This is a genomic window from Ventrimonas sp., from assembly GCF_048380235.1.
GTDB lineage: Bacteria > Bacillota > Clostridia > Lachnospirales > Lachnospiraceae > Brotaphodocola.
Genome location: NZ_DBFCCJ010000040.1, coordinates 57,672 through 105,342 on the forward strand (window position 1 = coordinate 57,672; position 47,671 = coordinate 105,342).

50 protein-coding genes and 1 tRNA gene (1 of these 51 running past the window's edge) are annotated in these 47,671 nt (G+C 49.9%); 8 read left to right on the top strand and 43 right to left on the bottom strand.

Annotation, left to right across the window (positions count from 1 at the left end; genetic code table 11):
- Window positions 1-1,027, bottom strand: the 5' portion of a protein-coding gene (locus ACMP1L_RS06925; RefSeq protein ID WP_177303926.1) for a DUF512 domain-containing protein. 350 nt of this gene lie to the left of the window's left edge; only the first 1,027 of its 1,377 coding nucleotides appear in the window; its start codon is at window positions 1,025-1,027; its stop codon lies beyond the left edge, outside the window.
- Window positions 1,028-1,276: 249 nt separating this feature from the next.
- Here ACMP1L_RS06925 and ACMP1L_RS06930 point away from each other — a divergent pair, with 249 nt between their 5' ends.
- Window positions 1,277-2,485 carry a ribose-phosphate pyrophosphokinase gene (locus tag ACMP1L_RS06930; protein WP_118732233.1) on the top strand — a complete coding sequence of 403 codons (1,209 nt, stop codon included), beginning with the start codon at window positions 1,277-1,279 and terminating at the stop codon, window positions 2,483-2,485.
- A 78-nt stretch (window positions 2,486-2,563) separates the two neighbouring features.
- On the opposite strand, the gene pgeF is transcribed toward ACMP1L_RS06930, so the two are convergent.
- From pgeF to ACMP1L_RS07095, 33 genes are all read right to left on the bottom strand, one after another.
- Entirely contained in the window at window positions 2,564-3,412 is an 849-nt protein-coding gene (pgeF, locus tag ACMP1L_RS06935) for a peptidoglycan editing factor PgeF (protein WP_475544525.1), read from the bottom strand.
- A 144-nt stretch (window positions 3,413-3,556) separates the two neighbouring features.
- A complete protein-coding gene (locus tag ACMP1L_RS06940; protein WP_118732234.1) occupies window positions 3,557-3,913 on the bottom strand; it encodes a YraN family protein in 357 nt (118 codons plus the stop codon).
- A 72-nt stretch (window positions 3,914-3,985) separates the two neighbouring features.
- On the bottom strand, window positions 3,986-4,630 hold the full coding sequence (locus ACMP1L_RS06945; protein WP_177303927.1) for a ribonuclease HII: 645 nt from the start codon (window positions 4,628-4,630) through the stop codon (window positions 3,986-3,988).
- A 2-nt stretch (window positions 4,631-4,632) separates the two neighbouring features.
- On the bottom strand, window positions 4,633-5,553 hold the full coding sequence (ylqF, locus tag ACMP1L_RS06950) for a ribosome biogenesis GTPase YlqF (RefSeq protein ID WP_177303928.1): 921 nt from the start codon (window positions 5,551-5,553) through the stop codon (window positions 4,633-4,635).
- 39 nt (window positions 5,554-5,592) lie between these two features.
- Complete coding sequence (lepB, locus tag ACMP1L_RS06955; protein ID WP_177303929.1) at window positions 5,593-6,138, bottom strand: signal peptidase I; 546 nt, start codon at window positions 6,136-6,138, stop codon at window positions 5,593-5,595.
- Window positions 6,139-6,316: 178 nt separating this feature from the next.
- The gene (rplS, locus tag ACMP1L_RS06960; RefSeq protein WP_118532592.1) at window positions 6,317-6,664 is read right to left on the bottom strand and encodes a 50S ribosomal protein L19; all 348 of its coding nucleotides are present in this window, start codon (window positions 6,662-6,664) and stop codon (window positions 6,317-6,319) included.
- Window positions 6,665-6,811: 147 nt separating this feature from the next.
- Window positions 6,812-7,561: a tRNA (guanosine(37)-N1)-methyltransferase TrmD gene (gene trmD / locus ACMP1L_RS06965; protein ID WP_118532602.1), complete on the bottom strand. Its 750-nt coding sequence runs from the start codon at window positions 7,559-7,561 to the stop codon at window positions 6,812-6,814.
- Window positions 7,562-7,589: 28 nt separating this feature from the next.
- Window positions 7,590-8,102, bottom strand: a complete 513-nt coding sequence (gene rimM, locus ACMP1L_RS06970) for a ribosome maturation factor RimM (protein WP_418452453.1) — start codon at window positions 8,100-8,102, stop codon at window positions 7,590-7,592.
- Between the two features lie 68 nt (window positions 8,103-8,170).
- Entirely contained in the window at window positions 8,171-8,398 is a 228-nt protein-coding gene (locus ACMP1L_RS06975; RefSeq protein ID WP_118532606.1) for a KH domain-containing protein, read from the bottom strand.
- A gap of 17 nt (window positions 8,399-8,415) precedes the next feature.
- Window positions 8,416-8,658, bottom strand: coding sequence for a 30S ribosomal protein S16 (gene rpsP / locus ACMP1L_RS06980; protein ID WP_118532608.1), 243 nt, complete (start codon window positions 8,656-8,658; stop codon window positions 8,416-8,418).
- An 80-nt stretch (window positions 8,659-8,738) separates the two neighbouring features.
- Entirely contained in the window at window positions 8,739-10,100 is a 1,362-nt protein-coding gene (gene ffh / locus ACMP1L_RS06985) for a signal recognition particle protein (RefSeq protein WP_118705664.1), read from the bottom strand.
- A gap of 42 nt (window positions 10,101-10,142) precedes the next feature.
- Window positions 10,143-10,484 carry a YlxM family DNA-binding protein gene (gene ylxM, locus ACMP1L_RS06990; protein ID WP_118532612.1) on the bottom strand — a complete coding sequence of 114 codons (342 nt, stop codon included), beginning with the start codon at window positions 10,482-10,484 and terminating at the stop codon, window positions 10,143-10,145.
- Between the two features lie 85 nt (window positions 10,485-10,569).
- A complete protein-coding gene (locus tag ACMP1L_RS06995; RefSeq protein WP_118705843.1) occupies window positions 10,570-11,205 on the bottom strand; it encodes an endonuclease III domain-containing protein in 636 nt (211 codons plus the stop codon).
- A gap of 68 nt (window positions 11,206-11,273) precedes the next feature.
- Window positions 11,274-12,539, bottom strand: a complete 1,266-nt coding sequence (locus tag ACMP1L_RS07000) for a chloride channel protein (RefSeq protein WP_118540772.1) — start codon at window positions 12,537-12,539, stop codon at window positions 11,274-11,276.
- Between the two features lie 13 nt (window positions 12,540-12,552).
- Window positions 12,553-13,815: a threonine ammonia-lyase gene (gene ilvA / locus ACMP1L_RS07005; RefSeq protein ID WP_177303931.1), complete on the bottom strand. Its 1,263-nt coding sequence runs from the start codon at window positions 13,813-13,815 to the stop codon at window positions 12,553-12,555.
- 163 nt (window positions 13,816-13,978) lie between these two features.
- On the bottom strand, window positions 13,979-14,917 hold the full coding sequence (gene ftsY, locus ACMP1L_RS07010) for a signal recognition particle-docking protein FtsY (protein ID WP_177303932.1): 939 nt from the start codon (window positions 14,915-14,917) through the stop codon (window positions 13,979-13,981).
- A gap of 26 nt (window positions 14,918-14,943) precedes the next feature.
- The gene (smc, locus tag ACMP1L_RS07015; RefSeq protein ID WP_418452454.1) at window positions 14,944-18,504 is read right to left on the bottom strand and encodes a chromosome segregation protein SMC; all 3,561 of its coding nucleotides are present in this window, start codon (window positions 18,502-18,504) and stop codon (window positions 14,944-14,946) included.
- The gene (gene rnc / locus ACMP1L_RS07020; RefSeq protein ID WP_118732241.1) at window positions 18,495-19,190 is read right to left on the bottom strand and encodes a ribonuclease III; all 696 of its coding nucleotides are present in this window, start codon (window positions 19,188-19,190) and stop codon (window positions 18,495-18,497) included. The genes smc and rnc overlap by 10 nt, the downstream gene beginning before the upstream one ends.
- Window positions 19,191-19,364: 174 nt before the next feature.
- On the bottom strand, window positions 19,365-19,595 hold the full coding sequence (acpP, locus tag ACMP1L_RS07025; protein WP_118532624.1) for an acyl carrier protein: 231 nt from the start codon (window positions 19,593-19,595) through the stop codon (window positions 19,365-19,367).
- A 60-nt stretch (window positions 19,596-19,655) separates the two neighbouring features.
- The gene (plsX, locus tag ACMP1L_RS07030; protein WP_118732242.1) at window positions 19,656-20,669 is read right to left on the bottom strand and encodes a phosphate acyltransferase PlsX; all 1,014 of its coding nucleotides are present in this window, start codon (window positions 20,667-20,669) and stop codon (window positions 19,656-19,658) included.
- Window positions 20,670-20,856: 187 nt separating this feature from the next.
- The gene (gene rpmF, locus ACMP1L_RS07035; RefSeq protein WP_118532628.1) at window positions 20,857-21,039 is read right to left on the bottom strand and encodes a 50S ribosomal protein L32; all 183 of its coding nucleotides are present in this window, start codon (window positions 21,037-21,039) and stop codon (window positions 20,857-20,859) included.
- 3 nt (window positions 21,040-21,042) lie between these two features.
- A complete protein-coding gene (locus ACMP1L_RS07040; RefSeq protein ID WP_418452455.1) occupies window positions 21,043-21,570 on the bottom strand; it encodes a YceD family protein in 528 nt (175 codons plus the stop codon).
- A gap of 93 nt (window positions 21,571-21,663) precedes the next feature.
- Complete coding sequence (locus ACMP1L_RS07045) at window positions 21,664-22,863, bottom strand: acetate/propionate family kinase (RefSeq protein WP_118732244.1); 1,200 nt, start codon at window positions 22,861-22,863, stop codon at window positions 21,664-21,666.
- A gap of 33 nt (window positions 22,864-22,896) precedes the next feature.
- Complete coding sequence (gene pta, locus ACMP1L_RS07050) at window positions 22,897-23,892, bottom strand: phosphate acetyltransferase (RefSeq protein ID WP_118532634.1); 996 nt, start codon at window positions 23,890-23,892, stop codon at window positions 22,897-22,899.
- A 191-nt stretch (window positions 23,893-24,083) separates the two neighbouring features.
- The gene (locus ACMP1L_RS07055; protein WP_177303936.1) at window positions 24,084-24,689 is read right to left on the bottom strand and encodes a dihydroxyacetone kinase subunit L; all 606 of its coding nucleotides are present in this window, start codon (window positions 24,687-24,689) and stop codon (window positions 24,084-24,086) included.
- A 13-nt stretch (window positions 24,690-24,702) separates the two neighbouring features.
- On the bottom strand, window positions 24,703-25,710 hold the full coding sequence (locus ACMP1L_RS07060) for a dihydroxyacetone kinase subunit DhaK (RefSeq protein ID WP_418452457.1): 1,008 nt from the start codon (window positions 25,708-25,710) through the stop codon (window positions 24,703-24,705).
- 22 nt (window positions 25,711-25,732) lie between these two features.
- Window positions 25,733-26,443 (bottom strand): ABC transporter ATP-binding protein, encoded by a 711-nt coding sequence (locus ACMP1L_RS07065; RefSeq protein WP_118732247.1) that lies wholly within the window; start codon window positions 26,441-26,443, stop codon window positions 25,733-25,735.
- Window positions 26,436-27,260 carry an ABC transporter ATP-binding protein gene (locus tag ACMP1L_RS07070; RefSeq protein WP_207665293.1) on the bottom strand — a complete coding sequence of 275 codons (825 nt, stop codon included), beginning with the start codon at window positions 27,258-27,260 and terminating at the stop codon, window positions 26,436-26,438. Before ACMP1L_RS07070 ends, ACMP1L_RS07065 begins: the two co-directional genes overlap by 8 nt.
- Window positions 27,257-28,267 (bottom strand): branched-chain amino acid ABC transporter permease, encoded by a 1,011-nt coding sequence (locus ACMP1L_RS07075; protein ID WP_118732248.1) that lies wholly within the window; start codon window positions 28,265-28,267, stop codon window positions 27,257-27,259. Before ACMP1L_RS07075 ends, ACMP1L_RS07070 begins: the two co-directional genes overlap by 4 nt.
- Complete coding sequence (locus ACMP1L_RS07080) at window positions 28,267-29,154, bottom strand: branched-chain amino acid ABC transporter permease (RefSeq protein WP_118732249.1); 888 nt, start codon at window positions 29,152-29,154, stop codon at window positions 28,267-28,269. The genes ACMP1L_RS07075 and ACMP1L_RS07080 overlap by 1 nt, the downstream gene beginning before the upstream one ends.
- A 30-nt stretch (window positions 29,155-29,184) precedes the next feature.
- Complete coding sequence (locus ACMP1L_RS07085) at window positions 29,185-30,414, bottom strand: ABC transporter substrate-binding protein (protein ID WP_418452459.1); 1,230 nt, start codon at window positions 30,412-30,414, stop codon at window positions 29,185-29,187.
- Window positions 30,415-30,456: 42 nt separating this feature from the next.
- Window positions 30,457-30,948 (bottom strand): L-2-amino-thiazoline-4-carboxylic acid hydrolase, encoded by a 492-nt coding sequence (locus ACMP1L_RS07090; RefSeq protein ID WP_177303941.1) that lies wholly within the window; start codon window positions 30,946-30,948, stop codon window positions 30,457-30,459.
- A 41-nt stretch (window positions 30,949-30,989) separates the two neighbouring features.
- Complete coding sequence (locus ACMP1L_RS07095) at window positions 30,990-31,481, bottom strand: L-2-amino-thiazoline-4-carboxylic acid hydrolase (protein WP_177303941.1); 492 nt, start codon at window positions 31,479-31,481, stop codon at window positions 30,990-30,992.
- 323 nt (window positions 31,482-31,804) lie between these two features.
- Between ACMP1L_RS07095 and ACMP1L_RS07100 the strand changes: the two genes are divergently transcribed.
- Window positions 31,805-32,458 (top strand): GntR family transcriptional regulator, encoded by a 654-nt coding sequence (locus tag ACMP1L_RS07100; protein ID WP_418452461.1) that lies wholly within the window; start codon window positions 31,805-31,807, stop codon window positions 32,456-32,458.
- A 64-nt stretch (window positions 32,459-32,522) separates the two neighbouring features.
- On the opposite strand, the gene ACMP1L_RS07105 is transcribed toward ACMP1L_RS07100, so the two are convergent.
- Window positions 32,523-33,896 (bottom strand): MATE family efflux transporter, encoded by a 1,374-nt coding sequence (locus ACMP1L_RS07105; protein WP_418452463.1) that lies wholly within the window; start codon window positions 33,894-33,896, stop codon window positions 32,523-32,525.
- Window positions 33,897-34,047: 151 nt separating this feature from the next.
- Between ACMP1L_RS07105 and ACMP1L_RS07110 the strand changes: the two genes are divergently transcribed.
- A complete protein-coding gene (locus ACMP1L_RS07110) occupies window positions 34,048-34,848 on the top strand; it encodes an SDR family NAD(P)-dependent oxidoreductase (protein WP_118732253.1) in 801 nt (266 codons plus the stop codon).
- A gap of 37 nt (window positions 34,849-34,885) precedes the next feature.
- A complete protein-coding gene (locus tag ACMP1L_RS07115; protein WP_418452465.1) occupies window positions 34,886-36,136 on the top strand; it encodes a nucleotidyltransferase in 1,251 nt (416 codons plus the stop codon).
- Between the two features lie 15 nt (window positions 36,137-36,151).
- Here ACMP1L_RS07115 and ACMP1L_RS07120 read toward each other — a convergent pair whose 3' ends face one another.
- The 8 genes from ACMP1L_RS07120 to ACMP1L_RS07155 all read right to left on the bottom strand — a co-directional run bounded on the left by ACMP1L_RS07120 (window position 36,152) and on the right by ACMP1L_RS07155 (window position 44,205).
- Complete coding sequence (locus ACMP1L_RS07120; protein WP_418452466.1) at window positions 36,152-37,345, bottom strand: class I SAM-dependent methyltransferase; 1,194 nt, start codon at window positions 37,343-37,345, stop codon at window positions 36,152-36,154.
- A gap of 25 nt (window positions 37,346-37,370) precedes the next feature.
- Window positions 37,371-38,735, bottom strand: coding sequence for a PFL family protein (locus tag ACMP1L_RS07125; protein WP_177303945.1), 1,365 nt, complete (start codon window positions 38,733-38,735; stop codon window positions 37,371-37,373).
- Between the two features lie 30 nt (window positions 38,736-38,765).
- The gene (locus tag ACMP1L_RS07130) at window positions 38,766-39,038 is read right to left on the bottom strand and encodes an ACT domain-containing protein (RefSeq protein WP_118732257.1); all 273 of its coding nucleotides are present in this window, start codon (window positions 39,036-39,038) and stop codon (window positions 38,766-38,768) included.
- A gap of 97 nt (window positions 39,039-39,135) precedes the next feature.
- A complete protein-coding gene (locus ACMP1L_RS07135; protein ID WP_373243260.1) occupies window positions 39,136-39,933 on the bottom strand; it encodes an MBL fold metallo-hydrolase in 798 nt (265 codons plus the stop codon).
- Window positions 39,930-40,535 (bottom strand): dephospho-CoA kinase, encoded by a 606-nt coding sequence (gene coaE, locus ACMP1L_RS07140; RefSeq protein WP_418452468.1) that lies wholly within the window; start codon window positions 40,533-40,535, stop codon window positions 39,930-39,932. Before coaE ends, ACMP1L_RS07135 begins: the two co-directional genes overlap by 4 nt.
- A 1-nt stretch (window position 40,536) precedes the next feature.
- Window positions 40,537-41,001 carry an SseB family protein gene (locus tag ACMP1L_RS07145; protein ID WP_177303947.1) on the bottom strand — a complete coding sequence of 155 codons (465 nt, stop codon included), beginning with the start codon at window positions 40,999-41,001 and terminating at the stop codon, window positions 40,537-40,539.
- Between the two features lie 170 nt (window positions 41,002-41,171).
- Window positions 41,172-43,820: a DNA polymerase I gene (polA, locus tag ACMP1L_RS07150; protein WP_418452469.1), complete on the bottom strand. Its 2,649-nt coding sequence runs from the start codon at window positions 43,818-43,820 to the stop codon at window positions 41,172-41,174.
- 43 nt (window positions 43,821-43,863) lie between these two features.
- On the bottom strand, window positions 43,864-44,205 hold the full coding sequence (locus tag ACMP1L_RS07155; RefSeq protein WP_418452470.1) for a zf-HC2 domain-containing protein: 342 nt from the start codon (window positions 44,203-44,205) through the stop codon (window positions 43,864-43,866).
- A 252-nt stretch (window positions 44,206-44,457) separates the two neighbouring features.
- On the opposite strand from ACMP1L_RS07155, the gene ACMP1L_RS07160 reads away from it, so the two are divergent.
- The 4 genes from ACMP1L_RS07160 (at window position 44,458) to upp (ending at window position 47,535) form a co-directional block, all read left to right on the top strand.
- A complete protein-coding gene (locus tag ACMP1L_RS07160) occupies window positions 44,458-45,654 on the top strand; it encodes an LL-diaminopimelate aminotransferase (protein WP_418452471.1) in 1,197 nt (398 codons plus the stop codon).
- 104 nt (window positions 45,655-45,758) lie between these two features.
- Window positions 45,759-45,841 (top strand) — tRNA-Leu (locus tag ACMP1L_RS07165).
- A gap of 192 nt (window positions 45,842-46,033) precedes the next feature.
- Window positions 46,034-46,882 carry a hypothetical protein gene (locus ACMP1L_RS07170; protein ID WP_177303950.1) on the top strand — a complete coding sequence of 283 codons (849 nt, stop codon included), beginning with the start codon at window positions 46,034-46,036 and terminating at the stop codon, window positions 46,880-46,882.
- Window positions 46,883-46,905: 23 nt separating this feature from the next.
- Window positions 46,906-47,535 (top strand): uracil phosphoribosyltransferase, encoded by a 630-nt coding sequence (gene upp / locus ACMP1L_RS07175; RefSeq protein ID WP_118732265.1) that lies wholly within the window; start codon window positions 46,906-46,908, stop codon window positions 47,533-47,535.
- Window positions 47,536-47,671: the final 136 nt, after the last annotated feature.

Consider the following 47,671-nt stretch of genomic DNA (forward strand, 5'->3'; position numbering starts at 1 on the left):
TATCCAGCTGCTTTCTCAGATAAGGGTAAGCCAGCCGGCCCGTAGCAATGGACAACTCCTCCGGCTTCACCGGAAGATCCTCCGGCAGTGCCTCAAGCGCTTCTGTTACCTCGGTGTCGAGAAGACGCAGCATGCCCACGCCATTCTCCAGCTGCGGGTATCCGTCGTAACGCTCCGTCTCCGGCAGCTCCCGTTCTGCCAGAATATAGAATTCATCACTGGCATGGATGAAGTGCATGCCATACTGCTCATATATGATTTTCTGCCATTTTTCAATGATATCAATGGCATTCTCTGCATCTTCCTTCTCAAAGGGCTTTAACGGATACAGACCATCCCGGTATTTGGAAAGTCCCACCGGTACGACGGAAGCGCTCTGCATATAAGGAAGATACTTGGTCATGTCCCGGATGGTATGATCCAGCTCTTCCCGGTCATTCACGCCCTTGCACAGCACGATCTGTCCGTTCATGGGTATGCCGGCCTCACAAAGACGGTCGATCTTTTTTAATGCTTCTCCCGCAAAGCGGTTGTGGAGCATCTCGCAGCGCAGCTTCGGATTGGTGGTGTGCACCGAAATGTTGATCGGCGCCAGCTTAAAATCAATGATACGCTGGATGTCATGCTCTTTCATGTTGGTCAGCGTCACATAGTTTCCCTGAAGGAAGGAAAGACGGGAATCATCGTCCTTAAAATAGAGGGTTTCGCGCATGCCCGGCGGCATCTGGTCAATGAAACAGAAAATGCATTTGTTGCTGCAGGACTTGTAATCGCTCATAAGTCCGTTCTCAAAGGTGATGCCAAGATCCTGGTACTCATTTTCTATTTCCAGCTCCCACTGCTCGCCGTCTGCCTTTTCCACCAGCATGACCATGCTTTCGCTGTCTACATAATATTCATAATCAAAGATATCTTCCACTTCATTTCCATTGATCGTAAGTAAACGGTCTCCCGGCTCCAGCTCCAGTTCCTCCGCAATGGAACCCGGGTCAACGGATTTTATCAGATGTCCTTTTTGTTTCTTCATAGATATTCCTTTCCAGCAGATGTTCAGGGCCTGCTTTGACCTGGGTCATCCGGCTGTCAATCTGCACTCTTTTCATCATAACAAGATTCCTGTTCTTTGTCAAAGCAATCGGCCTCCGGTTTTGGGTGGATTTACCTGTTTTTTTGTTTTTTTTTACAAAATTCCCCAAGGCTCTTGACGCTTGCTTTTTTTAAGGATATAAATATGTTGGATTATAATGAACTATTTTACTTGAAGGAGTATGTACCAATGGCTAACAACTACGTGTTTAATGACATTTTACCGGTAGCGCCGTTAAAGCTCGCTGCCCTGGAAAGCTGCAAGGATCTGGCAACCAAGGTAAACGATCACATTGTCACCTTCCGCCGCAATGATACTGTTGAGCTGCTTCGCCGCCAGCAGGATTTAAACTACCGCGGCTACGATGTAGATTCCTATCTTCTTGACTGCAAATGCCCGCGTTTCGGTTCCGGTGAGGCAAAGGCCGTTATTAACGAATCTGTCCGCGGCGCTGATCTGTTTGCAATGGTAGATGTAACCAACTACAGCATCCCATACAGCGTATGCGGCTACACCAATCACATGTCCCCGGATGACCATTTCCAGGACTTAAAGCGCATCATCGGTGCTTCCGTAGCCACCGCACACCGCGTTAATGTTGTTATGCCTTTCTTATATGAAGGACGCCAGCACAAGCGTACCAAGCGCGAGTCCTTAGACTGTGCAATGGCACTGGAGGAGCTGATCTCCATGGGTGTTTCCAACATCATTACCTTCGATGCCCATGACCCGCGCGTTCAGAACGCCATTCCGTTAAGCGGCTTCGATAACTTCATGCCGACTTACCAGTTTGTAAAGGCTCTGTTCACCCACGACACCTCCTTAAAGATCGACAAGGACCATCTCATGATCATCAGCCCGGATGAGGGTGCCATGAACCGTGCCGTATACCTGGCCAACAACCTCGGGGTTGATATGGGTATGTTCTATAAACGCCGTGACTACTCCAGAGTCATTGACGGCCGCAACCCGATCGTTGCCCATGAGTTTTTGGGTACTTCCGTAGAAGGAAAGACCGTTCTCATCATTGACGATATGATCGCATCCGGCGAGAGCATGTTAGACACCGCCAGAGAGTTAAAGGAGCGCAAGGCAGAGAAAGTTATCATCTGCTGCACCTTCGGCCTGTTCACCGCTGGTCTGGAAAAATTTGACCAGTACTATCAGAATGGCTACATCGACTATGTCATTACCACCAACTTAAACTACCGTCCGAAAGAACTGTTAGACCGCGAGTGGTATCTGGAAGCTGACATGAGTAAATATCTTGCAGCCATCATTAACTCCTTCAACCACGACGTTTCTATCGGAGCTGCCCTGTCTCCGACCGAAAAGATCCAGAAGCTGGTAAAACGCTACCAGGCAGGCGGATACGATTATTATCAGACCATCCAGTAAATTTTAATAGGGACGCAAAAAAGAGCTTCACGCAGCGTATATAAGTGCTGTGCGAAGCTCTTTTTGTCTAATATGATTTTATCCCTGCTCTCTGAGAGCCAGAAACGCTGCCAGATTTCCCCGCTCCGTTCCCATGATCCGGTGAGAAAACAGATGTGACGGGTTGCACCGGGTACAGATATCCGTTGTATGGATCTGATTTGCCGGGATTCCTGCTTCCCGGAGCACGATCTGGTTTGCCCGCCACAGATCCACCTGATACTTTCCGTCTGGCTTTTGGTAAAACAGATCGTTATGGTACTGCTCTGCAAAGCCATCGGCAAATTCCGCAGCCACCTCCGGTCCTACCTCAAAGCAGTCCTGGCAGATGCTCGGTCCAATGCAGGCAATGACATCCGCCGGTTCTGTGCCGTATTCCCGGTTCATGGCCTCCAGTGTGGCTTTTCCCATGCGATGCACCGTGCCCCTCCAGCCGGAATGGGACAGTCCGACAGCCCTGTGGACCGGATCCACAAAATACAGTGGCACACAGTCCGCGTAAAAAGTCACCAGCGTGATACTCGGAATATCCGTGATCAGGCCATCTACATCCTGATAATCCCGCTCTTTTACAATGCCCTTTCCCGCGTCTTCCTCCGTCACCTTGCGGACATTGGTGGTGTGGGTCTGGTAGGAAAGCACCATCTTCTCTGCATCGGTTCCGAGAACGGCTGCCATGCGGCGGTAATTTTCCATTACATGCTGCGGATCATCATTCCGGGTAAAGCTGAAGTTCATGCTAGAGAACACGCCCTCGCTGACACCTCCGTGGCGGGTGGAAAAGGCATGGCTTACCAGACCGGTGGCATCCAAAGCCGGAAAGGCCAGATAGGTAACGCCGTTTTTCTCACGGATTTCAATTTCCGATTTTTCCAAACTGCGCTCCATGCAGCAGCTTTCCGTCTGTCCTGCTGTTGTCATGCCGCTCTGCTTGCGGATCCATGCTTTCTGTTCCATCTGTACCCTCTCCTTTTCGTTCTGAATTTTCCATGTCTGCACTAAACTGCATATTCAGCACAATTTTCAATGTCCCTATGCGAACGCGTCCCGAATCCAGTTAATCTGATCTCCCAGTATACTCACCACATCAAAACGGCACGGCATGTCCTCGCGGTAATGTCGGCTGTACAGATAGAACTGCGCCGTATAGCGTATCCGCTGCTGTTTGATATGGCCAACCGCCTCTGCAGGCATACCATTGCGTGCTGTTTTCCTGTATTTTACCTCGACAAATACCAGATACTGTCCGTCCATTCCGATCAGGTCGATCTCACCCTGGCGGCAGCGAAAATTCCGCTCCAGAATTTTCACACCCCGGCGGGTCAGAAAGTCTGCCGCCAGTTCTTCTTTCCGGGTTCCGGTCTCCCGTTTATTTTCTTTGTATTCCATTCACACCTGTGCCTTCTGACCACACTGTTTTCCAGAAACCTGCTCTGTTCGTTTTCTGCATCCATCCTGCTTTTACACAAAATTCTTGATAAAGCTTCTTCTATGGATCGGGGTTGGCCCATACTCTTTCAGTGCCGCAATGTGCGCTGCGGTTCCATATCCCTTGTGCTTGGCAAAGCCATATTCCGGAAATAAGGTATCATACTCAACCATCATGTGATCCCTGGTCACTTTTGCTAAAATACTGGCTGCCGCAATGGAAACACTCTTGGCATCTCCCTTGATGATCGGCACCTGATTGATCTCCACCCCCGGAATGGTCACCGCGTCATTGAGCAGCAGATCCGGCTGCACGGAGAGCCCGGCAATGGCCTGGCGCATGGCTTCATAGGTGGCCTGTAAAATATTGATCTCATCAATCAGATCCGGCCCCACGATGCCAACACTCCAGGCAACCGCCTTTTCCTTGATTTCTGTAAACAGGGCTTCCCTGCGCTTCTCGGAAAGCTTCTTGGAATCGTTTAAAAACAGGATCTCACAATCCACCGGCAGGATCGCTGCCCCGGCCACCACCGGACCTGCTAACGGGCCACGGCCTGCCTCATCAATGCCGCAGATGGCAGTGCAGGCTGCGTAGGTATCCTCGTACTCCCGCATCAGAGCCAGACGGGCGCGCTCTGCTTCCAGCTTCTCTCCGGTTAAGGTTCTCAGTGCCATGCTTACGCCTCCCCGCTCTCGCTGCCCTGATCTGCAGCGCCTGATTCCTGTACGGAATCCACTTTGTCCCCATCATTTTTCTTCACCGGAGGAAATTCCAGTGTAATGCGCCCCAGCTTTCCGCTGCGGTAATCATCGATCACCAAAGCTGCAGCACGGCTGTAATCCGGCTCACCGCCCTTAGCCAGGCATCCCCGCACCTTTGCCACCTGGATCAGCAGGTTTTCCTCAGAAGACTCATCAATCTTATAGCGGTCCTTCAATACATCCGGATAATGCTCCTGAAGCAGTTTCAGAAGTTCCAGAGCCAGCTCGTCTTTATTTAGGATTTCGTCGTTGATGGAACCGATAAAGGCTAACAGCAGTCCCACTCTCTGATCTTCAAATTTTGGCCAGAGGATACCCGGGGTATCCAGAAGCTCCAGAGTCTTGTTTAACCGGATCCACTGGTTTCCCTTGGTCACGCCCGGCTTGTTTCCGGTTTTGGCGCAGGCCTTTCCCGCGAAAGAGTTGATAAAAGTAGATTTACCAACATTCGGGATTCCCACCACCATGGCGCGCACCGGTCGGTTCATGATGCCTCTGCGGCGGTCGCGCTCAATTTTTTCTTTGCAGGCTTCCTGAACCACTCCATTGATCTGCTTGATGCCGGCGCCGCTGCGGGAATTGATCTTCACAACAAAATATCCCTTTTCCTTAAACCAGCTGGTCCATGCCTCATTGTAGCGTTCGCTGGACAGATCTGACTTATTTAACAGGATCAGTCTTGCCTTTCCCTTTCCAAGCTCATCAATATCCGGGTTGCGGCTTGCTAACGGCACACGGGCGTCAACTACTTCGATGATCAGGTCGATCAGCTTGATGTCTTCTTTCATGGCACGCTTTGCTTTGGTCATGTGCCCTGGATACCACTGTATATTCACGACATTTCCTCCTATATCTTCGTATTATTATCTATCATCTCAGGACCGGATCAGACTGATATGGATCAGCGGAAACATGCGCAGCCACACTTTTCCAATGATCTGGTCTTCCCGGACATTGCCGATGTTGGCAAACCGGCTGTCTTCACTGCTGTCCGGATTATCCCCCAGCAGAAAATATTCTTTATCTTCTAATTGAACCGGATTCTCCGCCAGTCCGGAAAGAGAAATCTTCCGGTTGCCCGGCAGGGAAATCTGTTCCTGATTTACATACAATTTCCCGTCTATGATCTGGACCACATCACCGGGGACGGCCACAACACGCTTCACGTTGGTTTTCTGGTCCTCCCGCTCAAATACTACGACATCCATGCGGTCCGGCTTTCCGATCTCATAGGTCAGCCGATTCATCAAAACCACGTCACCAGAATTTAAAAGAGGATACATGGACTGCCCGTTCACCGTGATCTGTGTTCCAAAAAACACCAGACAGAACCAGGCAAAAGCCAGCGCCACTACCACATCCACAATCCAGCTGCAGATCTTCCGGATCATATTCTGTTCATCACTCAGATAAAAATCCACCTGTTTATGCTCCATTCTACCGTGTGTTCTCACGGACAAAAACACCTTCTGTAAATACCATTCCACATGGCAAAAAGGGGGAAGTTGCTTGCAACTCCCCCACTTTCCTGTTCTGCGCGTCCTGAGCGCATAATACGCAGAAAGGGACAATTTTCATTGTCCCCTGTTCCACGCAAAATTATTTTACTAACTCTTTAACCTTAGCAGCTTTACCTACTCTGTCTCTTAAGTAGTTCAGTTTTGCACGTCTTACTTTACCTCTTCTGACAACCTCAATGTTGTCTACGAACGGGGAATGAACCGGCCAGGTCTTCTCTACGCCGATGCCGTTGGAGTTCTTACGAACGGTGAAGGTCTCTCTTGCGCCGCCGTTCTGTCTCTTGATTACGGTACCCTCGAATACCTGGATTCTCTCGCGGTTACCCTCTTTGATCTTGTTGTAGACCTTAACGGTATCGCCTACGGAAAACTCCGGTACGGAAGCCTTTAACTGTGCTGCTTCAATGTTCTTAATAATTTCGTTCATTTGTGTGATCCTCCTTCATATGTTTGATGTTCTTTAATGCTTCTTCCGCAACAGAGGAACATCTCTTTTTCTAGTCACAACGGTATAATGATATCATAGGGACAAATAAATTGCAAGCACTATTTTGCTGAATTTACTCCCCTGAATTTACTTCTCCTGTGCCTCTTTCTCTGCCATCAGCTCTGCCAGATACTGGCGCTCTTTCTTCGACAGATTTGCCTCTTCCAGAAGATCCGGCCGTCTCTCCAGGGTCCGCCTGATAGACTGCTGACGTCTCCAGGTCTCAATGTTTTTGTGGTGTCCGGAAAGAAGCACCTCCGGCACGCGCATACCCTGGTAAACCTCCGGGCGGGTGTACTGCGGGTACTCAAGGAGATTGTCGTGGAAGGACTCGATCTCCGCGGAAACATCGTTATTTAAAACGCCCGGCACCAGGCGGGAAATACAGTCGATCATGACCATGGCCGGAAGCTCACCGCCGGTCAGGACATAATCGCCCACGGAAAGATAATCGGTCACGATGAGCTCTAACGCGCGCTCATCAATGCCCTCATAATGCCCGCAAAGGAAGACCAGATCTTCTTCCTGCGCCAGCTCCTCGGCAATCTTCTGGTTGAAGGTCTGTCCCTGCGGAGTCATGTAAAGGACGCGGGGACGCTTGCCGATACGCTCACAAAGCGCCTCGTAGGCATCACACACCGGAGCCGCCTGCATCACCATGCCTGCTCCGCCGCCATATGGGGTATCATCCACGTGGCCGTGCTTTTCTTTCGTGTAATCCCGGATATTGACCGCCTCAATGGAAAGCAGGCCTTTTCCGGCTGCCCGTCCGATGATGCTGGTATTCAAGCCGTCTAACACCATCTCCGGGAACAATGTTAAAATATGATAATTCATGCTTTTGCTTTCTCCTGATTTCAGCGTATTACAGGTCCAGAAGGCCATCCAGGATATGGACGGTCACCATCTGGTTCTCCAGGTTTACATCCAGAATGCACTGCGGGATAGCCGGGAACAGATACTCTTTGCCTTCCAGACTTTCGATAACGTAAACATCGTTGGCACCAGTCTGAAGGACATCAGTCAGGGTACCGAACTCTTTTCCCTCATCGGTCACGACTTTTAAACCGATCAGATCGGTGATAAAATTCTCGTTCGGAGCCAGCTTCACGGCCTGGTCGCGGCGGATCAGCAGATCCTTTCCCTTGTATTTTTCGATTTCGTTGATATTGTTAAACTCCTTGAATTTCAGGATGACCATGTTTTTGAAGAACTTGACGCTCTCAATGGACAGGGTCATCTGCTCTCTGCCAGTATCAAGGATGACGGTTTTCAGCTTTTTAAAACGATTTACATCATCGGTCGTAGGGTATACTTTGACCTCACCGCGTACACCGTGGGTGGATGAGATCACGCCGACTCTTAAGGTATCCTCCATCTTCCATTCCTCCAGATTTTTATAAAAGAAAAACTGCCGCAGGAAAATCCGACGACAGTTTCTGATGGCTACTGTATATCTACAACAACCTTTTTTTCTTCTTTGGAAGCGGCTGCCTTGACAACGGAGCGGATCGCCTTCGCGATGCGTCCCTGCTTGCCAATCACCTTTCCCATATCAGATGGGGCAACCTTTAGCTCAATAAAGGTGCCGCTTTCCTTTTCGGTCTCGGTAACAACCACCTCGTCCGGATTGTCAACTAATGCTTTTGCAATAACCTCAACCAGTTCTTTCATAGCGATCACCTCTCAGATTACTGAATGCCAGCGGTCTTCAGAAGCTTTGCTACACGGTCGGTCGGCTGTGCGCCGTTTGCTAACCACTCCTTGGTAGCCTCCTCGTCAAACTTGATAACGCTCGGCTCCTGGTTCGGATCGTAAGTACCAACCTCAGCGATGAATCTGCCATCTCTCGGGGATCTGGAATCTGCAACAATGACTCTATAGAAAGGTTTTTTCTTAGCACCCATTCTTCTTAATCTCATCTTTACTGCCATGTCAATTTCACCTCCTTAAAATATACTGATAATGTATCAACAAATACAGAAAACTCTGTACTGTCACCATATAAGCTGCCCTAGAAAGGCATTTTCAGCTTTCCGAGCATACCGCCCAGTCCGCCGCGTCCGCGCTTACCGCCCATCATGCCAGGAAGCTGCTTCATCATTTTCTTCATCTGATCAAACTGCTTGGCAATACGGTTTACCTCGCTGATATCCACCCCCGCGCCCTTTGCGATACGCTGTTTGCGGGAAGGATTTAAGAGGCCCGGATTGGCGCGCTCTTCTTTTGTCATGGACAGGATGATAGCCTCCACACGGTCCATGGATTTCTCATCCACCTCCGGGATTCCGCCCTTCATCTGCGACATTCCCGGCATCATGCTCATAATGCTGGTCAGTCCGCCCATTTTTTTGATCTGACGCATCTGGTCCAGGAAATCGTTGTAGTCAAACTCTGCCTTGCGCAGCTTCTGACTCATTTCCTTCGCCTTTTCCTCGTCAACCTCCATCTCGGCTTTCTCGATCAGGGTGAGAATGTCTCCCATGCCCAGGATTCGGGATGCCATACGGTCCGGGTAAAACTGTTCCAGATCGGAAAGCTTCTCTCCCATACCTATATATAAAATCGGCTTCCCGGTTACGGCCCGGATGGAAAGGGCTGCACCGCCTCGGGTATCGCCATCCAGTTTGGTAAGGATGACACCGTCGATACCGACTTTATCCTGGAAATTCGATGCTACATTGACTGCGTCCTGACCGGTCATGGCGTCTACCACCAAAATAGTCTGGTCTACGCTTACAGCCTCTTTGATGTTCTCGAGCTCTTCCATCATGCCTTCATCTACATGAAGACGTCCGGCGGTATCGAGGATCACCACATTGTAGCCATTCTTTGCCGCGTGCTCCATAGCGGCCTTTGCAATATTGACCGGGCTCTGATTTTCTCCCATGGAGAAGACCGGAACGCCCTGTTTGTCTCCGTTGATCTGGAGCTGCTGGATTGCTGCCGGACGATATACGTCACAGGCAACCAGAACCGGCTTGCGGCCCTTTGCCTTCAGCTTTCCTGCGATCTTCGCTGTCGTTGTCGTCTTACCTGCACCCTGAAGACCTGCCATCATGATGACGGTGATCTCATTGGTAGGCTTTAATGCGATTTCCGTAGTATCGGAACCCATCAGGCGGATCAGTTCTTCGTTAACGATTTTGATCACCATCTGGCCCGGCTGCAGGGAACCCAGCACTTCTTCGCCAACGGCGCGTTCCTGAACGGAGCTTATGAACTGTTTTACAACCTTGAAGCTTACGTCTGCTTCCAGGAGAGCCATCTTGACCTCCTTGAGCGCAGTCTTGACATCCGCTTCGCTTAAACGGCCCTTGCCGCGCAGGTTTTTAAACACGTTCTGCAGTTTATCGGATAAGCTTTCAAACGCCATAGGTAACCTCCTGTTCAGAACCGATCACGGCATACGCCGAAATCAAAGTTCCATGATGTCGTTGGAAATCTGCTCAATCTCATCGATCAGACTTTCATCTTTTGTTTCCTTGAAAACCCTGGTCTTTTTATGGATCTCCTCCACCATGCGGCGGGTAGTCTGGAACTTGCTGATCAGATGCAGCTTGTCCTCATACGCACTCAGGGTCTTGTCGCAGCGCTTGATGAGGTCGTGAACACCCTGACGGCTGATCCCGTTTTCCTCGGCAATCTCACTTAAGGACATGTCGTTATACACCACATCCTCGTAGATGCTGCGCTGATGCTCTGTGAGCAACTCTCCATAAAAATCATAAAGCAAACTCTGTTTTACAATGCTTTCCATAACATCACCTTGGCTATCATACACGAAAGGCGCATTGCTGTCAAGTATTTTTTCTTGACACTTATAAAAATTTTTGTTTTTCTTTTTATACACCTGTTTTCGGGCAGATATCAGCCAGACAGCACCGGTCGCAATACGGCTTTGTTCGGGCCGTGCAGACCTCTCTTCCATGCCATACCAGCCGATGACAGAAATCGCTGCCCTCCTCCGGCGGCACCAGCTTCCAGAGTTCCATTTCAACCTTTTTCGGTTCCTTAATGCCGTCTACCAGTCCCATGCGGTTTACCAGGCGGATACAGTGGGTGTCTGTAACAATGGCCGGTTTGCCAAACACATCACCCATGATCAGATTGGCGCTTTTTCTTCCCACTCCGGGAAGCTTCAACAGAGCATCAAAATCCTCCGGCACCTTACTGCCGTACTCATCCCGCAGCATCTTCATACAGGCGCTGATGTCTCTGGCCTTACTCTTTCCCAGACCGCAGGGCCTGACGATTTCCTCAATTTCTTCCACCGGTGCCTCCGCCAGGGCATTCACATCCGGAAACTTTTTATAGAGTGCCGGAACCACCTGATTGACCCGCTCATCGGTGCACTGGGCCGCCAGACGCACGCTCACTAAAAGCTTCCAGGCTTCCTCGTAATCCAGGGTGCAGTCTGCGTCCGGGTAAGCCTCCTTCAGTCTCCGGATGATTTCCAGAGTCTTTTGTTTTTTTGTCATAGGATGAACCTCACTATTGCAGGAACAGGTGCCGGTATCGTTCCGATGCATACTGGCACCTGCAATATTTACTCGTTTGATTTTCGGTTAATGAATTCTGTCCGGATCTTGGAATAAACGAATTTCTGGCTGTGGTAGAGCCCATAATATCCAGACAGGGTAAAGCACACTGCCACGGCAATGGCATAATATGGCATTGCGGCAAATCCAAAAAGTTCAAATGCCATGAACATCGTGGACACCGGACAGTTTGTCACGCTTACGAACAGGCATGCCATTCCAACCGATGCGCACAGTCCGACCGGCAGTCCGGTCACCAGGCTCATCAAGTAGCCAAACGCGGCGCCGACCGTCAGCGTCGGCACGATCTCTCCGCCCTTAAAGCCTGCGCCAAGCGCTACTCCGGTAAACAGGATCTTCATCAAAAATGCATAAACCGGAATTCTTTCACCTTCAAATACCATTTCGATGATCTGCGCACCGCTTCCGTTGTAAAGCCGCGCCGGAAACAGGAGGGTCAGGACAATAAAGATCGCGGATCCCGCCAGCACGCGGATATAGGGATTTGGAAAAACCTTCCGGTAAGCATGACCACACTGATGCAGGCTGACACAAAGGAAGATTCCGACACAGGCACACAAAATTCCGATGAGCACTGTCAGAAGCGCAGATGAGGCGCCAAACTCCGGCACCAGGCCGATCTCATAATGCTCCGGAGCCAGACCCAGGAATTTTGCCACTGACACACCGACAAACGCCGAAAAAACGCATGGAACCAGAGCCGCATAGTACATAACGCCAATGCTGATGACCTCCATGGCAAACACGGCTGCCGCAAGCGGAGTTCCGAAGATAGCGGAGAACCCGGCACTCATGCCGCACATAATGGCAATCTTTCTGTCCTTCTCATCCAGTCGAAAAGCCTTACCGATCAGGTTTCCCAGGCTTCCGCCAAGCTGCAGTGCTGCTCCCTCCCGGCCGACGGAAGCCGTGGCCAGATGACTCAGCAAGGTTGAGATAAAGATCAGCGGAGCAGTTGCCGGTGTAACCTCCTCTGTGGAGGAAATAGAATCCAGGACCATATCCGTACCGCGGTTTTTTTCTTCATGCGCAAACCGGTACAGCCACACGATCAGGAGTCCGACAAGCGGAAGCAGATACAACGTCCAGCTATGGCTCTTCCAGAAAGCAGTCGCTTTCTGGATGCCAAGGCCAAACAGTGTTCCGGCCAGACCGATCGTCACACCGGAAATCGCGGAAATGAAGGTCCATTTCAAAAAATAGCGGATATTCTGACGGAGCGCCTGGATTGTCTCATTTGTATGTTCTGTCATGATCATTCACCGCTCAGTCACTGTAGGTGCCCTTGGACTTCACCAGCTTCGGGCGGTATCCGGCATCGTTTAAGGCCTGCACAATACGGTTCTTGTGATCCGTTCCCTCAGCCTCCAGGGTGATTCTAAGCTCCACAGCCGCATTGCGGTTGATACTGATGAACTGATTGTGTTCAAGCTTAATGACATTGCCGCGCTGGTCAGCAAGGAGCGTTGAAACCTTTGCCAGCTCGCCTGGCTTGTCCGGAAGCAGAACGGATACGGTGAAGATACGGTCTCTCTGGATCAGTCCATGCTGTACCACGGAGGACATGGTAATGACATCCATGTTGCCGCCGCTTAAGATGGAAACAATCTTCTTTTTCTGTACATTTAAGTGCTTTAATGCCGCTACGGTTAACAGACCGGAGTTCTCCACGATCATCTTGTGATTCTCTACCATATCGAGGAAGGCAACAATCAGCTCGGAATCCTCCACGGTAATGATATCATCCACATTTTTCTGGATGTACGGGAACAGCTTCTCACCCGGACGCTTTACCGCGGTACCATCTGCAATGGTGTTTACGGTCGGAAGTGTCAGCACATGGCCTGCCTTTAAGGACTCCTGCATGCAGTTTGCTCCGGCCGGCTCAACGCCGATCACCTTAATCTTCGGATTTAAGAGCTTTGCCAGGGTGGAAACGCCGGTGCAGAGTCCGCCTCCTCCGATCGGGACCAGGATATAATCTACAGTCGGCAGCTCTTTAATGATCTCCATGGCAATGCTTCCCTGACCGGTTGCCACATCCAGGTCGTCGAACGGATGCACAAAGGTGTAGCCGTGCTCCGCAGCCAGCTCGTATGCGTGGTCACAGGCCTCGTCGAATACATCTCCGTACAGTACAACCTCCGCTCCATAGCTTCTGGTGCGGTTCACCTTCATGAGCGGAGTCGTGGTCGGCATCACGATGGTAGCCGGAATGCCAGCCAGCTTTGCCGCGTAGGCTACGCCCTGGGCATGGTTTCCTGCGGACGCAGTGATCAGTCCCCGCTGTTTTTCTTCCTCTGTCAGGGTACTGATCTTATAGTAAGCGCCGCGTACCTTGTAAGCGCCGGTGTACTGCATGTTCTCCGGCTTAAAGTATACCTTATTTCCGGTTGCAGCAGAAAAATACTCGCTGTAAACCAGTTTGGTTTCCTGGGTGACCTTCTTAACCTCCTCGGAAGCCTCCTCAAATTTTTCGAGGGTTAAGCCCTCTTCCTTTGCTTCTTCTACTACCTGCTCTTTTGCCATCGTCTGTATCTCCTTATGTTCTTTATTCGTAACTGTTCAGTACCCTCACAGTTATAAGCAAAAATCCATTGAAAATTGCCTTCGGCAATGGGATTTTTGCCTGTAAGCCCATATTTTCGTACGGTCAGCGCAGTAAATGCACAGACCTACTGAACAGTTACCTTTATTTATCTTTCTTTACATCAAACAGAGCCGTCACGAAATCCTCGGAATTGAACTTCTGAAGATCGTCAATCTTCTCGCCCACACCCACGTATTTGACCGGGATGCCAAGCTCTGACTGTATAGCCACTGCGATACCGCCCTTTGCAGTACCGTCAAGCTTTGTCAGGATGATGCCTGTGATGTCAGCAACCTCCATGAACTGCTTTGCCTGTGCCATGGCATTCTGTCCGGTGGTGCCATCCAGTACCACCAGGGTCTCGCGGTAGGCATCCGGATATTCCTTGTCAATGATGCGGTTGATCTTTCTCAGCTCCTCCATCAGGTTTTTCTTATTGTGCAGACGGCCTGCGGTATCACAGATCAGCACATCGGCCTGGCGGGATTTGGCTGCTGCCACCGCATCATAAATGACCGCTGCTGGGTCAGAGCCCTCCTGCTGTGCGATGATTTCCACCCCGGCGCGGTTTGCCCACTCCGTCAGCTGCTCAATTGCTGCCGCACGGAAGGTATCAGCCGCTGCCAGGATCACCTTCTTGCCCTCATCCTTCAACTGGCCTGCCAGCTTGCCGACGGAAGTGGTCTTGCCGACACCGTTTACACCGATCACCAGAACCACGGATTTGCGGTTTTCAAACTCGTAGGCATTTTCGCCTAAATCCATCTGTTCCCGGATGGAATCGATCAGAAGCTGTTTGCATTCAGCCGGTTCCTTGATATGCTGTTCTTTGACTTTTTTTCGTAAATCTTCCAGCACGGACATGGTGGTCTGGATGCCCAGATCGCCCATGATCAGGGTCTCTTCCAGTTCCTCATAAAAATCCTCATCAATAGCAGAGAAACCACTGAAGATGGAATCCATGCCGGAGACAATATTCTCTCTCGTTTTGTTTAAGCCTTCAACCAGACGGCTGAAAAAGCCTTTCTTCTTTTCTTCCACTCGCGAGCCTCCTTATTTGTAAAAATCTACGCGTCCAGCTGGTCCTCGATCAGATTGACCGATACCAGGGTCGATACGCCCTTCTCCTGCATGGTGATGCCATACAGACGGTCCGCCGCCACCATAGTGCCGCGTCGGTGGGTTATAACAATAAACTGCGTGTATTTGGTCAGTTTATGCAAATATCCTGCATAGCGGTCTACGTTGGAATCATCCAGGGCCGCCTCGATCTCATCCAGCAAACAGAAGGGAGACGGCTTTAAGTTCTGGATCGCAAACAGCAGCGAAATGGCTGTCAGCGCCTTCTCTCCTCCGGAAAGCTGCATCATGTTCTGCAGCTTCTTACCCGGCGGCTGGGCAATGATCTGAATGCCCGCCTCCAGAATGTCTTCCTCTTCCTGCAAAGACAGGGTACCGTGTCCGCCGCCGAAAAGCTCCTTAAATACCCGGTCAAATTCTTTCCGGATCTCCTGGAATTTTTCTTCAAACTGACGCCGCATGCCGGTATCCAGTTCTTCAATGATCCCCTGCAGGGTGGCTTCCGCCTCCACCAGGTCATCGTGCTGGGTCTTCATAAACTCATAACGCTCTGAAATCTCTTTGTAATCCTCAATCGCATTGACATTGACACTGCCCAGAGCACGGATGGAAGCCTTCAGCTCCTCGATCCGTTTTTTTACCTCAGCAAGCGAAGCTTCTTCTGTACTGCGAAGCTCCTTTGCCGCGCCAGGAGTCAGCTCGTATTCATTCCACAGATAAGTGATCTGACTTTCCCGCCGCTCCTCCAGCTTTTCCCGCTGGCCCTGCAGGCGGAACAGATCCTTGTCCAGACGGCCAATACGCCCGGACAAGTCTTCCCGTTTTCCAAAAAAGGACTTCTGCCAGCCGGATTTTTCTTCTTTCAGGGCCGCCTGAGTCTCAATCTCTGCGGCAATCTTCTGTTTTTCTTCCTCCGCATGCAGGATCAGTTCCTGAAGATCTGCGATCTCACGATTCTTTTCGTCTATGGCAGAACCGGAATCGGTACCGTGACTCTTAAGCCCGGCCTGTTCTTCTTTGAGTGTCAGGATCTCCTGCTCAACGCGACGGATATTTTCTTTCACAAAATCCACCCGCTGCTTTAAGTTTGCTGCTTCCAGGCGAATGGTCTCCAGCACCTTCGCTTTTTCCTCACGGATCTTCTTTTGCATTTCCAGCTCACCGGATATGTTCTCCATCAGCGTCTGTTCCTGGTCACTGTCCTTTTTCAGGATATCGCGCTCCAGGGCAAGCTTCTTTCTGCCTGCCTCGATCTCGCTGATCTGGCTCTCCAGCTGGCTGTTTTCCAGTGCGAGATCCTGGTAGGAATCCCGGATTTCTTCCCGCTTGTCCTCCAGCTGACTGACGCTCATCTGCCTGGTATTGACCAGCAGGGAAACCTGGTGATGCTCTGCTTTCAGGCTTTCCAGCTCTTCCTTTTTCTGCTGCGCCAGGCCCTCATTCATGGTCAGCTCCTCCTGCAGACGATCGGAAGCCTTCAATGCCTTCTGGCATGCTGCCTCCAGTTCTTCCAGCTCCCGTTTCCGTCCCAGAAGATTGCTGGAATTCTTGAAGGCACCACCTGTCATGGAACCGCCGGCGCTTAAGAGCTCACCCTCCAGCGTGACAATCCGCAGGGAATATCTGAATTTTCTTGCCAGGGCAATGGCATGATCGATGGTATCAGCCACTACCACACGCCCCAGCAGGTATTTCGCAAGGATCTGATACTCATTTTCCACATGGACCAGATCACTGGCCAGACCGATCACTCCCGGTTCGCTCAGCGCTTCCGGCTTTGAGAACCCGCCGCCCTGGCCGATGCTGGTAAGCGGCAGAAAGGTCACCCTGCCATACCGGTTCTTCTTTAAATACTCGATAAGCTGCTTGGCCGTCTGCTCCGAATCTGTTACCACATTCTGAATGCTTCCGCCCAGAGCTGTCTCAATGGCGGTCTCATACTTTTTCTCAGTAGTGATCAGATCTGCAACGACACCGCGGATGCCATGCACCCGGTCCCGTACTTCCATAACCCGGCGGATACTGCCGCCATAGCCCTCATAACGCTCTGCGAGGTTTTTTAAAGATTCCAGCCTTGTATATGCCGTACGGTATTCCTGCTGCTTTTCATTTAAGGAGCGGGTCATACGCCGCACCTCTTCTTCATATTGTGCCAGCTGTCCCTCGCACTCGGTCTGGGCCAGCTCCAGCGCTTCCAGGCGCCCGGCTGCTTCCGCAAGCTTCCGGCGCTCAGCATCCAGCTGTTCATCCTGCACAGATTCATCACTCTTAAATTTCAGAAGCTTCTGACAGACCTCAGAACGGCGCACCTGCACCTGCTCCAGCATCGCCTCATAGCGCTGGTCCTGCGCATGGATAGAAGCAGTCTCATTCATGCCATTCATCATTCTGGTTCTGGCATCCTCGATCTGCTGCTCCATGAGCATCAGCTTTTCATCCAGCGCCATCAGCTCAGCCTGTGCAGTCTCCTGACTGCTCTTGCTGATGCTTTCTGCCTCAGCAATGCCTGCGTTATCTGCCTGATACTGTCGGACCTGCCCCTGCTTTTCTTCCAGGGCATGCGCAATGGACTCAATGCGGGAGCGGATGTGCTCCGCGTTCATCTTCTCGGTATTGATCTGTTCTTTTAATACATTGATCTGGCCTTCCAGATTGCCTTTGAGCATCTCAGCCTGGTTCATCTGATCTCGCTTTTCTGTCAGCTGGCCGTCCAGCTCTGCGACCTCCTGCTCCAATTGCTCATACGCTTCTTTCAAATGCTCCGATTCCGCATTTGCGTCCTGCAGGTCTCCGGAAACAATGGACTCCCGCCTGCTGATTTCCTGCAGCTGTTTTCCGTTTTCTTCGGATTCCATTAAAAACAGATTCACATCACAGGCTTTTAGTTCTTCCCGCAAAGCCAGATATTTTTTTGCCGTTTCTGACTGTCTGGCCAGAGGTCCTACCTGTTTTTCCAGTTCAGAAAGAATGTCGCTTACGCGGACCAGATTCTGTTTCTCATCTTCCAGCTTTTTCTGGGCAATGGCCTTGCGGCGCTTGAACTTCACGATTCCGGCTGCCTCATCAAAAAGCTCCCGGCGTTCCTCCGGCTTGCCACTTAAGATCTTGTCAATCTGGCCCTGTCCGATGATGGAATAGCCCTCCTTACCGATACCGGTATCATAAAACAGCTCACTGATATCTTTTAGGCGGCAGGTACTCCCGTTAATCTTATACTCACTCTCACCGGAGCGGTACAGACGTCTGGACACGGTCACCTCATCATAATCTATAGAAAGCTGATGGTCGGAATTATCCAGGGTAATGGCCACATAGGCAAATCCCTGTGGCTTTCGGATCTCCGTTCCCGCAAAGATAACATCCTGCATGGATCCGCCTCGCAGCTGCTTTGCGCGCTGCTCACCGAGCACCCAGCGCACCGCGTCGGCAACATTGCTCTTGCCGCTTCCGTTCGGCCCTACAATACCGGTAATTCCGTTGTGGAACTCAAACAGGATCTTGTTGGCAAAGGATTTGAATCCCTGTATCTCAATGCTCTTTAAATACATTCTTTCCCTCTCAGTTTCAAAATGCCATGGTAAGCGGCCACAGCCTCCGCTGCCTTCTTGGTTCCGCCGGTTCCGCGTCCCAGCTCCTCACCGCCGGACAGTGCGCGTACTTCAAAAACCTTATGATGATCCGGCCCCTCTTCCCGCAGGATCTCATACTCCAGATGTGCGCCTGCAGTAGCCTGGATCATTTCCTGCAGAATAGTCTTGCTATCGTAAAAGAGCTGCTTGTGCTCAATATCATTCAGGATAAACCGGTGAATGAACTCTTTTGCATTAGCAAAACCACCATCCAGATAGATAGAACCGATCAGGGCCTCCATAGCATCGGAAACCACGGAATTACGCTCTCTTCCGCCGGTGGCCTCCTCGCCCTTTCCCAAAAGCAGATAGCTGCCCAGCTCCAGATCGGCTGCGCAGTAAGCCAGGGTCGGCTCGCACACCAGGCTGGCACGGATCTTGGAGAGCTCTCCCTCCGGCTTCTCCGGGTACTTGTGATACAGGAAATCACTGGAAACCACTTCCAGAACGGCATCACCCAAAAACTCCAGACGTTCGTTGCAGACTGCCTTGTCCTTCTTATGTTCATTGGCATAGGAACTGTGGGTCAGGGCGCGGTGGAACAGATTTTTGTCCCGAAAGGTATAGCCGCACCTGCGTTCCAGCTCGTTTAAATCACGATTCATATACGTTAAACTCCTTATCGTTCTTCATTGGCATGCATTCAGCCACACACATATTATGGAAAGGGGCGCGCAAGGAATGCACAGCCCCTTTCTTGATTTCTTTGTAACTGTTCAGCAACTTCACAGTCACATTCCTTTCATACTGTTTTCAACTAGCCGTTTTCCGGCTCCGGCTTAGTTCAATGCGTTTTTGATCTGCTCAATCGCGTCGGAAACGCTGACGATCTGCTCAGCAACCTCCGTCGGGATCTCGATATCAAACTCTTCTTCAATACCCATGATGATCTGGAAGATATCCAGGGAATCTGCGCCAAGATCTTCTACGAAGGTAGTCTCCATGGTGATCTCATCCGGCTCAATGTTTAATACCTCTGCGATGATGTTCTGTAATTTCTCAAATTCCATAATTTCCTCTCCTAACTTTTCTTTCTTATTTTGTAACTGCCCGAAGCCCGGACCGTTTACTTACTGAATTTCCTGTGCCTGGCTGTCCAGACATTCTTTAATCTTTTCGTTGATCTTCTGTTCTTTGAAGGTCACACACTGAATAATGGAATTGCAGACCTCAGTAGACTTGGAACTTCCGTGAGTCTTAACCACAAGACCTTTCAGTCCCAGCATCGGTGCGCCGCCGTACTGGCTGGCATCGAATGCCTTTAAGGTCTCCTTCAGAGCCGGTTTTACAAGCAGAGCTCCAATCTTACTGCGCAGGGAGCTCATCATACCCTTCTTTACCATGGAGATCAGTGCTGCGCCGGTTCCCTCGTAAAGCTTTAAGATGACATTGCCCGTAAAGGCCTCGCAGACGATGACATCGGCTCCGCCGTGTGGAATCTCTCTTGCCTCAATGCTTCCGGTAAAGTTAATGTCCGTACACTGTTTTAAGAGCGGGAAGGTTTCTTTGACCAGGGCATTGCCCTTTTCCTCCTCGGCACCGATGTTCACGATTCCAACTCTCGGATTCTTAATTCCTACTACATGCTCCATATAGATAGAACCCATGCGTGCGAACTGGACCAGATGAGATGGACGGGAGTCTACATTGGCACCACAGTCAAGAAGCAGGGACACGCCCTTTTCTGTCGGGATCAGCGCGCCAAACGGCGGCCGCTCCACACCCTTGATGCGTCCCACCAGCACCTGTCCGCCTACGAGAATTGCTCCGGAACTGCCCGCTGATACAAACGCATCTGCCTCACCATTCCTTACCAGGTTCATTCCCACCACGATGGAGGAATCCTTTTTTTTGCGGATCGCATTCACCGGCGGCTCTTCCGTCTCGATCACCTCGGAAGCCTGCACCAGTGTGATCTGCTCCTTCGGATACGTGTGGGAGGCAAGCTCTTTTTTCACTGCCTCTTCCTGACCAACTAACAGAACATGGATGTCACTCCGCTTATTTACAGCCTGAACGGCCCCCTTTACTATCTCGCCCGGAGCGTTGTCACCGCCCATTGCGTCAACAGCTACATTAATCATAGAGTCTCCTTTTCGGCTTGTGCCGTAAAATTGATTTCGTAATTAAATATACTAGATTCCATACTATAAATCAATATAATTTTTGCCTTCATAACCATATCAAAGCAGTTTAAGGATACAACTGCCTTGAAAACGAAAAAAGGACTGAACAGATACTGTTCAATCCTTGATTCTAAGCCATTTCTAATTAGTCCTCAACAGAAACGATCTCTTTCTTGTTGTAAGAACCACAAGCCTTGCAGACTCTGTGAGGCATCATCAGAGCGCCGCACTTGCTGCACTTTACTAAATTCATAGCGCTCATTTTCCAGTTAGCTCTACGTTTGTCACGTCTTGCTTTGGAAGATTTATTCTTTGGGCAGATAGACATGGTTTACACCTCCTTAAACTTTTGAAATAAATCCTGGATTACTGACATTCTTGGGTCAGGCGAACTCCGGTCACAGGAACATTCCATGTGATTAAGGTTCGCACCACATCTATTGCAAATTCCTTTGCAGTCTTCCCTGCATAACACCTTCATAGGCAGATTAAGCAATAGCTCGTTACTGAGCAACCGGTCTACATCCAGATTATAGCCGCTTACATAGGGCTGTTCATCGAGATCTTCTGTACGCTCGCTTTCGGTCTTTGACATGTCCAGCTCTTCGTCGAATTCCAGTTTAAAAGGAATATCAACAGGCTCTAAGCATCTGTCACATGGCATCTGCAGAGTTACCTCTGCACTGCCGGTGAGAAGAAGCTTTTTGTCCCCAAGATTACGGACATGTAGCTGTACCAGGCTGCGTGATACGATGTCATATGCATCCTTGCTGGTGCAAAGCTGGTTCATATCGATACCGCACGTATAGTCTTTCTCTTTTCCGTCTACGGAAAACAGCTCTGTCAAATTAATAAGCATATCAGTCTCCTAATACGCACCTGTGTAATTATACACAGGTGCGCCGGCTTTGTCAACAACTATTTTATTTTTTCCGAAATTGATTGAGAGGAATTAAGCCTCAACCAGTCTCTTGGTCTCTCTTGCGATTGCAAGCTCCTCGTTAGTCGGGATCAGCATTACTTTGACTTTGGAATCTGCTGCGGAAATAACAGCGTTCTTTCCTCTTACATCGTTAGCCTGGTCATCAATCTTCACTCCAAGGTAGCCTAAGTACTCACAGATAGCCTTTCTGCCTGCCTTATCGTTCTCGCCAACACCTGCGGTAAATGCGATCGCATCTACGCCGTTCATAGCTGCGGTGTAAGCGCCGATATATTTTGCCACACGGTAAACGAATGCATCAAGAGCTACCTCTGCCAAGTGGTTGCCCTCTGCCTTAGCTGCCTCGATATCACGGAAGTCGCTGGAAATGCCGCCGCTCATGCCGAGTACGCCGGATTTCTTGTTGAGGATGTTTAATACCTCGTTGACGTCCTTCCCCTCTTTGTTGCAGATGAACTGAACAACAGCCGGATCGATATCACCACTTCTGGTACCCATGATCAGACCCTCAAGAGGAGTCAGGCCCATGCTGGTATCTACGCACTTGCCGCCGATGGAAGCAGATACGCTTGCGCCGTTGCCTAAGTGGCAGACGATAACCTTTGCGTTCTTCGGATCGAGTCCGCCGAACTTGATAGCCTCGCCGGATACGAACATATGGCTGGTGCCGTGGAAGCCGTAACGACGGATGCTGTATTTCTCATAATACTCGTGCGGGATTGCGTACAGATAAGCCTTCTCCGGCATAGCCATACCGAAACCGGTATCCCATACTGCTACGTTTGGCTTGCCCGGCATAGCTGCCTCAGCTGCCTCGATACCCATTAAGTTAGCCGGGTTATGCAGCGGTCCAAGATCGAAGCACTCGCGGATTACTTTCTTAACGTCATCGTTTACAACGATGGACTCGCTGTACTTGGTACCAGCGTGCAGAACGCGGTGACCGATTGCTGCGATCTCATCGGTGCTCTTGATCACGCCGTGCTCAGCATCCTGAAGAGCATCCATAACCATCTCGATTGCTACGGTGTGGGTCGGCATGTCTTTCTCTACGACATATTTGTCCTTGCCAGCCGGCTGATGGGTCAGTTTGGAACCCTCGATACCAATTCTCTCGCACAGACCCTTTGCGATTACGCTCTCATCGGTCATGTCGATCAGCTGATATTTTAAGGAAGAGCTTCCGCAGTTGATAACTAAAATCTTCATAATGTGATATTCTCCTATAATAACTTAACTAAATTACTGATTCTGGCACTGTACAGCAGTGATCGCAACAACACCTACGATATCCTCAGCAGAGCAGCCTCTGGACAGATCGTTAACCGGCTTTGCGATACCCTGGCACATCGGACCATAAGCCTCTGCCTTGCCAAGTCTCTGAACCAGCTTGTAGCCGATGTTTCCTGCATCCAGATCCGGGAATACCAGAACGTTTGCATGACCTGCAACCTTGCTGTCCGGAGCCTTGGAAGCGCCAACTTCCGGAACGATCGCTGCGTCAAGCTGAAGCTCACCGTCCAGTGCAAGCTCCGGAGCCATCTCCTTAGCCAGCTTGGTAGCCTCAACGACTTTGTCAACATCTGCATGCTTTGCGGAGCCCTTGGAAGAATGGGACAGCATAGCAACCTTCGGCTCCTCGCCGGTCAGCATCTTGAAGCTCTCTGCAGAAGATACTGCGATTGCAGCCAGCTCTTCCGGATTCGGATTCTGGTTCAGGCCGCAGTCTGCGAATACGAAGGTACCGTTGCTGCCAAGATCGCAGTCCGGAACTTCCATTAAGAAGAATGCGGATACCAGCTTGGTGCCCGGTTTGGTCTTGATCACCTGCAGGCACGGACGAAGAGTGTTTGCGGTGGAATGGCAAGCGCCGGAAACCATACCGTCAGCATCGCCGTTCTTGATCATAAGGCAGCCATAGTAAGCGTAGTCGCTTAAGATGGTCTCTTTTGCTTTCTCAGGAGTCATGCCTTTGGACTTTCTCAGCTCAACGAACAGGTCGATATACTCCTGTGTTTTCTCGTAAGTCTGCGGATTGATGATCGTAGCACCGGATACATCCAGTCCCTCACTGTGAGCGCCGATATCTTCCGGAGTACCGATGATAACAAGATTTGCAAGGTCCTCTTTCAGAATTTTCTCTGCAGCGACCCAGGTTCTGCGGTCCATGGACTCAGGCAGTACGATTGTTTTTTTATCTGCCTTTGCTTTGGCTTTGATTACATCAATAAATCCCATAATAATACCCCTTTCATGATTTAATGCATATAGCCTTATTATATACAGACTAAAAAGCAAAAGACAAGCTGTATTTTGTATTTTTTTGCACTTTTTGTAAAACAAGCATTTCCCATAACGCAAAAGAGGTGTGGATCCGGAAATCGCAAACAGCGCATTTCCTGACCACACCTCAGTTATCCCTGCGTCTCTTATGCGAGAGCTTCAAAGATCAGCTTTCCTACCACAGAACCGCCATCCAGAATGCCGATGGACTGTTCTGCATAGTAAGCAGCCCGTCCGTGTACAGACTTCATCTTCTTCGTGTTCTCAGAGCCCTGAGCAGCTATTTCGGCTGCTGCCTTGAGCGCTTCCCCGAAGCTTTCGCTCTCATGCTCTTTTAAGCATACGGCTGCCGGATAGATCGCATCCAGAATTGTCTTTTCTCCCGGCTTCGATCCGGCCTTTTCCATGATCTTTTCTACACCGCTCATCACTGCCTCAGCAAACTCCGGAAGCGTTGCTTCGGTTTTCCCCTTCAGGGATTTTGCCATTCCCATGAATGCAAAGCTGATGATGGTACCCAGGCTGGACGGTGCTGCCTCATTGAATACCTTTCCGGTCTGCATCATGAGTTTTCCAAGGTCTGTCTCCTCTGCTTCTGCCGCAAAGGCTGCCGCTGCCGCAAAGCCCTCACTCATGGAAACTCCCAGATCTCCGTCTCCGTTCTGCTGATCCAGTTTGATCAGGTATTCCTTATTTTCGGTCATGACTGCGCTGATCTTGCTCAGTCCGTCAATTACAGACTGTTTGTTCATATCGCAATTCCTCCTATTTGTTGTAATTGGTATAAAACGGTGTCTTAGCCGGAGCTGCCAGCAGCGCTTTCAGTTCCTCATCCAGCTTGAAGATCGTCAGGGAAAGTCCTGCCATCTCCATGGAGGTAGCAAACTCGCCAACATGCGGCATAAATACCTTTACGCCCTTGTCTTCCAGCAGTTTGTGTACGCGTCCGTAAACGATCAGCTGCTCCTCCAGCGGAGTTGCGCCGAGACCGTTGACCATGACAGAAACCTCATCACCGGAGACAAGCGGCATATCTGCAGTGATACGCTCCACTAAAATGTCAGCCACTTCGTCTGCAGTCATCATCTTGCGCACTTCAATTCCTTTTTCTCCATGGATTCCCATGCCAATCTCAATCTCATCATCGGCGATGGAGAAGGTCGGCTCACCTACCTGCGGAACAATGCAGGGAGTCAGCGCAACACCCATGGTACGGATATGATCCAGCGCCTTCTGCGCAACGCCTGCAACCTCATCCAGATTCTTCATCTGAGCCGCAGCTGCTCCGGCAACCTTGAATGCATAAACCATACCTGCCACGCCGCGGCGCTTCTCTTTGGTTTCCTTCGGACTGCTGGCAACATCATCTTTGACACGGACGGTTCTGGTCTCCACATCGTCCATCTCCACCATCTCACAGGCCATGTCAAAGTTCATATTGTCACCGCCGTAGTTGCCATACAGGCACAGCACGCCGTTTCCACGGTCACAGGCCTTGATCATATCTGCCATCTTGCTTGCAGACGGGGAGGCAAACACATTGCCGATCGCGCAGCCATCCAGCATTCCGTCACCCACATAGCCCAGGAACACAGGAAGATGTCCGCTTCCGCCCGCTGTAACGATTCCAACTTTTCCATCCGCTACCGGATAATTGGTAACCAGGATCCTCTCATCACCATCTAACAGCTTTACCTTGTCACCGTAAGCTGCAATGATGCCTGTCATCGTATCCTTTACAAAATTTTCCGGATTGTTGATTAATTTTTTCATGGCATTTTCCTCCATTATTTATTTATGCACCAAGATAAGCCGCTTTTACTCTCGGATCGGTCAAAAGATCCTTACCCTTGCCTTCCATAATGATCTTTCCTGTTTCCAGCACATAACCGCGGTCTGCGATGGAAAGCGCCATGGACGCATTCTGCTCGATCAGCAGGATGGTTTTTCCCATGTCACGGATCTGTAAGATCAGGTCAAAGATTCCTTCTACAATGATCGGAGCAAGTCCCAGGGACGGCTCATCCAGCATCACAATATCCGGATCCATCATCAGTCCTCTGGAAATTGCAAGCATCTGCTGCTCGCCACCGGAAAGGCTTCCGCCGGCCTGGGTCAGACGCTCTTTTAATCTCGGGAAAAGCTTGTACTGCTCTTCCAGAAGCTCCTGGATCCGGTTCTTTGACAGTTTCGGATTTCCGAGAGATCCCGCGATCAGGTTCTCATAAACCGACAGCGCCGGAAAAATCTTTCTTCCCTCCGGCACGTGGCACATACCCATCTTAACGATTTTGTCCGGTGCCATCCTGCTGATGTCGGTGCCTTTAAACTGAACACTTCCGCCGGCTTTGTGGACCAGCCCGGAGATCGCATGCAGGGATGTTGTTTTTCCTGCGCCGTTAGAACCGATCAGGGTGATGATCTCGCCCTGGTCTACGTGGAAGCTGATTTCGGACAGTGCTGTGATATATCCGTAATTCACGGAAAGATTTTCCACCTTAAGCATGTACTTTCACCGCCTCTCCTGCAACAATTCCCTTACCAAAGTATGCTTCCTGTACTTCCTTGCTGGCCTTGATCTCGTCCGGAGTTCCCTCACAGATCTTCTGACCGAAATTAAGCACCAGGATCCGGTTACAGGAATTCATAACAAACTTCATATCATGCTCAATTACCGCAATGGTATAGCCGCCCTCATTCAGCATTATGATGAATTCCATCAGCTCCTGAGTCTCCATCGGGTTCATGCCCGCTGCAGGCTCATCCAGAAGCAGAATATACGGCTCCAGGGCCAGTGCTCTGGCGATCTCCACCTTACGCTGCATTCCATAAGCAAGGTTACCGGCCATGGTATCGCGGTACTGATACAGACCGATGGCCTTTAAGATTTCTTCACTCTTATAGATCGCGTATTCCTCATCCTGCCTGTAAGTCCTGGTATGCGCAATGGCATCAAAGATATTGCTTTTGGTGCGGATATGGCATCCGATCTTTACATTATCAAGAACACTCATGAACTTGAACAGCTGCAGGTTCTGAAACGTACGCGCCATTCGTTTTCTTGCTACCTTCTCTGCGGAAAATCCGGTTACATCCTCCCCAAGCAGATACACATTGCCCTTGGTCGGAGTATACATGCCGGTACACATGTTAAAGAACGTGGTCTTTCCTGCTCCGTTCGGACCGATGATCCCGAAGATATCTCCCGGCATGACCTTCATATCTACGTTGTCGACTGCTTTCAGACCGCCAAAGTATTTGCACAGCCCCTTTGATTCCAGAACCGGCACATTCTTATCCAGTTGATCAAATTTGGTTATCATGCTTTCTTCACCTCCGCAGCCTTGTCTTTCTTCTCTGCTTCTTTTTTCCGGATCTTACCGCCTGCCAGAATGGAATCAGTAGCGCCTAAGAGTCCCTGCGGACGAACCCACATCATCAAAATGATGATGATCGCATAGATCACGTAACGCCAGTTTTCCAGGAAACGAAGGGTCTCCGTCAGAATCGTAACAATGGCAGAGCCCACGATCGGTCCAAGAAGGGTTCCCTGACCGCCAATGACCACCATAGCCAGAACGTTGAAACCGGTATCCGTTGTAAACTGGGAAGCCTCAATGTAGTTTACGAAAGGTGCGTAAGCTGCACCGATGATGCCTGCCCAGAACGCGCCGTACATAAAGTTTAAGCACTTGCAGAAGCTGGTCTCAACTCCCAGGGATTTTGCTGCCACCTGGTCTTCCCGGATTGCCATCCATGCTCTTCCGACTCTGGATTTGAGTACGCGGGATGTCACAAAGAGGAATGCGATTCCAATGATCAGAAACAGGAAATAGTAATGCTTCGGACGGAAGATTTCCATACCGAAGACACTCGGATACGGAATCTGCTTGATGCCTAACGCACCGCCTGTAACCGGAGTCCAGGTCTGCGCGATGATACGGATGATTTCCGAAGCACCCAGTGTAACGATAGACAGATAAACACCTGAAAGCTTTAAAGTCGGAAGACTCACAAGAAGTCCAACCAGTGCCGCAAGCACGCCTGCAACCGGAAGGATCAGCCAGAAATTCAAGCCCAGTGTTTTGGTGCAGGCTGCGCAGGTGTAAGCCCCGATACAGAAGAAGCCGGCCTGGCCAAGGCAGGTCTGGCCGCTGTAGCCATTGATGACATTTAAGGAGCCTGCCAGCGTCGCGTACATCATGATGGTACAGATATAGCGCAGGATCAGCGCCTGCTTGATCACAAACGGAAGGATCAGGGAGATGATAAACAGCCCGATAAGTACCGGGAGTTTATGTTTGTTATAAAATTCCATGACACGTGCCATTATACTCTCACTCCCTTCTTGCTGACAAATCCCTGCGGACGGATCAGCAGGACAATGATCAGGAAACCGAACGCGAATACATCACGGAAGGTTGCCATGGTAAGCGCGATTCCCAGGTTCTCGATAATACCGATACACAGACCGCCCAGAGCAGAGAAGCGGATATCCACCAGTCCGCCAAGAACGCTGGCCGAGAATGCCTTCATACTGTATGCGCCGCCCATGGTAGCGGATACAGAATAATAATAGATGCAAAGCAGGATTCCTGCGATACCGCCAAAGCCGGAACCGATACAGTTACCGATCATTGCGGTACGTTTCACATTAATGCCCACCAGATACGCCGCATCCTTATTCTGGCTGACTGCACGGAGCGCGATGCCCCATTTTGTTTTATTGAAAAACAAAGTCAGGCCGCCTGCCAGTACAATGACCAGAAGAATGACAATGATCTGCAGCAGTTTTATATCCAGATTAATGCTTCCCAAAGAAATGGTAAACGTCTTATTTTCAATGATATTAAGTACAGGTTTTGTTTCCGGTCCAAACACGATCTGGGCCAGGTTTTTGATCAGCATACTGATACCGATCGTACATAACAGAGAAATGTGCCGGGGTGCATTGAAGAATTTCTCATAACAGAGTTTGTAGACCACAATGCCAATCACAAAGGATCCGGCAAAGGCCGCCATAATTGCCAGCGGCAGGTTGTTTCCAACCAATAGAAAAATGTAATAAGCAGAAAACGCTCCGATCATCATGATCTCGCCGTAGGTGAAGGTTACCATACCTACAACACCAACGATGACGGAATAACCGATTGCCATCAGTGCATAAATCGAGCCCTGGCAAAGGCCATTGATCAACTGATTTAAAAAGTATTCCATACAATCCCTCCTAAGAGGAGGGGTCTGTTATTACAGACCCTCCGCACCATAATCAAACCCTTCCAGTACGACCCACTTCGCGTCTTTTACGCCGCAGATCATGTACTGTCTCTGGATATCACCATCTTCCATGAAATTCAGTGCTCCGGTGATGCCTTCGTTCTGGCTGTTTGCAAGAGCCTCCTGGATCGCTTCACGGGTGATCTCGCCGTCACCGATCTTCTCGATGGCATTCTTGATCAGATATACACAGTCATATGCGCATGCCGGGTGAATAGTCGGTTTGAATCCGGACTTTTCCTCGAAGGTTGATGACCATTTACTTAAAGTCTCATTGTTCTCATCAAAGAAGAACGGAGAGGTTACGATCAGATTGTCCGGGGTGGTCAGCTGATTGATAAGCTGTTCAGAAGTACCAGGTCCCAGTGCTACGTGCTGGATATCCCAGCCTGCCGCGTCAGCCTGATTAAAAATTGCCGCAACAGAATCACCCTGGTCCATAACTACCAGACAATCCGGATCGATAGAACGCATCTTGGTGATCAGGGAGCTGAAATCCTTCTCGCCGGTTGCGTATTTCTCAACAGTTACATCCAGACCTTCTTTTTCAGCCTGTTTCATAAAGTTATCATAGCAGGAAAGTCCCCAGTCACTGTCCACACGGATGACTGCGATCTTCTTAGCGCTTAAATACTTGTTCAGAACATATTTCGCAAGGAATGGCGCTTCTGCGTCCTGACGTCCCATAATACTGAAACAGTACTTACTCATATTTGCGTAATCTGGAGCAGATGCAGTCGGACTCAGCTGTACGATGCCGTAGCGTTCTACGATCTCAGCGTTTGCCTTGCAGGCACCGGAAGTGAAATCGCCGAGAATTGCCAGAATGCTGTCATCCTCCGCGAAGTTGGTTGCCATGTTGGAAGAAACAACCGCATCACCCTGGGTATCCTTAACATCAATCTCAAGCAGATGACCATTTGCGCCGCCGTTTGCGTTGATCTCATCGATCGCCATCTGGAAACCGATCTGGAATCCTTTTCCATACTCTGCGTAGTTGCCGGTCAGAGGAGCAAGTCCACCAAGTTTGATCACGCTCTTATCGGCACCGCCGCCCTGCTCTGCCTTGTCTGTTTTTGCTTCTGACGCTGCCGCACTTCCCCCGTTTGTCTTGGCACCGCCGGAACATCCTGTCATAACACTTGCTGCCATCATCACTGCGCATGCAGCTGCTGCAATTCGCTTAAATCCCTTATGCATAATACATACCTCCTTCAAATTGTAGACTCCTTTTTGATGCTATTATTTATGGAAGCAAAGCTTACAGGTTGCACAACCCTTCGCGATGGTATCCGTCAGATCCAGGGTAAGACCCATTTCCTCTGCGATGCCGCGGTCTCCGTCCATTGCAATGTCACACAACAGTGCGCAGGTCTCATCATCAAAGCCCTGTTTCTTCCATGCGTTCAGCAGCGCGCAGTAGTGGAAATCTACCGGTACTTCAGAATCGGTCACTTCGTGTACGTCCATCTCGAAGGTCTTCTGACCAAGCTCTCCGAGGAATACGCCTGCGAATTTTTTACCATCATTAGAGCCACCGCATGCTTCCTTGAAGCCTTTACCGTGGAAGTTGCCGCAGCGACGGATTGCTCTGCGGAATGCCGGTTCCGGATCAATTCCGTCTTTTCTTAATTCATCAAAGATCAGGCCCATCCAGGTTGCACGATGCTCGATCGCTGCACGGTTGATATTTACCTCAACATCATTTGTAATTTTCGCTTCATTCTTAATCAATTCATTTTCTCCTCTTTGTATTTTTTGTGTATTTCTTCCTATTATTTATGGAAGCAGAGCTTACAGGTTGCACAGCCCTTTGCAATGGTATCCGTCAGATCCAGGGTGAGACCCATTTCCTCTGCGATGCCGCGGTCTCCGTCCATTGCAATGTCACATAACAGTGCGCAGGTCTCATCATCAAAGCCCTGTTTTTTCCATGCGTTTAACAGTGCGCAGTAATGGAAATCTACCGGTACTTCAGAATCGGTCACTTCGTGTACGTCCATCTCGAAGGTCTTCTGACCAAGCTCTCCGAGGAATACGCCTGCGAATTTTTTACCATCATTGGAGCCACCGCACGCTTCCTTGAAGCCTTTGCCGTGGAAGTTGCCGCAACGGCGAATTGCTCTGCGGAATGCCGGTTCCGGATCGATCCCATCTTTTCTTAATTCATCAAAGATCAGGCCCATCCAGGTTGCACGATGCTCGATCGCTGCGCGGTTGATGTTTACCTCAACATCATTTGTGATTTTTGCTTCATTCTTAATCATTTCTTAAACCCCTCCTTCTGCTTATCTAATCCGATAAGTTTTCGTTAATACCTATGTGTTAATCATATCAGTTTTTAAGCAAATGTCAATACCGTATTTTGTTTATTTTTTATATTTTTCTCATTAATTCAACTGTTTTTTTATTATTTTTACATGTTCACCGGTTTGCATTAGCTTTTTTCACGTATATTCTCGATATTTTTGCATCTAAATTGTGCTATTATTTCATCATTTTTACTTGCTTTTTTTGTTTCCCCACTATATACTTAATTTAAATTACACAATCAAAACAGCACAATTATAGAAAGCAGGCTCAAACTAATATGACATGTTCAATCCCCACAACCAACAATTCTAATTTAAAAGAATATATCCATGACCAGATCTTGAAAGATATCATTGAAGGCACTCTGCAGCCCAATATGATCCTCCATGAAAAAAAGCTTATGGAGCAGTACGGTGTCAGCCGGTCTCCCGTGCGTGAGGCCCTGATCCAGCTTTGCAGCGAAGGTACGCTATGCAATTATCCCAAGCGCGGATACGAAGTTTCTTCCATCACAGAAAAAGAAATCCAGGACATTGTACATTTCCGCATCGCAGTCGAATGTTCATTTCTTATGCAGTGTGGTCCAAACATCAGCGATGAAACCCTGAAAAAGCTGGACGAATGCATTGCCGACCACGCGGTTCTTCAGGCCAACGGCCTTACAGCACTGCAGCACTGGACCTCCAACATGAAATTCCATCTTCTGCTCTTTTCAAGCTATGATAATCCCTATACTTATCAGAAGCTCAAAGAGGCTATAACGATCCAGACCCGGTTTTACGTCCAGAAGCGTTCCAAAGAATGGCAGACTCCCGTCTTCACCGACCGGGATGTCCTGCACCAGGCCGTTCTGGATTACCTGAAACAAAAAAATTACACCATGGCATCCAGCATTCTCAAGGCAGATATCGAAGACCGTTCTGCCGTCTGACTGCGCAGCAAAAAAAATGCACAGGAATGATCTCCGGTGCATTTTTCCATCTCAGTACACTTTCTTATGACATTTTTTCTTTCAACGTTCCCATATAATGTTCAAACACTGCAAACGTAATGATCGTGGTCAGCGGATTGGACACTGCTTCAGCCGCATAAATTCCCCACACTCCGATAAAATGCGGCAGGATCAGGGCCAGCGGCACCAGGATCAGTACCTTTCTCATGATTCCAAACAGAAAAGAATACCGTGTGTTGCCCATGGCCACAAACGCATTCTGATTGATCATCTGAAATCCCAGGAACAAAACGGTGGAAAACATGATCCGCATGGTCTTTTTTGTCAGCAGGATAAGCTCCGGATTATCTGAAAACATCCCGCAGACAGTCTCCGGAAAGAATACCAGCGCCGCCCACATCAGGGCCGCACATCCAACGCTCAGAATCCGCGCATAATGAATGGTCTGCCGGATCCGGGCATAATTTTCTGCACCGTAATTGTAGCTGAGCAGCGGCTGAGCTCCGGTCACAATGCCAAGAAGCGGCATAAAAAACACCTGGCTGGCACTGCTCAGGATTGCCATGGAAGCAAGATGCAAGTTTGCCTGCTCTCCTCCGTAAGCCAGAAGCAGCCGGTTGAGCAGAATCACAACGATGGATTCGTTAATACGGAAGGTGCAGGGCGAAACCCCCAGTGCGCAGGTTGACAAAAGGATCTGACGGTCCGGCCTCATATCCTTTAGGCAGATCCGGATCCCGGATTTCTCCGATGACAGGAAATGAACGATCCACACGCAGGAAATAAACTGTGCCGTCACCGTTGCAATGGCCGCTCCGCGCACTCCCATATGAAGCACATAGATCAGGATCGGATCCAGAATGATATTAACTACCGCTCCGATCACCACTGACATCGTTCCGATCACCGTGTGTCCCTGGGTATTGATGAACGGATTCAGTCCCAGCGCAAACTCGACAAAAACGGTTCCGAACAGATAAATAGTCAGATATTGTGACGCATACGGCAGTGTTTCAGCATCCGCGCCAAACAGGACCAAAAGCGGCTCCAGAAAAAGCAGGCATACCGCCATCATGACAACCGAAATGGCCAGCAGCAGCGTGATCGCATTGCAGAGATATTTCTGTGCCTTTTTCTGATTGCCCTCCCCCAGAGCAATCGAAGCCAGCGGCGCTCCACCCATACCCGGCAGGCAGCTGAAGGCTGCGATCAGCATCGTGATCGGAAATGTCAGGCCGATCCCGCTCAGCGCAAGCGTACCATCTCCCGGCATATGGCCAATATACATACGGTCCACAATGCTGTAAAGCGCATTCACCAGCTGTGCCGCCGTTGCCGGAATTGCCAGCCGGACTAAAAGCGGCAAAATTTTCGCCTGCCCCAGCTGTTCGTTCATAGCATCTTTTGTGTTACTCATCTTCTCCTCCTCAATATGATACAAATATCTTCCAACTAATCATATCACATTTTTCACAAAGTTCACCTGTCTTTTTCAGTTTTATGGAATTTATCGGATAAATGTGATATGATTACCTTTATAAGAAAACAAAATACAGGAGGGAACTGTCATGGATCTTGGATTAACCGGAAAAACCGTCGTAGTCACCGGAGGCAGCAAGGGGATCGGATACGCTGCAGCAGAAGCATTTCTGAAGGAAGGTGCCAGCGTTGCCATCTGCTCGCGCCACGAAGAAGAGCTCAAAAAAGCCGCAGAAACACTTTCCCAGTACGGTCCTGTCTATTACGAGGCATATGATGTCGTGGATGCAGAATCCAATTACCGTTTTGCAGAGCATGTCAATCAGAAATTCGGCAGCCTGGATGTCTGGGTCAATAACGTTGGCGTCTCCGGTCCCAAAAAGGGAGACGAATACGATGACGAAGAAATTGATTTCATGACTGGTGTCTGTTTTAAATCGGTGGTCTATGGCTGTCAGGCTGCGTTCCGCTATATGAAGAAGCAGCATTCCGGAGCCATCGTCAATGTAAGCTCCCTTGCCGCGCGCTGTCCCTCTGCCGGCCGCAGCACCTTATACGGGCCTTTAAAATCTGCCATCAACAACCTGACCAACACCTTTGCCGGAGAATATTGTCCGTACAATGTACGTGTCACCTGCATTATGCCAGGTTTTACCCTGACACCGGCAGTGAAGCAGACTATCAGCCCGGAAGAGCTGAGCATGAACACCCAGGCCACCCTGCTGCGCAGGGCAGCCATGCCGGAAGAAATCGCACGGCCCATCGTCTTCCTGGCCAGCAGCGCAGCAAGCTACATGACCGCTACCACCATTGAAGTTTCCGGCGGCCGCAGCATGACGCTCAATCCTTCCTTTGCATACGACCGGCTTGCCGCAGCCGAAAACAGATAATACCAGATTCAACATTGAGCAGAAGGGACATTTCCACATGGATCAGATCAAAACCGCCGGCATCATTGCCGAATATAATCCGTTTCATAACGGCCATCAGTATCAGATTGAAGAAATCCGCCGTCAGACCGGCGCAGACTTTGTCATTGTCGCCATGAGCGGAGACTTTGTCCAGCGCGGAGAACCGGCCATCTTCGATAAATACACGCGTACCCGCATGGCACTGTGCGGCGGTGCAGATCTGGTCGTGGAGCTTCCCGCACTGTTTGCCACCTCCAGCGCAGAGGATTTTGCTGCCTGCGGCGTGTCATTGCTAAGCAGCCTCGGAACCGATTTTTTATGCTTTGGAAGTGAATCCGGAAATCTCTCTCATCTGCAGAAGGCTGCGGAGATTCTCAGCGAAGAATCCGCAATATGGCAGTCCCTACTGCAGACCTATCTGAAGCAGGGCGAAACCTACCCGTCTGCCAGAAGCCTCGCCGTGGCAGAGCTCACCGGAGACCCCGGGCTTTCCACACTGCTGGCAACACCAAACAACATCCTCGCCGTGGAGTATCTCAAAGCACTGAAACAGCAGGAAAGCTCCATGATCCCGGTTACCATCCGTCGCAGAGGCTGCGGATATCATGACACAGAATTCTCCGGTCCCTACGCCTCGGCATCTGCGATCCGGCTGCTCCTAAGCCAGTCTGCCGTTTTGGCATCTCTGGAGACACTGCGCATGCAGATCCCTCCGGCCGCCTTTGATGCACTGCTGAAGGAAGGCGCTCTTGCAAAGCCGGTATTTCCGGACGATCTCTCAGAGCTCCTGCAATTTCGGCTTCTTTCCGCCGTTCACAGGGAAGAAGACCTCAACCGCTTTTTGGACTTTTCCTTCGATCTTGCCGCAAGGCTCACCCGGCAGGTTCTCCATTTTGCTCCCTTCAGTGAACAGATCATGCAGCTGAAGACAAAAGGATATACTTACACCAGAATCAGCCGGGCTCTTCTGCACCTGCTCCTCGACATTACAAAAGAGCAGAGCAGCCAGGCCAAAAGCCTTGGCTATGCGCCTTATGCCCGGATCCTGGGTTTTAAAAAATCAGCAGGTCCGCTGCTCTCCCACCTGCGCAGGCAGAGCCGTATCCCACTGATCACAAAAACGGCAGATGCCAAAAAACTGCTTTCCCCGGAAGCCATGAAGGTTCTGGAAACCGATTTTTATGTATCCCATATTTATCAATCTCTTCTGGCATCCCACGGAAGACTGATGCGCAATGAATATACAAAATCCGTCATAGTCCTGTGACCATGACGGATTGTTTTATTTTTTCTGACCCAGTAATTCATATAACGTAGGATTAATCTGTAAAAAATCCAGGATCTCCCGGATCTCATTCTCATTATGCTTCGGCCTGCCCTCATACACAGCACGCAGAAGAATATTTTTCGGAGTATGCTCCATGTCGATAAACTCCAGGATCTGGGTACGGTAGCCCTGCTGTTCCAGAAGCTCTGCACGCAGCGCGTCGGTATACAGCGCAGCCATCCGTTCTTTGATCAGGCCATAATGCAGCACCGGCTCCAGCAGATCATTCTTCATCTGCTTATTCAGCTCATGCTGGCAGCATGGTACAGACAGAATGACTTTCGCGCCCCAGCACACAGCCTTCGCCAATGCGTAATCCGTTGCGGTATCGCAGGCATGGAGTGTTACAATCATATCCACATGATCCACGCCCTCATAGGACGCAATATCGCCATGGTAAAATTGAAGTTTGTCGTATCCATACTGCTCTGCAAGCTTTTGGCAGCGGCTGATGACATCCTTCTTTAGATCCAGTCCGATAATGCGGATCGGATACCCTTTCATCTCATGCAGATAATAATACATGGCGAACGTCAGATACGACTTGCCGCAGCCAAAATCAATGATCACATTTTTCCGGTTCTTATCCAGCTTCGGCAGGATATCCTCAATAAATTCCAGAAAACGGTTGATCTGTCGAAATTTGTCGTAACGGCTTTTTATTACCTTTCCATCCGGGGTCTGCACGCCAAGATCTACCAGGAACGGGACCGCATGCCCCTCCGGAATCACGTAACGTTTCTGGCGGTTATGCTGCAGCTTTTCCTGCAGTTCTTCCGAAAACTGACCGTCTGTTTTTGCTGCCTGGATCTTTGCAGGTCCATGTCTTCTGGTTTTCACCGTGGTCGTGCCCTTTTTACTGACTAAAACCGTGGCACTTCCAAGCTCTGACAACACCTCTGCCTGTTTGAAGCTGCCGGAAAGCTGATCCGTCAGGTAGACCTTCAGTTCTTCCGCACTCATGTTCTTATGAAATGCCTGAGTTCTTGTAAATTCTTCTGCCTGAAAAACCAGCGCGCCCTTCATGAGCATGGGGCGCACTTTCACTTTCAACAGATGATCTTTTTCAGCCGGATTACTTAATACAATCTGATCCAGCTGTTCATTGATAAAATCGTCCAGCATGGACGCTAACGTTTCTTTTGCCATAATCTCTCTTTTGATTTCTGCCTGCTTAGTTCTTAAAGCTGTGGATCGGAGCCGGGATGCGGCCGCCGCGGGTCACAAATTTCTCACAGGAATACTGATTGACCGGCATAACCGGCGCATAGCCAAGCAGACCGCCAAACTCAACGGTATCGCCTACTGTCTTTCCGATCACAGGGATCAAACGGACTGCCGTAGTCTTCTGGTTGATCATACCGATAGCCGCTTCATCTGCGATGATGCCGGAAATCGTGGTTGCCGGAGTATCTCCCGGAATTGCGATCATATCAAGACCTACAGAGCAGACACAGGTCATAGCTTCCAGCTTTTCGATGGTCAGCGCACCAAGCGTAACCGCATCGATCATGCCCTGATCCTCACTGACCGGAATGAATGCACCGCTCAGACCACCTACATAGGAAGATGCCATAACACCACCTTTTTTCACCTGATCGTTCAGCATAGCCAGGGCTGCAGTCGTTCCCGGCGCACCCACGCGCTCCAGGCCAATCTCCTCCAGAATCTCTGCCACGCTGTCACCAACAGCCGGGGTCGGAGCCAGAGACAGATCAATAATGCCAAACGGTACGCCAAGACGTCTGGATGCCTCCTGGGCAACCAGCTGGCCCACACGGGTAATCTTGAAGGCAGTTTTTTTGATGGTCTCGCAGAGCACTTCAAAGTTCTCACCCCGGGCCTTTTCCAGTGCTACCTTAACAACGCCAGGACCGCTGACGCCTACATTGATGATAGCGTCTGCTTCCGTCACGCCATGGAACGCGCCTGCCATGAACGGGTTATCGTCCGGTGCATTGCAGAATACTACAAGCTTTGCACAGCCCAGGGAATCATCTTGCTTTGTGGCCTCTGCCGTTTCTTTAACGATCTCACCCATAAGACGGACTGCATCCATATTGAGTCCGGTCTTGGTGGAGCCAACATTGATGGAGCTGCACACACGCTCAGTCTCAGCCAGCGCCTGCGGGATGGAGCGGATCAGATTTTCCTCTGCCGGAGTCATACCCTTGGAAACCAGCGCAGAATAACCGCCGATAAAGTTTACACCCACTTCCTTTGCTGCCTTATCCAGAGTTTTTGCAATCGTCACAAAATCCTCCGGCGCTTTGCAGGCACAGCCGCCTACCAGCGCGATCGGAGTAACCGAAATACGCTTGTTTACGATCGGCACACCAAAGTCTCTTGCGATCTCTTCTCCGGTGGATACCAGATTCTTTGCATAAGTGGTAATTTTTTTGTAGATTTTCTCATTCAAAGCCTGCAGATCATCGTCGCAGCAGTCCAGAAGACTGATGCCCATGGTAATGGTACGAACATCCAGCTTCTCATGTTCGATCATATTGTTGGTTTCAATTACTTCAAACATATTCAACATGGCTGTATCCTCTTTTCTCCTGTCTTTTGACTAAATACGATGCATCTTGGTGAAAATTTCCTCACGCTGGCACTTGATGGCCACGCCGATCTCTTCACCAACTTTCTCCAGCTCGGTTGCTATTTCGCCAAAAGATCCGGTTGCATGCTCCATGTCCGCAATCATCATCATGTTAAAATAATCCTGTACAATGGTCTGGGAAATATCCAAAATGTTCACCTGTTTTTCTGCCAGGTATGTACATACCTTAGCGATAATACCTACGGTGTCTTTTCCTACAACTGTGATAATTACCTTGCTCATGTGGCTATCCTCCGTTTATATGAAAGTATAATATGATAATTCCGGCCCGGGTGCTTTGACACCCTGCCGGAGTTATTGCTTAATGAAACAGGTTCTTTTACAGATGGATGATCTGTGACATCTCATCCCGTTTTGCAACTTCGATCGGAAAATCCTTCGCCTTATATGGAGTATCCCCCTGGTCAATCTCAAAGCGGACCGTCTCATAGGCAAGTGCCTCATAGTTGTTCTCTTTGCTCAGATGACCCAGTAACACATATTTTAACTTATCATTCAGAATATAATTTAAAAGCCGCCCCGCATTCTCATTGGACAAATGTCCATGATCCCCTAAAATACGGCGTTTCAGATAATATGGATACGGTCCTGTCTCCAGCATGTTGACATCATGATTCGCCTCCAGTAAAAGCGCATCCAGATCCTTTAGATGATCGATGACATACTGATCGTAATGTCCCATATCCGTTGCCACCGCTACACTTTTACGCTCATGGCTCACCCGGTAAGCTACCGGATTGGCCGCGTCGTGATGGATGGAAAAAGGTTCCAGGGTAAGATCTCCTATCTGAAAATCCACATCCGGAAGTATCGGATGCAGAAGTTCTTTCGGATACTCCCCAAGCCTCGTATTGGCAGCTATTTCCTTCAGAGTTTCCTCTGTTCCGTAGATCGGCACATGATGCTTTCTCGCAAGAACGCCAAGGCCCTTGATGTGGTCGGAATGCTCATGGGTAATGACCACTCCGTCCAGCTCCGCGCCCTTGAGTCCGATATCATTCAGGCCCTGTTCTATACGCTTATTGCTTATTCCGGCGTCCACCAGAATATGGGATTGATCGGAGCCTACATAAATGCAGTTTCCGCTGCTGCCGCTGGCAATGCTTACTAATCTCATTGGTTGTTTCCTTTATGTTTCCAGCCGATGTTTTCAAGAATCTGACGGATCTGAATTTCCGCAGATTCCACCGTGCCGCTGTTATCGATGACAAAATCCGCCAATTCGGAAAACTGTTTCCGGTCTGCCTGGTTCTGCATGATATGAATGCATTTTTCCCTGGTATACCCGCGGTTTGCCATCAGCCGCTGAATACGGATCTCATCCTTCGTATCTACATACAGCAGATACCGGCAGACTTCCCGGCTGCGCTCATCGAAAAGCGCCGCCTCCACGACAACCAGTTCCGCACTGCTTTCGCGGATCTGGCGTTTGATCTCATTCCATGTGAGTGGATGGATCAGGGCGTTGACCCGTCTGAGTGCCTCCGGGTTTTCAAAGATCTGCTCCGCAAACCGTTTGCGGTCCAGCGTACCATCTGCCTGCAGGATACCGTTTCCAAACAGGCTTACCAGTCCGGTAAGCCCCGGCTGCCCGGGCTCTTCCAGCTGCCGGGCCACAAGATCTGCCTGGATCACCTGCGCACCGTATTCCTCAGAAAACAGTTCAAGGATCCGGCTTTTACCGGCTCCTACTCCGCCGGTGAGGCCAAGTACCATCATATTAGTTGCCCATCTTCTCTCTCATTTTAGTTTCATGCTGCTGTAATAAGGACAGGAGAAGCTGCTTGGAGATGCTGATATTTTCCCCGTAAGGATTGATCACAAATCCCTTTAAGTCATTAACCTGACGGATCAGAATATTGCCAAAATCCTCCATGGTCATGATCAGCGCCTGGTCATGGCTTCCATCTTCATTCCATTTGGAATACTCATCCATATCGGTAAATGCAAGATAATATTTCTCGCCTTCCGTGTTGGTGATGCTCTCGAAACGGATCCAGGTAGAGGGACCCTTTTTCTCAGTCAGAACCGTCTGCTTCTGGATCGGAGAAAGAAGACGTGCCTCCATCAGTGCTGCTGCCATCTGGCTGCGTGTGATAAAGTCGTCATGCTTTAATACTTCCTGAAGTGCTGCTACCAGCTTCGGATTCTTAACACTCTCAGAACTCTGATTTGATTTATTCATAGAAAAACCTCTCTTTTCTTCTCGCCGTTCGCTGTAACCGTGCAAGCACGCTTCCAGCTCACTTGCGCTCGTCCGGCTCGTGACTTCGTCACTCTTTTTCCTCGCCGTTCGCTGTAACCGTGCAAGCACGCTTCCAGCTCACTTGCGCTCGTCACATTATAACACACATTTTATTTTGCGTCTAGCCAGTTGTCTCCGGTATGGGCTTCTACCTCAAGAGACACCTTCAGATCTGCGGCATGCTTCATCCTGTCGGTTAAGATCTGTACCACCTGCTCTGTTTCGTCCCTGTGGGTCTCCACCAGAAGTTCATCGTGGACCTGAAGGACTATGCGGGAGCGCAGATGCTTTTCCCGCAGTTCCCGGTCTACCGCGATCATGGCCAGCTTCATAATATCTGCCGCCGTTCCCTGAATTGGGGAATTCATGGCTACACGCTCACCAAAGGAACGCTGCATGAAATTTCCGGATTTCAGTTCCGGGATCGGACGTTTTCGTCCGTACATGGTGGTAACGCAGCCCTGTTCTTTACCAATCTGTACCTGTTCATCCAGAAAGCGCTTCACACCCGGATACGTCTCAAAATATTTATTGATATACTCCAGCGCTTCCTTCCGGCTGATGCTTAAGTCCTCACTCAGTCCAAATGCACTGATGCCGTACACGATACCGAAGTTAACTGCCTTGGCATTGCGCCGCTGCAGCGGTGTCACCTCATCAAGCGGCGTGTGGAACACCTCCGAAGCCGTGATCGCGTGAATATCCTGGGCATCCCGATAGGCACTGATCAGGCGTTCATCGCCGGACATATGCGCCAGAATACGAAGCTCGATCTGGGAATAGTCTGCATCCACGAACACATAGCCATCCTCCGGTACGAATACCTTGCGGATAGCACGCCCAAGCTCCATGCGCACCGGAATGTTCTGCAGGTTTGGCTCAGTGCTGCTGATACGCCCCGTAGCCGTGATGGTCTGATTGAATTTTCCGTGAATACGTCCGTCTTCCCGGATAAAGCCGGCCAGTCCCTGGGCATAGGTGGAATTCAGCTTGGTCAGCTGACGATAATCCAGGATCATCTGAACCACCGGATAATCCGGCGCCAGCTTCTCCAGCACATCCGCCGCAGTGGAATAACCGGTCTTTGTCTTCTTTCCGTGGGGCAGCTGCATCCGCTCAAACAGGATTTCTCCCAGCTGCTTCGGAGAATTAATGTTGAATGTTTCACCGGCCAGCTCATAGATTTTCTGTTCCAGTGTCACGATTTTTTCTTCCAGCTGCTCTCCGTAAAGCTTTAACTGCTCCTTGTCTACCCGGATACCGGCCTGCTCCATATGATACAGGCTATAGATCAGCGGCATTTCCATCTCCATGTAGAGCTTCAGCATGCCTTCTTTTTCCAGGCGTTCTTTTAAGATGCCTGCGGCCTTGTATGCCACATAAGCCATATAGCAGCCACAGGTCACCGCCTCCGGAGTCTCTGTTTCCAGAGCCTTTGCAAGGCTCTGCCTGCCCAGCAGGTCCGTTCCGGAGGGCACCGTCATGCCGAGATAATCCCGCGCAAGATCATCGTACTCATAGGTGTCCTTTAACGGATTTAACAGATAGCCTGCAACGCCCATATCGACAACCGGACTGTCGTAATCCAGATTCAGATACGGCAGCTGGGATTTTAAATCCAGGACAGCCACCGGTTCCTGCTCAGGAGTACGCTTCATGATCAGTTCTTCCAGATGGTCACACAGATAACTTCCTGTCAGAAAGCCTGCTGACGGGATGGTGTAAATTGCTTCCTCACCGATGCAGATGGCAAGACCTGCAACCCCGGTCTCCGAAAGAATGAGCTGGCAGCCCACCTGCTCTGCCGTTTTTGCCTTTTCAAAGATCTGTTCCGCGCCGGAAAGATCCTCCACGCTCCAGAAATGCTCTTCCACCGAGTTACCGCCCATGTCCTGTACATCAAAGCGGGCCAGGATGGACTTGAATTCCAGCCGTTTCATATACTGGTAAGCCTCAGGCGTGTAAAGATTCTCAAGCTTTGCTTCTTCATATTCAAAAGGGATCGGACAGGTAATGCAGATTTCAGCCAGTTCCTTGCTCATAACCGCCAGATCGTAATGCTCTTCCAGCGCTTTTTTCGCTCTGGGCGGCTTCACCTCGTCCAGATGCGCATAAGCATTCTCGATGCTTCCGTAAGCCACGATCAGATTTGTGGCTGTCTTCTCTCCAATGGAAGGAACGCCCGGAATATTGTCGGAAGTATCACCCATCAGCGCCTTGACATCAATGAACTCTGTCGGTGTTACCTGATACTCCCGTTTCACATCCTCCGGATAGTAGTCATGGATCTCCGTCGTTCCGCGGCTGGTCTTCGGGATCCGGATCTTGATGTGGGTATCTGCAAGCTGTAAAAGGTCCCGGTCACCCGATACCACGGAAACCTCCTCACCCTCTGCCTGACAGCGCTTGGCGATGGTCCCCAGAATATCATCTGCCTCATAGCCCGCCATAGTCAGGATCGGTACGCCCATTGCAGCGAGCACCTCTTTCATCAGCGGTACCTGCTCACGCAGCTCCTCAGGCATCGGTTTTCTGGTTCCCTTGTAGTCCGCATACATTTTGTGGCGGAACGTCGGCTCTTTTAAATCAAAAGCCACCGCCAGATGATCCGGCTTTTCTTCCTCAAGGATCTTAAACATAATATTGAGGAACCCATATACCGCATTGGTATGAAGTCCCTCAGAGTTTGTCAGTTCCGGCACTCCGTAAAACGCGCGGTTTAAAATGCTGTGCCCATCTATTAAAACCAGTTTTCCCATGGTTTCTCCTTTTCCTGTTTGTTACTTTGCACTGCTCTGCTGATCAGCCCAGGATCCACATACGGATCTGCATCAAAAGCATGACCAGAACAGAAGCAATATCCAGAGTATCCGCTGCATAACAGATCACCCTGCGAAGCCGCGCTGTGCGCACTGTGAGCCAGGCATTCTCCATGCTCTCTTCCAGGGAACCGGCAATATCATAAACTCCGCTTCCGCTGTCCAGCTGCCGGAGGCCAAGCGAAACGGTATAATAGATTTCCAGTTCTTCCCTGCAGGAAGAGCAGCTCTTTATGTGTTTCAAAAACTGCTCCAGCTGCACTTCATCCAGCTGGTGGTTAATATAAGGCATAACCATTTTTTCAATTTCCCTGCATGAAGCCATCCTCTCACCTCCGATTCTGCATAAGCCGCTTCCGCAACACCTTTTCACAGATGTTTCATCATCCGAACAATATTTTCTTCACTTCTGTCCCCATGAATACATACCATCATACAATACTCTGCTTAATTTTTCAATTTCTTCCTTTATTTATTTTACGTCAGATTGACTTGATTTTTATTCTTTGTTAAAATTACTTTCATTATGAATACCGGTCCCCATTTTGTCCGGTCATACGAAAGGAAGGATCCCCACATGCCCAAATTAAACGAACATTATCAGGATTTAAAAGAAAGCTATCTTTTTGCGGAAATTGCGCACCGTGTTGCTGCCTACGAGGCCGAGCATCCGGATGCTAAGATCATCCGTCTTGGAATCGGCGATGTCACACTCCCGTTAGGAGACCTCGCTATCAAAGGCCTGCACGAAGGTGTGGACGCCATGGCTTCCGCCGAAACCTTCAAAGGTTACGGTCCGGAGCAGGGCTACGCATTCCTGCGCGATGCCATCTCCGCTTACTATGCACGCAACGGTGTATCCGTGGATGCGGCTGATATCTTTATCTCCGATGGCGCAAAGAGCGATAGCGGCAATATTTCCGAATTATTTGACAACGACAACGTGATCCTGATTCCGGATCCGGTTTACCCTGTTTACGTGGATTCCAATATCATGAACGGAAAAAAGGTTACCTATTTATCCGGAAACGCAGAGAACAACTTCCTTCCGATGCCGGATCCGTCTGTTCATGCAGATATCATCTATCTCTGCTCCCCGAACAACCCGACCGGTGCGGTTTACAATAAAGAACAGTTAAAAGAATGGGTTGACTATGCGCTGAACAATCATGCAGTCATCCTCTTTGACTCCGCTTACGAAGCATTCATCTCTGATCCGGAACTTCCGCGCAGCATTTACGCGATCGAAGGCGCAAAAAAATGTGCCATTGAGTTCTGTTCCCTGTCCAAGACGGCAGGCTTCACCGGAACCCGCTGCGGCTACACCGTAGTTCCGAGAGAATTGGTTTTTACCGCCTCCAACGGCCAGGAAATGTCCCTGCACGCTATGTGGAACCGAAGACAATCCACCAAATTCAACGGAACCTCCTATATCATCCAGAAGGGCGCTGCCGCAGTCTTCACTGAGGAAGGCATGGCACAGTGCCGCGAAAATATTGCCTATTACCAGGAAAACGCCCGCATCATCGCAGACACCTTAACACGCAGGAACATCCGGTTCTTCGGCGGCGTACACTCTCCTTACATCTGGTTTGAGTGTCCGGACGGCATGGAATCCTGGGAGTTTTTTGACTATCTCTTAAATAACGCCCAGGTTGTCGGAACGCCAGGCGCAGGCTTCGGCGAAAACGGTAAAAATTACTTCCGTCTGACTTCCTTCAATAACCACGAAAATACCATCGCAGCCATGAAACGTTTTGAGCATCTGTTCTAATTTGTATTGTTTCTATAATAATTGTAGATTCAATAGACACAAATATTGGAAAAATCCCTTGCAAAGCGCTGTCACTTATGCTACAATATTCTTTGCGTAAGTAAGCCGGCGTGGCGGAATGGCAGACGCATCAGACTCAAAATCTGACGGGGGCAACCTCGTGCCGGTTCGAGTCCGGCTGCCGGCATCCTTGGCAGGGGCAAGAGCTTCGGATCACTGATTTCAGTGGTTCGGGGCTCTTTCTTTTTTATTCCTGTTTTCTTTACTCTCTTTACAAAATTCTTATTTCTTTTCCTCCATCTATATTTCTTCTCGACTTTGCGCTATAATGTAATGAACACAAAGAAACTCCATTATTTTCGACATGAAGGAGAACACTATGATACCAAAGAAATCAAAATACGCACTGACGGTTACCCTTCTGGCCCTCAGCACAGCGTGTCTCGCCACCGGGTGCAAAAAGAAACACGATAAGATTGATCTGTCCGGCAGCCAGGCTGCGGAAAGTACCGTTCAGACTGCTCCTGTTTCCACCACCGCAGCGGAATCGGAAACCAGTTCATCCATCACCATCGAACCAGGCATTGAAAACGCGCAGTCCCAGGGAACTTCCGCCGGAGGTGCCGCCACATCCCTTTCCCTGTCCGTTAAAACAGACACCTACCAGAATGGTAATGTTTCCATTCAATATCCGGTCATTTCTGATAACTCTGTGAAACCGGAAATCAACGATCATCTGAAAGATAATGCCCTTTCCATCCTGAAAGCCTGGGAAATCGATGAAGCCAAAGACACCCTGAATATTACCTGCAAAGTCCTCTCCGCCACAAAAAACCGTATCACGGTCCGCTACGATGGCAATGTTATGACGGACGGCGGCATACACCCAACTGCTATCTTCTACACAAACACGCTAAGCTTAAGCTCCGGCTCTGATATCGGTCTTTCTTATCTGGCCGATCCAGCCACTCTGGCTTCCTATGTACTGTCCGATGACTGTACCTTCCCGGAAACTGATGCCGAAACCGCTGCCGCAGCAAAAACCTTTCTGAAAGAGTCCGATCAGTCTTACTATACCGCACTTTTCCAGAACGCTGATTTTCCTTACCAGGAAACATTCCCGGAATGTTTCAGCTATGAGTACGAAGGCTCTATCTATTTCTCCCTTCCGGTAGCACACGCTCTGGGAGACTATATTCTGGCTGTCTACACTCCGGAAAACAAATAAAAGAAAGATGAGGATTTTATCTTATGGAAAACGTAACCATCTTCAACCACCCGCTGATCCAGCACAAGATTTCCATTCTCCGCAACAAAAACACCGGGACCAATGAATTCCGCTCCCTAATTGAGGAAATCGCCATGCTCATGGGATATGAGGCTTTGCGCGATCTTCCCACCGAGGAAGTAGAGGTGGAAACTCCGATTGAAACCTGCATGACCCCAATGATTGCCGGAAAGAAACTGGCTGTTGTCCCGATCCTGCGGGCCGGACTTGGCATGGTAAACGGCATCCTGGCTCTGGTACCAAGCGCAAAGGTCGGCCACATCGGCCTGTACCGGGATGAGGAGACCCACGAACCACACGAATACTACTGCAAGCTCCCAACTCCGATCGACCAGAGAACCATCGTTGTCACCGACCCGATGCTGGCCACCGGCGGCTCTGCCGTGGCTGCCGTGGATTTCATCAAGCAGCATGGCGGAAAGAAGATCAAATTTATGGCCATTATCGCAGCGCCGGAAGGACTGAAGCGCCTGCACGAAGCACACCCGGATATCCAGATCTACGTAGGACATCTGGACCGCTGCTTAAACGAAAACGCCTACATCTGCCCGGGACTGGGCGATGCAGGCGATCGAATCTTTGGAACCAAATAAAAATTTGAGTTACAAAGCTGAATAAAGGTCCGGAAGTGAAAGAGACCGCCTTCCTCTATTTTCACATATCGTTGTTTGCTTGCTTTCGCTAACACGCGTTCGCCTGTGTCGGATTAACATCCGCCACATTCGGACG

What these genes read in the sequence shown, in the direction of transcription:
- ACMP1L_RS06930 (WP_118732233.1), top strand. Translation starts at nt 1,277, where the DNA reads ATGGCTAACAACTACGTGTTTAATGACATTTTACCGGTAGCGCCGTTA.
- pgeF (WP_475544525.1), bottom strand. Translation starts at nt 3,412, where the DNA reads ATGGAGCGCAGTTTGGAAAAATCGGAAATTGAAATCCGTGAGAAAAAC.
- ACMP1L_RS06940 (WP_118732234.1), bottom strand. Translation starts at nt 3,913, where the DNA reads ATGGAATACAAAGAAAATAAACGGGAGACCGGAACCCGGAAAGAAGAA.
- ACMP1L_RS06945 (WP_177303927.1), bottom strand. Translation starts at nt 4,630, where the DNA reads ATGGCACTGAGAACCTTAACCGGAGAGAAGCTGGAAGCAGAGCGCGCC.
- rplS (WP_118532592.1), bottom strand. Translation starts at nt 6,664, where the DNA reads ATGAACGAAATTATTAAGAACATTGAAGCAGCACAGTTAAAGGCTTCC.
- trmD (WP_118532602.1), bottom strand. Translation starts at nt 7,561, where the DNA reads ATGAATTATCATATTTTAACATTGTTCCCGGAGATGGTGTTAGACGGC.
- rimM (WP_418452453.1), bottom strand. Translation starts at nt 8,102, where the DNA reads ATGGAGGATACCTTAAGAGTCGGCGTGATCTCATCCACCCACGGTGTA.
- ACMP1L_RS06975 (WP_118532606.1), bottom strand. Translation starts at nt 8,398, where the DNA reads ATGAAAGAACTGGTTGAGGTTATTGCAAAAGCATTAGTTGACAATCCG.
- rpsP (WP_118532608.1), bottom strand. Translation starts at nt 8,658, where the DNA reads ATGGCAGTAAAGATGAGATTAAGAAGAATGGGTGCTAAGAAAAAACCT.
- ffh (WP_118705664.1), bottom strand. Translation starts at nt 10,100, where the DNA reads ATGGCGTTTGAAAGCTTATCCGATAAACTGCAGAACGTGTTTAAAAAC.
- ylxM (WP_118532612.1), bottom strand. Translation starts at nt 10,484, where the DNA reads ATGGAAAGCATTGTAAAACAGAGTTTGCTTTATGATTTTTATGGAGAG.
- ACMP1L_RS06995 (WP_118705843.1), bottom strand. Translation starts at nt 11,205, where the DNA reads ATGACAAAAAAACAAAAGACTCTGGAAATCATCCGGAGACTGAAGGAG.
- ACMP1L_RS07000 (WP_118540772.1), bottom strand. Translation starts at nt 12,539, where the DNA reads ATGACAGAACATACAAATGAGACAATCCAGGCGCTCCGTCAGAATATC.
- ilvA (WP_177303931.1), bottom strand. Translation starts at nt 13,815, where the DNA reads ATGGCAAAAGAGCAGGTAGTAGAAGAAGCAAAGGAAGAGGGCTTAACC.
- smc (WP_418452454.1), bottom strand. Translation starts at nt 18,504, where the DNA reads ATGTATTTAAAGAGCATTGAGATACAGGGATTCAAATCCTTTGCCAAC.
- rnc (WP_118732241.1), bottom strand. Translation starts at nt 19,190, where the DNA reads ATGAATCGTGATTTAAACGAGCTGGAACGCAGGTGCGGCTATACCTTT.
- acpP (WP_118532624.1), bottom strand. Translation starts at nt 19,595, where the DNA reads ATGGAATTTGAGAAATTACAGAACATCATCGCAGAGGTATTAAACATT.
- plsX (WP_118732242.1), bottom strand. Translation starts at nt 20,669, where the DNA reads ATGATTAATGTAGCTGTTGACGCAATGGGCGGTGACAACGCTCCGGGC.
- rpmF (WP_118532628.1), bottom strand. Translation starts at nt 21,039, where the DNA reads ATGTCTATCTGCCCAAAGAATAAATCTTCCAAAGCAAGACGTGACAAA.
- ACMP1L_RS07040 (WP_418452455.1), bottom strand. Translation starts at nt 21,570, where the DNA reads ATGCTTATTAATTTGACAGAGCTGTTTTCCGTAGACGGAAAAGAGAAA.
- ACMP1L_RS07045 (WP_118732244.1), bottom strand. Translation starts at nt 22,863, where the DNA reads ATGAAGATTTTAGTTATCAACTGCGGAAGCTCTTCCTTAAAATATCAG.
- pta (WP_118532634.1), bottom strand. Translation starts at nt 23,892, where the DNA reads ATGGGATTTATTGATGTAATCAAAGCCAAAGCAAAGGCAGATAAAAAA.
- ACMP1L_RS07055 (WP_177303936.1), bottom strand. Translation starts at nt 24,689, where the DNA reads ATGAACAAACAGTCTGTAATTGACGGACTGAGCAAGATCAGCGCAGTC.
- ACMP1L_RS07060 (WP_418452457.1), bottom strand. Translation starts at nt 25,710, where the DNA reads ATGAAAAAATTAATCAACAATCCGGAAAATTTTGTAAAGGATACGATG.
- ACMP1L_RS07065 (WP_118732247.1), bottom strand. Translation starts at nt 26,443, where the DNA reads ATGCTTAAGGTGGAAAATCTTTCCGTGAATTACGGATATATCACAGCA.
- ACMP1L_RS07070 (WP_207665293.1), bottom strand. Translation starts at nt 27,260, where the DNA reads ATGATAACCAAATTTGATCAACTGGATAAGAATGTGCCGGTTCTGGAA.
- ACMP1L_RS07075 (WP_118732248.1), bottom strand. Translation starts at nt 28,267, where the DNA reads ATGGCACGTGTCATGGAATTTTATAACAAACATAAACTCCCGGTACTT.
- ACMP1L_RS07080 (WP_118732249.1), bottom strand. Translation starts at nt 29,154, where the DNA reads ATGGAATACTTTTTAAATCAGTTGATCAATGGCCTTTGCCAGGGCTCG.
- ACMP1L_RS07085 (WP_418452459.1), bottom strand. Translation starts at nt 30,414, where the DNA reads ATGCATAAGGGATTTAAGCGAATTGCAGCAGCTGCATGCGCAGTGATG.
- ACMP1L_RS07095 (WP_177303941.1), bottom strand. Translation starts at nt 31,481, where the DNA reads ATGATTAAGAATGAAGCAAAAATCACAAATGATGTTGAGGTAAACATC.
- ACMP1L_RS07100 (WP_418452461.1), top strand. Translation starts at nt 31,805, where the DNA reads ATGACATGTTCAATCCCCACAACCAACAATTCTAATTTAAAAGAATAT.
- ACMP1L_RS07105 (WP_418452463.1), bottom strand. Translation starts at nt 33,896, where the DNA reads ATGAGTAACACAAAAGATGCTATGAACGAACAGCTGGGGCAGGCGAAA.
- ACMP1L_RS07110 (WP_118732253.1), top strand. Translation starts at nt 34,048, where the DNA reads ATGGATCTTGGATTAACCGGAAAAACCGTCGTAGTCACCGGAGGCAGC.
- ACMP1L_RS07115 (WP_418452465.1), top strand. Translation starts at nt 34,886, where the DNA reads ATGGATCAGATCAAAACCGCCGGCATCATTGCCGAATATAATCCGTTT.
- ACMP1L_RS07120 (WP_418452466.1), bottom strand. Translation starts at nt 37,345, where the DNA reads ATGGCAAAAGAAACGTTAGCGTCCATGCTGGACGATTTTATCAATGAA.
- ACMP1L_RS07125 (WP_177303945.1), bottom strand. Translation starts at nt 38,735, where the DNA reads ATGTTGAATATGTTTGAAGTAATTGAAACCAACAATATGATCGAACAT.
- ACMP1L_RS07130 (WP_118732257.1), bottom strand. Translation starts at nt 39,038, where the DNA reads ATGAGCAAGGTAATTATCACAGTTGTAGGAAAAGACACCGTAGGTATT.
- ACMP1L_RS07135 (WP_373243260.1), bottom strand. Translation starts at nt 39,933, where the DNA reads ATGAGATTAGTAAGCATTGCCAGCGGCAGCAGCGGAAACTGCATTTAT.
- coaE (WP_418452468.1), bottom strand. Translation starts at nt 40,535, where the DNA reads ATGATGGTACTTGGCCTCACCGGCGGAGTAGGAGCCGGTAAAAGCCGG.
- ACMP1L_RS07145 (WP_177303947.1), bottom strand. Translation starts at nt 41,001, where the DNA reads ATGAATAAATCAAATCAGAGTTCTGAGAGTGTTAAGAATCCGAAGCTG.
- polA (WP_418452469.1), bottom strand. Translation starts at nt 43,820, where the DNA reads ATGGGAAAACTGGTTTTAATAGATGGGCACAGCATTTTAAACCGCGCG.
- ACMP1L_RS07155 (WP_418452470.1), bottom strand. Translation starts at nt 44,205, where the DNA reads ATGGCTTCATGCAGGGAAATTGAAAAAATGGTTATGCCTTATATTAAC.
- ACMP1L_RS07160 (WP_418452471.1), top strand. Translation starts at nt 44,458, where the DNA reads ATGCCCAAATTAAACGAACATTATCAGGATTTAAAAGAAAGCTATCTT.
- ACMP1L_RS07170 (WP_177303950.1), top strand. Translation starts at nt 46,034, where the DNA reads ATGATACCAAAGAAATCAAAATACGCACTGACGGTTACCCTTCTGGCC.
- upp (WP_118732265.1), top strand. Translation starts at nt 46,906, where the DNA reads ATGGAAAACGTAACCATCTTCAACCACCCGCTGATCCAGCACAAGATT.